The following is a 52700-nucleotide window of genomic DNA, read 5'->3' as shown; positions in this document are numbered from 1 at the left end:
CCGATGTTGTCGAGGGATGTCTACGCACGCTTTTCTGCCTCTCTGCTGCACCTGTCCAGGGTGTTGGGCGAGTACGAAGACGGGTGGAACGGCGGACATGGCGCGTAATCCCAAGACATGCAAAGACTGAAGGGCAGAGCATCGGCTTTTCATTGCAACGGTCCAGTCCGATATAGCGACCAGACCTGACCACGGTGGATTCCGTTGTGCCTCAACATGAACCCGCCGCCATTCCTCAGATCACCAATGTGCCCCGGCAGAACGCGCCTGCTGCCCCTTGGCCGATGGAAACCCCGTCTGTCGTCCGGGGTATCGCCAACTGCGGGCAAAAGAATGCGTTGCTTTAATCCCGTTCAGGCCATAATGTTCTACTTATGTTCTAAAACGGGATTCCCAAAATGTCTCTTAATTACGTCATGATCGGTTCCAACGACGTTGCCAAGGCACGCAGCTATTACGACGCGGTTATGCCCCGGATCGGCGGAAAGGTCGTCGCTGAGTATATGCCGCATGCCGTATGTTATGAGCTGCGCGGCGGCGGATGCATATGGGTCGCGACACCGTTCGACAAAAAAGACGCGACGATCGGCAACGGAAACATGGTTGGCCTGCTGTGCCAAAGCACAGAGGAAGTGCGTGAGGCGCACGCGGCCGCGCTTGCAAATGGCGGAACAAACGAAGGTGATCCGGGGGACCGCCCCCAATATGGCCCAAACTTTTTTGGTGCCTACGCACGCGACCCCGATGGGAACAAGATGAGCTTTGTCTATTTTGGCGACGCGGATTGATGGCCCCGAGCATCGTCTGCGACCGCGAACAAGAAAGACCCAAGCCAGCGTGAAGTTCAGAACGTCACACCCGCATGAACCAGAATTCCTATGACCATCAGCAGGTTCAGCACCATCGAGATACCGTTGCCCACATAGATGGGCAACTTGCCGACCACCAGACCATATGCGAACCACAGGAAGGACAGCCCGGCATAAAGCGACCAGGACAGAAGCGACTGACCAGTAGCGTGTTCGGAATGGGTGAAGTAGAGCTTGATCAGTTGCGGAAGCGTGGCAAAAGGACCAACAACCCCGACAAAGACCATGAAGCTTTCGAAACGCTGCATCCAGTGGCCGAGTTCCGATTTTTCCAGTTTCTCAGCAAGCGTTTTAGCCACGAAAGCACCTCTTGGTTGCGCCTGTCCACAGGGCAAGCCAGCCCTGCCAGTGTAATTGCCGGGGTAAAATAGTCATTTTGGTCTCTGCGTCAAAGACCCGTCTGTACCGTGGTCACTCCAGCCCTTCTTCGCCCAGCAGGTGCCGCCCCTGCCGGTCTTCGACCTCGATCACCCAGAGGTCGGGGTCAAAGCTGCGTTGGCGCTGAATGGCCTGGTCCACGTCACCTTCAAGGCCGGACGAGAGTTCGACCCATTTCCGTTCGCCACTCATCAGATCAAAGCTGCGTTGGAAGGCAACGGCCTGCCCGTCCAGTGTGTTCAGCTTGACCAGAACTGCGCCTGCGGTGTCATCGCCATGGGCAACCACATAGGCCGGGATATCCTGAAATCGCAGCCGCGCCAGATAGGCGTGAACCCAGAATTCCGCCGTCAGCCGCGTCATGCGTTTCCGTCTTTGAAATCCAGCCCCATTTCCGAATACCGCTCGGATTCTTCCAGCCAATTGGGCCGGACCTTCACTTGCAGGAACAGGTGAATCCTGCGGTCGAGGAATTCTTCCAGCTCGGCCCGTGCGGCCTGACTGACGGCCTTGATCGTCTCGCCCTTCTTGCCCAGAACGATGCCCTTGTGGCCGTCGCGCATGACATAGATGACCTGATCGATCTTGGCAGAGCCGTCTTTGCGCTCTTCCCAGTTTTCGGTCTCGACGGTCAGTTGATAGGGCAATTCCTGATGCAGACGCAGGGTCAGCTTCTCGCGCGTCATTTCGGCGGCGATCATGCGCAGGGGCAGATCGGCGATCTGGTCTTCGGGATACAACCACGGGCCTTCAGGCAGTTCAGAGGCCAGCCACTTGCGCAAGTCCTCGACGCCGTGTCCCTTTTCAGCAGAGATCATGAAGGTTTCGGCAAACGGGTAGCGCGCGTTCAGGTCACTGGTCAGCGACAGCAGCTTCTCGGACGGCACCTTGTCGATCTTGTTGATGGCCAACGCGATCGTGCGGCCCTGCCCGATCTCTTCCAGACCTTCTAGAATGCGCTCGACGCCTTCAGTAATGCCACGATGCGCCTCGACCATGAGCACAACGATGTCGGCATCCGCGGCCCCGCCCCATGCGGCGGCGACCATGGCGCGATCCAGTCGGCGGCGGGGTTTGAACAGGCCCGGCGTGTCGACGAAGACCAGTTGCGCGTCGCCTTCCATCGCCACGCCGCGGATACGCGCGCGGGTGGTCTGCACCTTATGCGTCACGATCGACACCTTGGCCCCGACCATGCGGTTCAGGAGGGTGGATTTGCCCGCATTGGGCTCTCCGATCAGGGCGATAAATCCGGCGCGTGTGGTCATGTGTCTGGCAATCCTGTCTGCAACTGCGCCCCCCTATAGCAGAAAGGGGCGGCGGGCCAGAGGGATTTGTCGCATTGCAGCCCTGCGCTTGCAGTGGCAGGACGGGATCAGATGCCCAGCCAGTTCCAGCCCGGCAGCAAATCCTTTCAGTGAGGTTGTCATGAAACGTCGCGAGTTTCTTCTTGGAAGCGGTGCCGCCGCTGGTGCGTTTGGGTTGGGCGGATGGTCGCTGGCGGCAGGCAATGCGGCGCAGGAGCTGGTGCTGCAACCCGCCAGTTACTGGCTGCGCGAAGGGCTGACCACAGGGATGGTCAGCCTGTCGCCCGATGCGCCGCCGCCGATTCTGTATGGGCGGCAGGGCGAGCCTATGCGGCTGAGCGTTCGCAACACCTTGCCGGATTATACCTCGATGCACTGGCACGGGCTGCGCATTCGAAACGGGATGGACGGGGTGCCCTACCTGACCCAAATACCCATCGGCGAGGGCGAAAGTTTCGCCCATGAGTTCACGCCGCCGGATGCGGGCACGTATTGGTATCATCCCCATTGCATGACGATGGACCAGATGGCGCGCGGGCTGACCGGCGTGATGGTGATTGCCGAGCCGGACGAGCCGGGGTTCGACAGCGAGCAGGTGGTCAATCTGCGGGATTTCCGTCTGGACGAGAATGACGCGTTCCTGCCGGCCTATACGGCGCGAGGTGCGGCGCGGGCGGGCACGTTTGGCACGGTGCAGACCGCCAACTGGCAGAGCGAGGCGGTCTATGAACACACGGCGGGTAGTCTGGTGCGGCTGCGGGTGGTCAACACGGACACGACCCGCATCTATAGGTTGCATCCTGAGGGGGCCGAGACCCGGATCATCGCCTGGGACGGGCATCCGGTCGAGATCGATCTGCCGGTGCCAACGGCGGACGAACCGCTGTTGCTGGGCCCCGGTCAACGGGTGGACATTGCCGTCCGGATGCCCGAGGGCGAAGGGCAGTCGGCGGACCTGATAGCCAAGTTTCCCGGTCAACCACATCGCGCCATGGCGCGCTTGCGGGCGACCGGCACATCAGCGGCGCGCGATCTGAGAGAGCTGCGCCCATTGCGTGCAAACCCTGTCGCGCGCCCAGATCTTGATCAGGCCGAGTTGCATGAATTCGTGTTCGGCTGGACCCCGGAAGGCGGCGCCCCGAATGACGGGTTCTGCGGGTCGTTGGGCTATAGTTTCTGGTCGATCAACCGCACACCCTGGCCGGGCGATGCGGCGCAGGAAACCGGGCCGCTGGCCGTGCTGCAACGGGGCAAGAGCTATGTTTTGCGATTGCGCAATGAATCGCCCAATCTGCACCCGATCCACCTGCACGGGCTGGCCTTCGTGCCGCTGCGATCCAACCTGCGCACCCTGCCACCGCTGATGACGGACACGATGCTGCTGTTGAAGGATGAGGTGGCGGATATCGCACTGGTGGCGGACAACCCCGGCGACTGGGCGTTTCATTGCCATGTGATCGAACATCAGAAAACCGGGCTGACCGGGTTCATCAGGGTGGAGTGATCAATGAAAACCGTCGGCCCGACACCGGACCGACGGATAGTACGGGTCAGATCACGGGTGACGGCGCAGGATGGGGTTCAGCACGGCCACAAACACGATACCGTACAAAACGTGTCCGATCAGCGCGACCCATGTGATGCCGACAAAGTTCAGGAACGGTGGCAGACCGGCAAAGGTCGTGACACCTCCGATAGCAAACACCCACAGACCGAAACCATAGATTGCCGAGGCTACAAAGATGTGGGCCAGACCCAGAACCTTGATCCAGATTGGCTGGAAAACAAGGAACCAACCCAAAGGATAGGCAATCAGGCCGACAATGTAGAAATGCACAAAGAAGCCCAGAAAAGCGTTGCTGGGCAGGCCCAGACTGGACAGCAAACTCTGCGCCAGACCTTCGGGTGACAGGTTGGCCCAGCCGATCCCGGGACTGACAACCTGCCCCCAGAAATCGAAGGCCATGGTTGCCACAAACCCGGCAATGAACAGAAAGCCGATATTGACGAGCGAGAGTTTTGCACGTTGCATTAGATTGCCTTTTTTATGTTGTTTTCTGAGTGCTTTGACCTGCCGTAGCCTGACTGGTGCCAAAACTACTGATACCCAGATACAGGTCGCCTGTCGTGGCTTCTATAGTCTTCAAGTTAGATTGAAGTTTGTGACAGGCCGAGCTTAAACTGAGATCAGCCGACCCGCTCCAGCAAGGCCTTGGCGGCCGCCTGTTCGGCCTGGCGCTTGGAACCTGCCGTGGCTTGTGCCTCGGTTCCGTCCTGAAGGCGGGCGGCGATGGTGAAGACGGGGGCGTGGTCGGGGCCGCTGCGTTTGACCTCGACATAGCTGGGTGGTTTCTGGCCGCGCGCCTGCGCCCATTCCTGAAGCGCGGTTTTGGCGTCGCGGGCGTCGGCCTCGACCTTATGGATGCGGTCCCCCCAGAGGGCGAGGATGACATCGCGGGCGGCCTCAAACCCCGTATCCCGATAGATGGCAGCGATAACGGCCTCCATCGCGTCGCCCAGCAGCGCTTGCTTGCGACGGCCACCGGACAGCATCTCGGACCGGCCGAGTTTCAACACCGCGCCCAGGTCAATCTGGCGGGCCACATCAGCGCAGGCTTCTTTGCGGACCAGTGCGTTGAACCGTGGGGCCAACTGACCCTCGGACGCCTTCTTGTCAGCTTCAAGCAGCGCAGTGGCCATGACAAGGCCCAGCACCCGGTCTCCCAGAAACTCCAGCCGCTGATTGTCGGGGCGGGTGGACGAAGACACCGAGCCATGGGTCAGCGCGCGCACCAGCAGTTCGGGGTTTTTGAACTCATACCCCAATCGCCGCTGGAACGCCTTTATTTCAGCCGAGAGCTTCAATTGACCGCCTTGAAGAACCGATCACCGCGCCATGTCCAGAAGAACAGCATCGAACGGCCCGCGGACGAGAACATGATCCGGTCGGCACGACCGATCAGGTTTTCGTAAGGCACGTATCCGACACCACCGGCAGATTGCGGCAGACGGCTGTCGCTGGAATTGTCACGGTTGTCACCCATGAAGAAATAATGACCCTCGGGCACGGTATAGATGCCGGTATTGTCCGATGCCTGGTTGCCGATATTCAGCACGTCATAGGACACACCGTTGGGCAGGGTTTCGATCAGGCGCGACTTTTCACAGGTACCACCGATTCCAACAGGGCCGTTTTCACAGCGGGGGCGCAGGCGCTGCGGGCCTTGCGGTTCGGCAATTTCAGTAAACACGCCGTCGGGCTGCTGAGGAACCGGAGTGCCATTGAGGATGATCTGGCCATTGCGGACTTGGATCCGGTCGCCCGGCAACCCAATCAGGCGTTTGATATAATCACGCCCGGTGACCGGATGGCGAAAGACGATGACATCGCCACGTTCGGGATCACCGCCCCAGATACGGGTATTGTCTTCGCCCTGCATCCAGCCACAGATATCTTCGGCATCCACGTTCAGGCCGACGCTGGGGATGATCAGGCTGGGGCAGGATGCGTAGGAATAGCCATAGGCCATCTTGTTGACGAAGAGGAAATCGCCGATCAGCAGCGTCTGCTTCATCGAGCCCGAGGGGATCCAGAACGGTTGAAAGAAGAGGGTGCGGAACACGCCGGCAATCAACAGCGCGTAGACGATGGTCTTGATCGTCTCCCAGACGGGATTTCCGGTTTTGGCGTCCTCGGCCATTCTGCTCGCTCCAGTTCTTTGCTTGGCTTCGCTGCTACATGCGGGGGGGATGGGGGCAAGTCAAGGCTGCGCGGGCTGATCTTGAACCGGACGCGCCTCGATCACCACAAAAGCCTGCGCCCAAGGGTGATCATCGGTCAGGGTGACGTGGATGATCGCCTCGTGCCCGTCGGGGGTCATTTCCTTGAGGCGCTCGGCGGCCCAGCCGGTCACGTGCATCACCGGTTGGCCGGTGCGCAGATTGGTGACGGCCATGTCCTTCCACGAAATGCCCATGCGCAGGCCGGTGCCGAGCGCTTTGGAACAGGCCTCTTTCGCGGCCCAGCGTTTGGCATAGGTTCCGGCCGTATCGGCGCGGCGTTCGGCCTTGCGCTGTTCGGTGTCGGTGAAGACCCGGTTGCGGAAGCGGTCGCCGAACCGGTCGAGCGTGCCCTGGATGCGGTCGATGTTTGCGAGGTCTGTGCCGATTCCGAGGATCATGACAACCGCACCGTGAGGATCTTGTAACTCGCCACCCCGAAGAACCCGGCAAAGGCGAAATCGAACCAGCGGCGGGCGCGGCGGTAGGTTCGAACCAGGCGTTCGGAGGAAAACAGAAACGCATAGCCGATAAAAATCATCAACGATCCAGCATAGAGCATGGTGAAATAGCCCAGCAGCATCGAAAGGCTGGCATCGCTGGGGGCGACGATGGCATAGATCGAGCCCCAGCTGAGGATCGCCTTGGGGTTCGTCAGGTGGATGGCGGCACCTTTGGCGAAGATCGTCGGCAGCGCGCCCGTGACCGGCTTGCCCAAAGCGACCTCATCCGCGGTCATCGCGCGGCGCAAGGCCTTGAGGGCCAGCCAACCCAGATAGGCCACGCCGACATAGCGGATCACTTCGAACACCCAGACATTGGCCAGCATGATCGCCGACAGGCCAAGCGCTGCGGCAATGCCCCAGGCGGCGGACCCGGCACAGATGCCCAGCGCGAAGACCAGACCAGCGCGGCGGCCTTCGTTCATGGCGGTTCCGGCAATGCCCATCGTGGCGGGGCCCGGAGAGCCCCCGGCCATCAGCCAGGCGAACCAGATGGCGACAAAGCCGGGGGTGATCACGCGCGCGCCTCGTCCATCAGGCGACGCATTGCCTGAATGGCCGGGGTCATGCCCAGAAAAATCGCCTCGCCAATCAGGAAATGACCGATATTCAGCTCTTTTACTTCTGGGAAAGCGGCAACCGGTTTTACGGTGTCATAGGTCAGGCCATGGCCCGCATGAACCTCGAGCCCAAGCGAATGGGCGAAGGTGGACATCTGGCGCAGCGACTCAAGCTCGCGTTCGGCATCTTCCATGCGACCTTCGGCATGGGCGTCGCAATAGGCGCCGGTGTGCAGCTCGATCACTTCGGCACCAATGCGATGCGCGGCTTCGATCTGACGCTGATCGGCGGCAATGAAGATCGACACGCGGCAGCCGGCCTCACGCAGGGGCGCGATGAAATGCGCCAGCTTGTTTTCCTCGCGCGCGACTTCAAGCCCGCCTTCGGTCGTGCGCTCTTCGCGCTTTTCAGGCACGATGCAGACCGCGTGAGGCTTGTGGCGCAGGGCGATTTTCTGCATCTCGGGCGTCGCGGCCATCTCAAAATTCAGCGGCACCGACAGAACCTCCATCAACCCGTCGATATCGGCGTCCGAGATATGGCGTCGATCTTCGCGCAGATGCGCGGTGATGCCATCCGCCCCCGCTTCTTCCGCCAGTTTGGCAGCGCGCAGCGGATCTGGATAATCCCCACCCCGCGCATTGCGCACGGTGGCCACGTGATCGATGTTCACACCCAGACGCAGATGGTTCTCAGACATCACTCGATTCCTTTTGCATGTTTCTGCCCGAGCCTAGAGGCTCTGCCGAAGAAACGGCAGCCGAATCTTCGGCCAAACGCTTGATTTCCTCGAACTTCGCCTTGATCCTGGCGCGGCGGCGCTGCTGATACGTCAGGATCAGCGGCAGGCTGAGGTAATAGCAGATCACCCCCGCAACGACGCCCGGAATGATCCCACCGATCATATAGGGATAGAAGACGTCATCGTAGAACTGCGACAGCCCGTGCCAGTCGGCCAGGCGATCCGTAAACAACGCCAGAAAATTGTTCTTGAGGTCCCCTATAGCGCTGGCGAATTTGCCCATCAGCCCTTGTGTGTCGCCTTCTTCGTATTCTGTCCCCAGCAGGAAATGCCCAGTCTGAAGACAGATCACCCCGATCGGAACATAGGTGAGCGGGTTGCCAAAAAACGTGCCGCTGAGCGCGGCCAGAATATTTCCCTTGATCAGCCGGGCACCGATGGCGGCGACAAGAAAATGCAACCCGTAAAACGGCGTAAAGGCCGCGAAAACACCCGCCCCTATACCGCGCGCGATCCGGTCAGGGGTATCCGGCAAGCGCCGGACGCGGTGTTTCACGTAATGGAAGGCGCGGGTCCATCCGCCACGCGGATAGACGAAATCCGATGCAATCTGGACTGGAGAGCGTCGGTCTCGGCGCTTGAATACCACCCGTGATCACCCCTTCTCAGCCAGCCGCGGTCGCGGTTTTGGTCCGGTCCCGATAACGTTCGACCGCTGCAACGTCGCTTTCCGCCTCCAGCATCAGCATGAGTGAATGAAGCTGTTCAAGGTCGCGCAGTTCGACATTGATCAGAAGGCGGTAAAAATCCGGTTTGCGGTCAACAAATTCCAGGTTCGAGATATTGGCCTTTTTCTCGCCGATCAATGTGCAAATACGCCCCAGAACCCCGGCATCGTTGCCAATGGTCAGATCCAGCGTCGCGCCATAGACGGCCGGGTGCGTGCCCGAATGCCAGTGCAGATCGACCCACCGGTCAGGTTCGCCTTCGAACTCGCTGAGCCGATCGCAATCGATGGCATGCACGACCACGCCCTTGCCCCGATAGGTGATACCGACGATACGTTCCCCCGGCAGCGGCTGACAGCAGGGGGCCCGGTCGAACTTCTGCCCCGGCTCCAGGCCAATCACCGCACGGCGCAGCGGAATGGCGTCGCCGTCGTCCTTGGCAAGTTCGGGATAGACGGCCTGAACCACCTCATGTGCGGTCAGTTCGGCGCTGCCAAGGCGGGCCAGCAGCTCTTGCCGGTCTTTCAGGCGCAGGTGTTTTGCTGCGGTATCCAGCGCCTTGTCGGTCGCCTTGCGGCCCACGTGCTCGAACCCGGAACGGGCAAGTTCCTTGCCCAGCTTGATGAATCGTTCCCGATCCACCTCGCGCAGGGCGCGGCGAATGGCGGTACGGGCCTTGCCGGTGACTGCAATCTCCAGCCACGTGACCTGCGGCGTCTGACCATCGGCGGTAATGATGTCCACGGACTGGCCATTCTTGAGCCGCGTCCAGAGCGGAACGCGGATCCCGTCAACCTTGGCCCCGACACAGGCGTGACCGATCCGGGTGTGAATGGCATAGGCAAAATCGATCGGCGTCGCGCCACGCGGCAGCTTCACCACGTCGCCCTTGGGGGTGAAACAGAACACCTGGTCCGAATACATCTCGAGCTTGACGGCCTCGAGGAAGTCTTCGTGATCTTCCTCGTTGTCGAACTGCTCGGTCAGATTAGAAATCCATTTGGCCGGGTCGACGGCGAACGGGTTCTCAGTGCGCACACCGTCGCGATAGGACCAATGCGCCGCGACCCCGGTTTCGGCCACGTCGTGCATCTGGCGGGTGCGGATCTGGACCTCGACCCGTTTGCCGTCCCGGCCCGACACCGTGGTGTGGATCGAGCGGTAACCGTTCGATTTGGGCTGGCTGATGTAGTCCTTGAAGCGCCCCGGCACCGCGCGCCAGCGCTGGTGGATGGCCCCCAGGGTTCGATAGCAGTCTTCCTCGGTCTGGGTGATGATGCGGAACCCATAGATGTCGGACAGGCGCGAGAAGCCCTGATCCTTTTCCTGCATCTTGCGCCAGATCGAATAGGGTTTCTTGGCTCGGCCGAACACCTCGGCCTCGATCCCGGCCTTTTCCAACTCGTGCCGCATGTCGCCAGTGATGCGATGGATCACGTCGCCGGTTTCGCGTTGCAGGGTGATAAAGCGACGGATGATCGACTGGCGGCCTTCGGGATTGAGAACACGGAAAGCCAGGTCTTCCAGTTCCTCGCGCATCCACTGCATACCCATCCGGCCCGCAAGCGGTGCGTAGATGTCCATCGTCTCGCGCGCTTTGACGATCTGTTTTTCGGGACGCATCGCCTTGATCGTCCGCATGTTGTGCAAACGGTCGGCCAGCTTGACCAGGATCACGCGCAAGTCCTTGGACATGGCCATGAACAGCTTGCGGAAGTTCTCGGCCTGCTTGGTCTCGCGACTGGACAGTTGCAGATTGGTCAGCTTGGTGACGCCGTCAACCAGTTTGGCGACTTCATCCCCGAAAAGTTCAGCCACCTTGCCATAGTTGGCCTTGGTGTCTTCGATCGTGTCGTGAAGCAGCGCCGTGATTATGGTCGCATCATCCAGACGCTGTTCGGTCAGGATGGCGGCAACGGCAACGGGATGAGTGAAATAGGGCTCGCCGGAATGGCGGAACTGCCCTTCGTGCATCTGCTGGCCAAATTCATAGGCCAGCGCAATGCGGTCAGCATTCGTCTTGGGATTGTAATTGCGGACCAGCGCAATCAGATCGTCAGCAGAAATCATCCGGTCCGCACCTTCGTCTTCAGGGCTTACCCCTGCCCTTGAGCCTCCATCAGAGCGCGCAGGAGCTTCTCTTCCGACATGTCGTCCATGGCGGGTTTGTCCGTTTCGGCACCCATCAGCAGCGCCATCTGATCTTCTTCGGGCTCATCAACCTCGATCTGGGTCTGGTTGGCCTCGATCAGGCGCTCGCGCAGTTCGTCCGCGCTTTGGGTTTCATCGGCGATCTCACGCAGAGACACGACAGGGTTCTTGTCGTTGTCGCGGTCAACGGTAATCGCTGCACCGGCGGAAATCTCACGCGCCCGATGGGCGGCGAGCATCACCAGCTCGAACCGGTTTGGAACCTTGTCTACGCAATCTTCAACCGTCACGCGGGCCATTGGGCGCTCTCCGTTTCTGAATCCATGTCAGGAAGGGGTTTATCTAAGCGCGAATCCGCGCCTTGACAAGCAGGAAATGCTGCATTTGCACGGATCACAGCGCCGTGACCGCCGCAACCTCTACCGCGGGAAGGGTCTGGATCATCTCGCAGACGGTGCGACCCATAACCGGATGACGCCAGTCGGGCACGATATCGGCCATCGGCACCAGGACAAAGGCGCGATCCTGAAGGCGCGGATGCGGCAAGATCAACTGATCCGGTGCCTCTTGCCTTTGCGCGTCGGTCGGCAGGGTCCGCCAGCGATCAAACGTGACGCGATCCGGCAGGACCTGATCTTCGAAACAGACCAGATCCAGATCCAGCGTCCGCATCCCCCAGCGCTGCACCCGTTCACGCCCGAATTCCTGTTCCACCTCGTGCAGCACCTGCAACAGCTGCGACGGAGATTTCTCGGTCGCAATCAGCGCCGCAGCATTCACATAATCCGGGCCGGCCCCGGAGGGAAAACACGGGGTGGAAAAAAAACGACTGACGGAGCGAATCACCACATCGTGACGCGATAACGCGTCAAGCGCGTTCTGAAGTGTTACATCGGGACCATTTCCTCTCAAATCGAGATTTGCGCCCAGCGCAACAACGGCATTTGGCATGGATTTGCTCATGTGATACCCTATATTCGACCCATTGCATACTTGCGATAATCGACAGAAGTTCTAATTATAGGCGTACCAGAGCGCGTCATTTTATCACTCACTCACTCACGTAACGCGGCACGCACTGGATTATACCGGAAGGGAACATTTATGTTTTATAAAGACGAACGGCTAGCGCTGTTCATCGACGGCTCGAATCTTTATGCCGCGGCAAAAGCACTCGGTTTCGACATTGACTACAAACTTCTGCGGCAGGAATTCATGCGCCGCGGCAAGCTTCTTCGGGCCTTCTATTATACAGCGCTGCTGGAAAACGACGAGTATTCGCCGATCCGCCCATTGGTTGACTGGCTGCATTACAACGGCTTCACCATGGTCACCAAACCTGCCAAGGAATACACCGACAGCATGGGGCGTCGGAAAGTCAAAGGAAATATGGATATCGAGCTTACCGTCGATGCCATGGAACTGGCGCCGCGCGTCGATCATATCGTGCTGTTCTCGGGTGATGGGGATTTCCGCCCGCTGATCGCCAGCCTGCAACGGCAGGGCGTGCGCGTATCGGTGGTTTCGACAATCCGCAGCCAACCGCCGATGATCTCGGACGAACTGCGCCGCCAGGCCGACAATTTCATCGAACTGGAAGAGCTGCGCGATGTCATCGGTCGCCCGCCGCGTGAAATGCCGACGGAGCATCGCAGCGTCGCTGTTGCCAGCAACAGCTGACAAGGCGACAAGCCTGTCATGATGGGGAAAAAAATTGCGCGGTCAGGACATCAGTCCTGGCCGCGCTTCTTTAACAAGGTACAGGTGCTTAAACATCACCCTAGTAGCAACGATTCGTGTCAGATGAATGACGATGTCCTGTCTGGACCAAGGCCGGGAAAAGACTTACCTGTGCCACAAGGAGACAGCCTGATGAAAAAGCCGCCACTGACACTTTACCTTGCCGCCCCACGCGGGTTCTGCGCCGGTGTGGACCGTGCCATCAAAATCGTTGAGATGGCTTTGCAGAAATGGGGACCACCGGTCTATGTGCGCCACGAGATCGTGCACAACAAATTCGTGGTCGATGGCCTTCGCGCCAAAGGGGCTGTGTTTGTCGAAGAATTGCAGGAATGCCCCGATGACCGCCCGGTGATCTTTTCCGCCCACGGGGTGCCGAAATCCGTTCCCGCCGAGGCTGCCCAGCGCGAGATGATCTATGTGGACGCCACCTGTCCTCTGGTTTCCAAGGTGCATGTCGAGGCGCAGCGCCACGCGGACGCGGGGTTGCAGATGATCATGATCGGCCATAAAGGCCATCCCGAAACCGTGGGCACCATGGGGCAGCTGCCCGAGGGCGATGTGCTGCTGGTCGAGACCGTGGACGACGTTGCCACGGTGCAGGTGCGTGACCCGGATAAGCTGGCCTTTGTCACCCAAACCACCCTTTCGGTCGATGACACCAAGGATATCATCGCCGCCCTTCAGGCCCGGTTCCCGGCCATTGTCGGACCGCACAAGGAAGATATCTGTTACGCCACCACCAACCGGCAGGAAGCGGTGAAAGCCGTGGCCCCCAAGGCGGATGCCTTGCTGGTAGTGGGCGCGCCGAACTCATCGAACTCGCGCCGTCTGGTCGAGGTTGCCTCGCGCGAGGGGTGTCAGTACGCGCAGCTGGTCCAGCGCGCCACCGAGATTGACTGGCGCGCGCTCGAGGGTATCTCGACCGTGGCTGTCACCGCAGGCGCGTCGGCCCCGGAGGTTCTGGTAAACGAGGTGATCGAAGCGTTCAGCGCGCATTATGATGTCACCGTCGAGCCGGTCGAAACCGCCGTTGAAAACGTCGAGTTCAAAGTCCCCCGCGTGTTGAGGCAACCGGCGTGAACGGAGTGCCGAAAGCGCCTCTCTATCTGGGGCTGGCGGGACTGATTCCGTTTGTCTGGGGCGCCCTGACCTATCTGAATGGCGATCTGAATGCCTGGGGCGCGCAAACCTTTGGCCCGCGTTTCGTGGGCCCTTATGTGCAACTGTTCTATGGATCAGTCATCCTCAGCTTCATGTCCGGTGTACTTTGGGGTTTTGCCACCAAGACATCGGGCAGCAAGGCGGCCCTGTGTTATCTGTTGTCGGTTCTGCCCGCGCTTTGGGCCTTTGCCATGACAGGTGGTGGGCCGGTGAATGCGGGCACCAATCTGATGTATGGGTTCGCTGGCCTGTTGTTGCTGGATGCCCTGTTTTCCTACTGGCGCCTGACACCGGTCTGGTGGATGCGGTTGCGCATCCTGCTGACCGCGGTCGTATTGGCCAGTCTTGCAGTCGGAGTCTATCTGTGACCGATGAACGTACGATCACCGCTTATACCAACAGGGTGGCGGAATATCTGAAGATCCCTCTGCCGCCCGAGCAGCTTGAGGCCCGACAGGCTTTTGCTGATGCAGTCGGCGCAGGCGGCTATGTGCTGGATTTGGGGTCCGGGCCGGGATCGGACAGCGGGTTCCTGATGCGTCAGGGGCTGAAGGTTCGCGCGCTGGATGCCACGCCGGCCTTTGTCGAACATGCGCGGGAAAACGGTGTGGATGCTTATCTGGGTACGTTCGATGACGTCACCGAGACAGCCGAATATGACGGTGTTTACGCCAGCTTTTCCCTGCTGCACGCGCCGCGCGCTGATTTCCAGCGCCATCTGCAAGCGATCCACAGGGCTCTGAAACCCGGTGGACAGCTGTTTCTGGGGATGAAGCTGGGCACTGGTGAACATCGGGATGATCTGGATCGTTATTATTCCTATTACACGGAGGCCGAGATCGAGGGCGCCTTGAACAAGGCCGGGTTCACGATTGACCGCGCAGTCCATGGCATGGGCAAAGGCCTGGCCGGATCGTATGACGGATATATCCTGGTGTTCGCCCATGCCTGAATTGTTTGCCTATACAGACGGTGCCTGTTCCGGAAACCCCGGCCCCGGAGGCTGGGGCGTGCTGTTGCGCGCGATGGACGGGGACAGCGTTCTGAAAGAGCGTGAGCTGAACGGGGGCGAAGCCGAGACGACCAACAACCGGATGGAGTTGCTGGCCGCCATCAGCGCCCTTGAAGCGCTGGAGCGACCGTCGAAGATAACCGTCGTCACCGACAGTGCCTATGTGAAGAACGGCGTCACTGGCTGGATTTTCGGTTGGAAACGCAACGGCTGGAAAACCTCGAACAAGAAACCGGTCAAGAATGTCGATCTTTGGCAGCGTCTGGACTGGGCGCAGGAACGGCATGATGTGACATGGGAATGGGTCAAGGGCCACGCAGGCCACCCCGAGAATGAAAAAGCTGATGAGCTGGCCCGGGCCGGAATGGCGCCGTTCAAACCGAAAAAGGCACAGGCGTGACCGCGCTGACGCTGCTGGACTATGCCTCGGTTCTGATCTTCGCGTTGACGGGGGCGCTGGTGGCCAGCCGTGCCCAGCTGGATCTGGTGGGATTTGCCTTCATGGCCTGCCTGACTGCCGTCGGGGGCGGCACTGTACGAGACCTTTTGCTGGACCGTCACCCGATCTTTTGGGTCGGGCAGCCGGATTACATCCTGATCGCAGTCGCGGCTTCGGTCCTGGTGTTCTTTACAGCACATCTGGTGGAAAGCCGTTATAACTGGCTGGTCTGGCTGGACAGTTTTGCACTGTCGGTGGCTGTCGCGGCCGGAACCGGCGCGGCGCTGTCGCTGGATCAGTCCGGCGTCATTGTCGTTTTGATGGGTGTGACCACCGGATGCCTGGGCGGGCTGATGCGTGACGTGGTCTGCAACGAAGTACCGCTGGTGCTGAAACAGGGCGAGCTTTATGTGTCCTGCGCCTTTACAGGTGCTCTGACTGCGGTGCTGGCTTCCGGGTTGGGGGCGGCGCCTGCGTTTTCCCTGGGTCTCTGCGCCCTGGTGTGCTGGGCGTTGCGCGCCGGATCGTTGACGTTTGGCTGGCAATTGCCGGTCTACAAAAGCCGCCCGCCGCGCAACTGAGCCCGACAGTGGACGCCAAAGCGGCATGCTGATACCCCTTTTGGAAGCACAGCCCGGAGGCCAACGTGACATTCAGACTTGCATCCATCACAGCCTGCCTGGCCCTGCTCGCCTCATGCGGCGCGTATTACACCCCCGTCAGTTTTGTTGCGCAGGGCGACCAGATCATCGCCTCGGGCACGATTGACGAGACGACGCTGTCTGCCTTTGAGGAAGTGAAAGCCCAAAACCCCGAAGCCCGCACTCTGGTTCTGCACTACATTGAAGGATCTGTTGACGATGACGCCAGTGTCATCTTCGCCCGTGAAGTGCACAGGGCCGGGTTCGACACCGTCGTGCCCTCGAACGGTCTGGTTGCCAGCGGGGGTACCGATCTGTTTCTGGCCGGAAACCGCCGCGTGCTGCAACCGGGGGCCTGTGTCGGTGTCCACAGCTGGGCCGGGTCGGGTCTGGTGGCCACCGACTTGCCCGAGGACGACCCCGAACATGATCGATATCTGGACTATTTCAAAGACATCGGCGTGGATGAGGAGTTTTACTGGTACACCCTGTTCGCTGCCCCGGCCGACAGTATGCACTGGATGAACGCCACCGAAGCGAACCGTTTCGGTTTGACCACCAGAGGTGCTCCGGCGCTTGGGTCTGCGACGGAGTGCGACGAAAGGTAAACTAGCCGTTCAACAAGCGCGCGCCGATTTCCTTGACGAACTTCGCGGCCACCATCGCCGTCATGCCATGGGGATCGCGATGCGGGTTGAGCTCGACGATATCCGCACCGACCAGCTGGCCTTTGAACCGGTGGATCAGGTCGACAACCTCGCGCGTGCTCAGCCCACCGGGTTCATGATGCGAGACGCCGGGGGCAAAGGCCGGGTCCAGCGCATCCAGGTCCAGTGACAGGTAAACCGGGCCATCGAAGGCAATCTGCAAATCGGGGCTCCAGTTGCGCATGTCGATCACCTCGACGCCGAACCTGTCGGCCTGTTCGCGCTGATGGGCGTTCATGGTGCGGATGCCGACCTGCACCAGACGCTTGACCGGACAGGTCTCCATCACCCGGGCAAGGGGGCAGCCATGGCCGAGCGGTCCGATATCCTGCGTGTCGTACAGATCCGGGTGGCTGTCGATATGCAGGATGTTCAGGCCTTCGTACCGGTCTGCATGGGCCTTGATCAGCGGATAGGCCACGGAATGGTCGCCGCCCAGCGACAACAGGCGCGCGCCGGTTGCGATCCGTTTCGCCGCTTCGGCCTCGATCCGGTCTATCGGTTCCTGCCCGCGCATCTCAAAAACATCCAGATCGCCGCTATCCCGGAATTGGGCGCTTGCACCCAGATCGGTGCCATCCTCGGCGGTCAGGTTGGCCGCGCCGGAATGCAGCGCCTCGCGGATGCGTCCAGGGGCGAATGCCGGCCCTTGCAGGAACGAGGAATGCAGATCCAGAGGAATGCCCATCAAAGCGACATCACCCGGCTTCAGTTCGTACGGCATCATCACTCCCCTTTTTACTTGAATGTGATCTGGATGGAGGAATGGCGCCGGGTCAAGGGGTTACCGGCGCAGGTAGGTCTGCCAGATCCAGATCACCAGCAATGCACCCAGAACCGCCCCGACAAAACCAGACAGCCACCCCATAACGGTTACAAGAAACCGCAGCAGCATCCCTCCGATCAGGGCCCCGACAATACCGATCAGCATGGTCGTCGGGATGTCGGCCTCGATCCGCATCAGGCGGGTGGCCAGAAATCCGGCAGCTGCACCGATGATGATCAGGGCGACGATTGGCATGTCATTTCCTCCAGTGGGTCGGCACGATGATCAGGGCGCCAACAGAGGAAATCACCGCATCAAGCCCCGGAGGACCAAAGCTGATGCCGAACATGATGCGGACGAAATAGAACAGGAACGCCCCGCCCACACAGATGATGATGGATTGCAAATAGCCGTTATGGGTGAAACCGGTCTGTTCGGACAGATACCCGACGATCCCGGCAATCACGACAGTGCCCATCATCACCATGAACATATGGCTTTACTCCGAAGACATCCGGGTGCCGACCGGGATTGGCCAGCCCCGCAGGAAGGTTTCCCTATCCTGCGCGCCTTTGCCCGCCCTTTGCAAGCGCAGCAGTTCTATGGCGCCCTGCCCGCAGGCCACATACAGATCGTCATTCAGAACCTCGCCCGGTGCGCCCTGCCCTTCGGCCAGACGCGAGGCGAGGAGCTTTATCCGGTTGCCGTCGATCTCGGTCCAGGCCCCGGGAAAGGGCGACAGGCCGCGGATCTGCCGATCGACCTCGACAGCGGGGCGCGACCAGTCCACGCGGGCCTCGGACTTGTCGATCTTGGCGGCATAGGTGACACCAATCTCGGGCTGCGGATCAGGGGTCAGGCCGGGCAGCTTTGCCAACGCCTCAACGATCAAGGCCGCGCCCATCGCCGAGAGCCGGTCATGCAGTTTCGCAGTGGTTTCCTCGGGCCCGATATCGGTGGCCTGCCGCAACAGAACGGGGCCGGTATCAAGGCCCGCCTCCATTTGCATGATACAGACGCCAGTTTGCGCATCGCCCGCCATGATCGCGCGGTGGATCGGAGCCGCCCCGCGCCAGCGCGGCAGCAGGCTGGCATGAATGTTCAGGCAGCCATGAGCCGGCGCATCGAGGATGGGCTGGGGCAGGATCAGCCCATAAGCCACAACCACCGCCACATCCGCGTTCAGTGCCGCAAAACTGTCCTGCTCCTCGGCCGGTTTCAGCGAGGTTGGGTGACGCACGTCCAGACCCAGCGCCAGGGCCCGCGCGTGAACCGGTGTCGGGCGATCCTTCTTGCCCCGCCCCGCCGGGCGCGGGGGTTGGCAATAGACGGCGGCGATCTCATGCCCGGCCTCGACCAGCGCATCCAGAACCGGCACCGAGAAGTCCGGGGTTCCCATGAAAACAACGCGCATCTTTACCCCTGTTTCTTGGCTTTGCGCAGCAGCATGTCGCGTTTGACCTTGCTGAGCCGGTCAAAATACATCCGGCCATTCAGATGGTCGATCTGGTGCTGGACACTGGTGGCCTCGATGCCGACAAAATCGCGACGGTCCACCACGCCCTGCTCGTTCAGGAATTTGACAGTCACCGCGCGCGGGCGTTTTACCTTGGCCGACACGCCCGGCAGGTTCGGACTGGCTTCTTCATGTTCACGCAGTTCGATCGAGCTGTGCAGGATTTCCGGGTTCGCCAGACGCACGGCCTTGCCCCGCTCGGCCGACCCATCGACCACGGCCAGACGCAACATCACTCCGATCTGCGGCGCGGCCAGACCGACACCGGGCATGGCCTCCATCGTGTCGATCATGTCCTGCCAAATCCGGCGAATGTCATCGGTGATTTCAGTCACCTCATCCGCCTTTGTGCGCAAGCGTTTGTCAGGCCAGGGCAGACAGGTGCGGACGGTCATGCGCGCGCCCGTTCACGTTTGAGCTTTTGCATCTTGCGGGTAATCATCTGCCGTTTCAGCGGTTTGAGGTAATCGATGAACAGCTTGCCGTTCAGATGGTCGATTTCATGCTGCACGCAAGTGGCCCAAAGACCGTCGAACGTCTCCTGTCGCAGGTTTCCCTTCTCGTCCATCCAGGTGACATCGACCACCTTGGGGCGGGTCACTTCGGCATATTGATCCGGGATCGACAGGCATCCTTCTTCGTATACATTGGTTTCCTCGGAAGAGGCGATGACCTCGGGGTTGAACATGATCAGCGGGCGCGGGGTCTCGCCTTCTTCCTTGATGCAATCCAGCACGATCAACCGTTCCAGCACACCGATCTGCGGGGCGGCAAGGCCAATCCCGGGCGCGTCATACATGGTTTCCAGCATGTCGTCAGCCAGCGTGCGCAGCTCGTCCGTCAGGTCGGATACGGGCGCGCAGACCTTTTTCAGGCGGGGATCGGGATGGATCAGGATAGTGCGTTTCATGAGGCTGATTTAGGCCATCCCGCCCCGCGCCGCAACGCCCCCCTTGCACCTGCCCGATTTGCGGTTAGCTTTCGGTCGAGAAAATGGAGCAGACATGACTTTCAACGACCTGATCGACCGCCGGGGCACCAACAGTTCAAAATGGGACAAGATGGAGATGCTGTATGGCGTCTCGCCCGAGGACGGTCTGGCCATGTGGACGGCCGATTCCGATTACAAAACGGCACCCTGCGTGATCGAGGCCGTGCGCAAAGCCGCAGATCACGGCGTGTTCGGCTATTCATGGATGCACCCGGACTATCTGGCCTCGGTTCAATGGTGGATGAAAACCCGCCACGATTGGGAAATCGACACGGATTGGATTCTGACCACCCAGGGCTTGGGCAATGCAATCGCCCTGTCGCTGGATGTCTGGACCGATCCCGGTGATGGCATCGTGATCTTTACCCCCGTTTACCATGAGTTTGCCCACAAGGTGAACAAATCCGGCCGCCGGGTCGTGGAATGCCCTTTGGTGCGGGACGGGGAAAGTTACGGCCTGGATCTGGACGACGCCCAGTCCCGGTTGGACGGGTCCGAGAAGATGCTGCTGTGGTGTTCGCCGCAAAACCCGTCGGGTCGTGTCTGGACGCCCGACGAGTTGCAGGCCGTTGCTGCGTTTGCCGAACGGAACGGTTTGATCCTGGTATCGGACGAGATTCACCACGATCTGGTCTATCCCGGCGCCAAATTTGTGCCGATGGACGTGGCGGCCCCGGATGCACGCCCGTGGACCGTGACGCTGACTGCGGCGTCGAAGACCTTCAACATTGCCGGGCAGCGGACCGGCAACATGATCATTCCCGATCCCAAACTGCGCGCGGCCATGAAGCAACGGCTGCAAACATTGGATTACGATCCCGGCGCGTTGGGCGTGGCGATGATCACCGCCGCCTACAGCCCCGAAGGGGCCGAATGGGTAGATGCCCAGATCGCGCATCTGGAGGGAAACAGGCGTCTGTTCGATCAGACCATCACCGAGATTCCGGGGCTCTGGTCGATGCCCTTGCAGGCGACCTATCTGGCCTGGGTCGATTTCTCGGGCACCGGCATGGATCACGCTGAATTTGTCCGCCGATTGCGCGAGGACGCGCGGATCGCCACATCGTCAGGTCCGGGTTTCGGCACTGGAGGAGAAACGTTTGAACGGTTCAACCTCGCCACTCAACGGGCGCGGGTCGAGGAAGCTTGCCTGCGGCTGAAACAAGCCTTCGGGGATCTGCAATAAGTACGTGCCGGCCGGGGCTTGAAAGCCCTGCCCTGTTTTCACAGGTGCCGGTTGCCTTGGTTGAGGCCGCTTTGGGCCGCGCGTGCCTGTCTTTAGGCTGGCATCGCTGGCCTTTGGCATCGACCCAACCCTCAGCCAAATCGGAATACCAGTTGAAATTCGCCCCTAGTCGTCACGCCCCAGCAGGGCGATCGGCGCATCGGGCGCGCGGTAAAAATCAAGCGGCGCGCTGTCATGGGCGGCCGTGCTGCGTTTGAATTCATACCGCATCTCACCGCCTTCATCCTCATCCGCGACGATGAGGCATTGATAGAGGTGGTTGGCCCCGTCAAAGATATCGACAAGCCCGCGCAGGCGCGGCGTGGTTTCCGCCTCAACCGTAAAACCGTCTTTCCACAATTTGAGTATTTTGTAGGTATTGTCGCCCATCTCCACCCGTAAACGGCTGGCTTTTTTCAATGTGGCGATTCGGGCCGCGTCCAACTCGGCGCGTATTTCCTTTGAAACATAGGTACTCATTAATCCGTTCCCCCGTGAATGACTTCTATTGTGCGGGATAAGTTGTAAAAATCCAGTGAACCACGTCACAGAAACACGATCCAGCCGAGGTTTGTTGCACAGAAATCCCGAACTCGACTGTGCGCGGATGCAGAGCATTTGCGCGGGCGCTCGCATAGGAAGATGCAAGCCCTGGCCCTATGTTTTTCGAAACGCACATGCGGAGGAAAAGACATGGGCCTGCTGGTCGACGGAAAATGGCACGATACCTGGTATGATACCAAATCCACGGGCGGTGCATTCAAGCGCAGCGCAGCGCAGTTTCGCAATTGGTTGACAGCTGACGGCGAGGCGGGGCCATCAGGCAAAGGCGGGTTCAAAGCAGAACCCGGGCGCTATCACCTTTACGTCAGCTATGCCTGCCCCTGGGCCCATCGCACGCTGATTTTTCGCGAGTTGAAAGGGCTGAGCGATCTGATCTCGGTGTCGGTCGTGCATCCGGACATGCTGAATCAGGGTTGGACCTTTGAAACAGACGCTCACGGCGCGACGGGAGATGACCTTTACGGGCTGGGTTTTGCGCACCAGATCTATACCAAAGCCGATCCAGCCTATTCGGGGCGCGTGACCGTGCCGATCCTGTGGGACAAGCGGCAGGAAACCATTGTGTCGAACGAAAGCTCGGAAATCATCCGCATGTTCAATTCGGCCTTCGACGGGGTCACCGGCAATACCGATGACTACTGGCCCGAAGCGATGCGCGATGAAATCGAAGAGGTCAACGCGCGCATCTATACAGACGTCAACAACGGCGTCTACAAGTCCGGCTTTGCCACTTCGCAAGCGGCCTATGACGCCGCCGTGGGCCCGTTGTTTGACACGCTGGACTGGCTGGAAGATCGTCTGGCCCGGAACCGTTACCTGATGGGGGATCGGATTACCGAGGCTGACTGGCGGCTGTTTACGACGCTGATCCGCTTTGATCCGGTCTATCATCTGCACTTCAAATGCAACAAGCAGCGCCTGATCGATTACCCGAACCTATGGGCCTATACGCGTGAACTGTACCAATGGCCCGGCGTGGCGCCCACGGTGAACATGAACCATATCGTGCGCCACTATCACTACAGCCATGACAGCATCAATCCGCACCGGATCATTCCGGTAAACCCGGTGCTGGATTACACAGAACCGCACCGCCGCGATCAGCGCCCTGCTGCGTAATGCTCGACCATCGCCGCCAGATCCTCTGGCGGTGTTTCGCTTTGCACATAAGCACAGGCGTTCGGGCTGTGGGCAAATATCGATCCATCCGAGAAGAAGGTGGTGTTGGTGACAAAGATCACCCGCGCCTGGGGGCGGCGATAGCTTGCGAAATCGGCCACAGCCAGTGCACTGCCAGTTTCCAGAACCAGATCCAGCACGATGATTTCGAAATCCGTGCCGTACAGCGCCAGAATGGCGGCTTCCTGCGTCTCGACCAGCGTGACCTCGGCGCCCTGCCGTTCCAGATGCCTTTTCCAGACCCGACCAAGGTCGGGATTACTCTCAACAATCAGAACTTTCATTTGCAACAACCTCGGCACTTGGTATGGTGAGTGGTGCCGACCCCCATGGTCCGTGATCTCGTTATTTCCTTAACAAAGTGTTAACAGCAGCCCCACAGGCCCGTGAACAGGCGGATTTGCTTGTGTAAGAGGCGAAAATCCGCTTGAAGCGGTCCAAAAGCGGTAATTTCTCGCAGAGAGAGCAGATGAGCACATTCGATGAAAGTCTGAATCCACGCGCGGTTCGTGACCACGGCGGCGGGTTGGACAAGGCGATTGTCAAATATGGTGGGCAACGCACCGACTGGATCGACCTGTCCACCGGCATCAATCCCCATGCCTATCCCGTGTCTGGCCTGTCGGCCGGGGATTGGGCCGAATTGCCGGATCACGGGGCGTTCGAACGGCTCAGCGATGCCGCGCGCCGGTTCTGGAACGTGCCGCAGCGTGCCGCGATCCTGCCCGCGCCCGGAGCGTCGGCGATCATCGCGCGTCTGCCGGCTCTGGCCGCGACGGGTACGGTACAGATCACGCCGCCCACCTATAACGAACATGCCGCCGCCTTTTCGGCGCAGGGGTGGAAGGTACGGCAAGACGGGCCCAGCGACGCCCGCGTGATCGTACATCCAAACAACCCGGACGGGCGTATCTGGCAGGAAAGCGACGTATCGGCACCACTTACCGTGATTGACGAAAGCTTTTGCGACGTCATGCCTGACAAGTCCCTGATCCATCTGGCAGACCGCCCCGGCGTGATCGTGCTGAAGAGTTTTGGCAAATTCTGGGGGCTGGCCGGGGTAAGGCTGGGGTTTGCCATCGGACGGCCGGATATGATCAGCCGGTTGAACGATCTGACCGGCCCTTGGTCGGTATCCGGTCCGGCCTTGCGGATCGGCACACAGGCTTTGATGGACAACCGTTGGGCGGAAGCCACGCATGCGCGTCTGGCTGACGAGGCCTCAAGGCTGGATGCGCTGGTCACGAGAAAAGGGGCCAAAGTGATCGGCGGCACCAGCCTGTTCCGACTTTATCAGGTCGACAACGCCGCCCATTGGCAAGGTCGTCTGGCACGGTCCCACATCTGGAGCCGCATCTTCCCCTATTCTGAAACCTATCTGCGCCTTGGGCTCCCGCCCGAGGATGGATGGAACAGGTTGGAGGCCGCCCTGTGAGCCCTGGCCTGATGCTGGTCTGTGCCATGTGTCTGGACGCAGCACTGGGGGAACCCGACTGGCTCTGGTCGCGCATCAGGCATCCGGCGGTGATGATCGGCAACCTGATCGGCTGGCTGGATACACGCTTGAACCACGGGGCCCTGCGCCGTTCAAAAGGGGTGGGTGTGCTTGTCCTGCTGGTTTGCGGCGCAGGGGCGCTTGGCTGGGGTTTGTCCCTGTTGGGGCCGGTGATTGAAATCCTGGTCTGCGCGATCCTGTTGGCGCAAAAATCGTTGGTCACCCATGTGCGCGCCGTGGGCGAAGGGCTGATGGCCTCGCTGTCAGAGGGGCGGGCACGGGTGGCCATGATCGTCTCACGCGATACACAGGACATGACCGAGGCACAGGTGGCACGCTCGGCCATCGAAAGCGCCGCTGAAAACCTCAGCGACGGCGTCATCGCGCCTGCTTTATGGTTTCTGATTGCCGGGTTGCCGGGGCTGCTGGTCTACAAGGCGGTGAACACGGCCGACAGCATGATCGGGTATCGCAATGAAACGTACCGCTCGTTCGGCTGGGCTTCGGCCCGGTTCGATGACCTGATGAACCTGATCCCGGCCCGCCTGACCTGCGTGATGATCGTGGCGCTGTCGGGCCAGTGGTCGCGCTGGCGCGAAATCTTGGCTGATGCGCACCGTCACATCTCGCCCAACGCGGGCTGGCCCGAGGCCGCCATGGCCCGCGCCTTGAACGTCGCCCTGGCCGGGCCGCGCAGCTATGACGGCAAGGTGCGGGATCTGGCATGGGTCAATGGCAATGCTCAGCGCGAAATCGGAGCCTTGGACATTTTCCGCGCATGTCGCATGTTGTGGCGTGTTTGGGGGCTTGCGCTTGGGCTCGTGTCGGTGTCGGTTGGGATCGACCTGATTTACTGACGGACATTTGTCATGCGTTTTCTTTCCGGCCTGATCGCCGCCACCCTGTTTGCCCAACCTGCCCTGGCCCAATGTGGTGGCGGCTTCAATTCCTTTGTCAAAGGGCTAAAGGCCGAGGCCACGCAGCAAGGCTTTGACAAATCCACCGTTAACGCGTTTTTCAAAGGCGTGCAGCAGGACAGCGCCGTGCTGAAGGCCGATCGGGCGCAAGGGGTGTTTCAGAAACCCTTTATCGAGTTTTCCCGTCGTCTGATTTCGCAAAACCGGATCGAACGCGGGCAGGCGATGTCGCGCAAATACGACGCGGTGTTTGACCGGATCGAAAAGCAATACGGAATCTCACGCGGGGTGTTGCTGGCCTTCTGGGCGTTCGAAACCGATTACGGATCATTTCAGGGCGACTTCAACACCCGCAATGCACTGGTGACGTTGGCCCATGACTGCCGTCGCCCCGACCTGTTCCGCCCTCAAATCTTCGCTGCCATCGAACTTTATCAGAATGGTGATTTCGACCCGGCCCGCACAACGGGCGCATGGGCCGGCGAAATCGGTATGGTCCAGATGCTGCCGCAGGACATTCTTGAAAACGGTGTCGATGGTGACGGCGACGGGCATGTCCGCCTGAAAACCTCGGCCCCCGATGCACTGATGTCTGGCGCCAAGATGCTATCGCATCTGGGCTGGCGCGCAGGCAAACCGTGGCTGCAAGAGGTCACTGTGCCCGCGCAGATGGACTGGTCGCTGTCCGGCCCCGGCAAGCCCCGGTCGGTGGCCGATTGGCAGGCCATGGGCGTTCAGGCACGCAGCGGGTCGCTGGCAAACCTGCCTGCCTCGCTGATCCTGCCCCAGGGGCACCAGGGCCCGGCCTTTCTGGCCTATCCGAATTTCGACGTCTATTTCGAATGGAACCAGAGCTTTGTTTATGTATTGACCGCCGCCTATTTCGGGACACGTCTGGAAGGGGCACAGATCTATGATGCCGGCAATCCCGCACAGGGTCTGAACGGTGCACAGATGAAGCAGCTGCAAAGCAAGCTTCAGGCCAAGGGGTATGACGTTGGCAAGGTCGACGGGATCCTGGGCGCTGGCACGCGGGCGGCCGTGCAGGCGGAACAGAAGCGGCTTGGCCTGCCGGCCGATGCATGGCCGACAGTGGATCTGCTAAACCGGCTTTAGGCGGCAACCACGCTTACGCGACCCATTCCCGTTGCTGCGGAACACAGGGCGCAAAGGCGTGCGTCGTCACCGTGGCACCCTCGGTTTCGATTGCCGTGTTGGGCTGTATCTCGAGCCATCCCTCGTTGTTGGCATCCAATGGCTCGGACGAAATGATGATACCGTCTTTGCAGGCCTTGTAGTGCAAGCTGGGGGCAAACCGATCCGAGGCATAACGGGCCGCAAAAACCCGTTTGCCGTCCGACCAGCAGGCGGCAAACCGAAGATAGGGTGATGCTCCGCGGCGCCTGGAAAGGGCTTCGACCCGACCGACCGCACGGGCCATTGCACCCACAGGATCGGTGTCCAGCCCTTCGCCATGAGCGATGAGAAAGATCGCCTCGCTCTCGGTTGCGCCCATACGATGCTGGTACAGATGCGCCGGGATCATGGCATCAAGCTCTTGCCGGATTCCTTCATGACCCCCGGCCTGACCGTTATGCATGAAACTCCACCTGCCGACGCCAAAGGGGTGACAGTTGTTGCGCGAGGTCGCCGTACCGGTCGAGGCCCGTACATGGGCCAGAAACAGCCGGGATTTCGTGTGATGCGCCAATTGCTTCAGATTGGCATCGGACCACGCCGGATGGGTGTCCTTGTAAAAACACGGCGTATCACGATCAGAATACCATGCCAGACCGAACCCATCCGCGTTTATCGGCGTTTTTCCGATCAATGCATTTCGGCTTTGAATGACAAGCGATTGTTCTTGCTCAAGGACCAGTTCGTCCAGGTATCGCTGCCGCCCAACCCAAGCCAAGAATCGGCACATTGCCTGTCTCCGTCCGTCAGTGAAAATTTTCGGGACAATACCACCTTGGTTATCAGATTTTCTCCCATACATTATCTGATTTTTCGGATTTCCCCTATCAAATGCACAGAAACTGCAAGAATCTCAGATCAATTTCACTTACTACGCACCGGATACCGATCGCCTTTTTCGTCAATCAGGATCAACCTGTCCCCGTTGCGTACGTACAAATCGCATCGGCTGAACCCATTGCGGTAAGCGATGCACACGCTGCCATCATCGGCAATCGCGTAAGTTCCAAAGGCAGAATCTCCGCTTGCATATGTATAGGAATAGGCGCCCCCGGCCGAGAATTTGGCCTGTCCGTCGTCGAAAAAGGTCAGCGTCTGCCCCGCCAAAGCATCAAGCTCTGCGGCTGTAAGGGGCGTATCCCCGGTTTTGACGGGCCAGTCGGCTGCAAAGACAGGGCCGGCGGCGATGAGGGCGGGGATCAGAAAGCGCGTCATGCGCTCAGGTTAGCGCGATAAAGCCGCAATCGTCATAAATTTGCAGTGAGCGGTCAGGCGACCATCTGTTCGGCCTTCTTCAGATCGACCGAAACCAGCTGGCTGACGCCCTGTTCCTGCATGGTGACACCGAACAGGCGATCCATGCGCGCCATCGTCACCGCATGGTGAGTGATTATCAGGAACCGCGTGTCAGTTTGGCGGCACATCTCGTCCAGCAGATCACAGAAACGCGTCACGTTTGCATCATCTAGAGGCGCATCAACCTCGTCCAGCACGCAGATCGGAGCTGGATTGGCAAGGAAGACGCCGAAAATCAGCGCGGTCGCCGTCAGGGTCTGTTCTCCGCCCGACAGCAGGCTGAGAGTCGACAGTTTCTTGCCAGGCGGCTGGCACATGATCTCAAGGCCCGCATCCAGCGGGTCGTCACTTTCGACCATCACAAGATTGGCCTCGCCACCCCCAAATAGATGCTTGAACAGCATCGCAAAGTTTGAATTCACCTGTTCAAACGCAGTCAGCAACCGCTCGCGCCCTTCGCGGTTGAGGCTGGCGATCCCGCTGCGCAGCGCCTTGATTGCCTCTTCCAGATCGGCTTTTTCGCTGCTGAGCGTATCGAATTCTTCCTGAACTTCCTTGCTGTCTTCCTCGGCCCTCAGGTTCACGGCCCCCATCGCGTCGCGCTGACGTTTGTGACGGTTCACTTCGGATTCCAGAACGTCCGCAGCTGGCATCTGGTCGGGGTTCACGTCCAGCTGGTTCAGCAATTGGTTTGGGGTCAGTTGCTGATCCTCGGCAATCCGTTCGGCCGCCGCGACAACACTTTCCTTGGCCGCGTCACAACGCGCCTCGGCCGCGGCACGGCTTTCGCGCGCTTCTGATGCCAGACGCTCGGCCTCCCGTTCGGCCAGAACGATTTCACGGTGCATAGCCTCGGCTTCGGCCAATTTGTCGGCGGCTTCGGCGCGCCGTACTTCGGCGGCTTCGATCTGTTCGTTCAGCTCCTCACGCGCCTCGGCGATTTCGCCGGGCACGGCCATGGCCTCCGTCAGCTCTTCTTCCGAACTTTCCTTGCGCTCGGCAAGTTCGGAAATCCGCTTTTCAGCCGTTTCCAAACGGTGGCGCCACCCGCTGAGATCTTTCGCGACCTCCTGGGTGCGACGCGTGCGGGCGTCCCCCTCACGGCGCAGCTCGTCATGGGTCGAGCGGTGGGTCAGCATGGTGATCCGCGCCGCCTCGACCGTCTGCTTGATGTCTTCGACCTGCGCGCGGGCACTGTCCAGATCACCCAGACCGGCCAAAGCCGCTTCGGCCTCGCGCAGTTGCGCGCGGGCGGCCATGGCGTCGTCCTTGTGGCGGTCAACGGCGAGGGTCAGGGTCTCCAGCTTGCCCTGGGCCAGATTGCGGTCGGCCTCGGCCCGCGACAGTGCGCGCGCGGTTTCGGCCATGCGCTGATCAGCAGCACGGCGGGCCTCACGCGCGCGCCGGTCTGCTTCGGTCACGTCCGCCAATTGCTGAGACAGCGCCTCATGCGCGGCCCGGGCACCGTCAGCCTGTGCTTCGGCACGGGCAAGGTCCTGTTTCAGTGCTTCCAGCCTGTTGAGCTGCTCCAACCGCAGAGCAGCAGCACTTGGCGCGTCTTCGGCCCAGGCACGGAACCCGTCCCAGCGCCAAAGGTCGCCCGAGCGGGACACGAGCCGCTGGCCAGGCTTCAGAGATGCCTGCAACCGTCCGCCCTGATCCGCATCCACCAACCCGATCTGCGCAATGCGTCGGCTGAGACGATCGGGGCCCGATACATGAAGCGCCAGAGGCTCGGCCCCTTCAGGCAATGGCTGGTCGCTGTCATATCCAGCCACCTGCACCCAGCCAGATGGCCCGTCACCCTCGACCAGCGGCGCGCGAAGATCGTCGGCCAGAGCAGCACCCAAAGCCTTTTCATAGCCGGGTTCGACGCGCAGCAGGTCCAGCACCTGACCGCCTTCCGCCGTGTCGCGCTCCACCAGCTTGGCCAGCGCCGTGGTTTCGGCCCGGATCGCGCCCAACTCGCCTTCTGCCTCGGACCGTCTTGCCCGGGCCTCGGCTTCGCGCGCTTGCGTTTCGTTGCGCAGTTCATCCGCCGCGGCAAGCGCCTCTTCGGCGGCTTCCACCGCTTCACGGGCTTCTTCTTCGCCCGATTGGGCGTCTTCAAACGCCTCGCTGGCGCGGATCAGGGCCGTCTTGGCCTCGTCCACGGCTTTCCGGGCTTCTTCTTCTTCACTCTCGGATCGGGCCAGTGTCTTGCGACTGTCTTCGACCAGACGCTGGGCGGACTGGTGCCGGGCGACAAGACGGGCCATATCCTCGGTTTGCTGCGACAGGTGGTCTTCGCGTTCCTGTAAGATCGAGGCTGCCTCGCGGGCGATTTCCGCCGCTTCGGCCACTTTCTCATCGTGACCTTCTGCTGCCTTGGCCAATTCGCGCGCTTCCCATTCCAGCCGTTCAATCATTTGTCCCGCATCGCGGTTCAGACCGGCTTCGCGTTCGATATCGTTGGCCAGCTGCTGAATCCGGTTGGTCAGCGTCTCGATCGTTTGACGGGCGCGGGTTTCCTGATCGGACAATTGATCGCGCTGCACCTGCTGGCGTTGCAGCACGGCGGCGGCAATGGCCTCCTCCTCGCGCAGCGGCGGCAGGGTTTCCTCGATCTCGGCACGTTTTGCGGCGGCGGCGCGGGCTTCGACCTCGGCACGGGAGGCTTCGGTGATCCGCTCACGGAGTTTTTCTTCGGCCTGCTGGCGGGCCATGTCGGCCTCTTTCCAACGTCGATAAAGCAGCATCCCCTCAGCCTGACGCAGCTGTTCGCCAATTTCACGATAGCGGGCCGCCTGACGGGCCTGACGCGCAAGCTGGGCCAGTTGTCCGCCCAACTGCTCCAGCACGTCATCGACGCGGGTCAGGTTGGCTTCGGTGCCTTTCAGCTTGAGCTCAGCCTCATGGCGACGCTGATACAGGCCCGAGATCCCGGCGGCCTCTTCCAGAATGCGCCGACGGGCACGCGGCTTGGCGTTGATCAGTTCGGCAATGCGGTTCTGCCCGACCAAAGCGGGCGAATGCGCACCGGTCGAAGCATCCGCAAACAACATCTGCACATCGCGCGCGCGCACATCCTTGCCGTTGGTCTTGTAGGCGCTGCCCACATCGCGGGTGATGCGGCGAACGATTTCGAGTTGATCGCTGTCGTTGAACCCTGACGGTGCCAGACGTTCCGAGTTGTCCATGGTCAGGACAACTTCGGCAAAGTTGCGCGCGGGTCGCGTGGCGGCCCCGGCAAAGATCACGTCTTCCATCGCGCCACCGCGCATGGATTTGGGGCGGTTTTCGCCCATCACCCAACGCAAAGCTTCCAGAAGGTTGGATTTGCCGCAACCATTCGGGCCCACCACACCGGTCAACCCGTCCGCGATGATCAAATCGGTCGGATCAACAAAGCTTTTGAAGCCGGTCAGTTTGAGCTTGCTGAAACGCAATGGCTGCGTGTCCCATGATTCCTGTGCATTGGAAGTCTGCGCAAGGGATGGGGTCCGAGTCAACGGAGTTGCGCAGGATATGGGATATCAGCCCGAGTTATCCACAACATCTTGCCGAAATACGCAAGAACGCGCGCATCTCAATATGGGGTGCATTCAAAGACCTGATACCCGTTTTCCCCACCGACGTTTTCATAAAGACCAAAGTCGATGCATTCGTAATTGGGGGTCGAGACGGCCGTCAGCAAAAGCCGCTCACCCGCATCGCGGTCACACCCCAAAACCCCAACGGTCACGGCTGCGTCCCCCAGCACGTCCAGGATCGGACATCCCGAAACCTGCGCCATCGCCAAAGCGGCGCGATCCCGGACCGGGCCCAGCCGAGGGGCGTATTGCGCGTTGATCCGCACAGCCTCGGCCAGGTCGCCGCGCACACGAACGTCGAACACACTGCCATTCACAGCCACGCGCGTGGCAGGAACGTCGCGGAAATGCGGGGTCCCGGCGGCGCAGGCGGCCAGCAAGAGAGGTGCGAGAAACCGGATCATGCCGCAGAGTTGCAGCATTTTGGTTAACAGAACCTTTCCGAACATCAGGCCCGCAGCACCTCTCCCAGCCGGCGAATACCTTCGCGGATTGTCGCCTCGTCAGAATTCGAAAAACTGAGACGGATCGTGTTTGCCCCGCTGCCATCCGGGAAGAACGCCTGCCCCGGAACAAATGCTACTTTGACGGTGTCCAGCGCACGCGCCAGCAGGTCAGAGCCAACCATCCCCTCGGGCAACGTGACCCAGATGAACATCCCCCCTTCGGGACGTGTCCAATCCACCCCGTCAGGCATATGCTGTTCCATCGCGTTCAGCATCACATCACGACGGGCGCGATAGACGTTTCGTACTTTCGGAATATGGGTGTCGAAACAGGCCTGCGCCACGTGATGCACGGCCATCTGGTTGATGGTCGCGGAATGAAGGTCCGCTGCCTGTTTCAGCAGCACCATCTGGGAAATGACTGGCTTGGCCGCAACCACCCACCCCATGCGCAAACCCGGCGACAGCGTTTTCGAGAAACTGCCGCAATAGATCGTCCGACAGTCCTCGATTGACCCTTTGCGGGCCTGCTCCAATGACAGTATGGGGGGGATCGGGTCCCCGTCATAGCGCAGAGCCTGATAGGCTCCGTCCTCTATCAACGCGCAATCCAGTTCCTCGGCCAGATCCAGCAACGCCTCTCTGCCCTGCAAGTCCACGGTTTCTCCTGTCGGGTTCGCAAAATCCGCCGACAGATAGGCAAATTTCACTGCGCCTTCGCCCGCTGCGGCCTTGTATTCCTTGGCCCCCTGATTGCCATTGAGCCGATCAAAGCGCGGCTCGTAGGCGTTGAATGCCGCCAGCGCACCCAGATAAGTGGGCCACCCGACCAGGGCCGTGTCGCCGGGGGACAGGAACAGCTTGCCCAGATAGTCCAGCGCCTGCTGCGACCCCGAGGTGATCAGGATGTTGTCGATGTCACAGGACACCCCGATTTCGCGCATGTGATGCGCCAGCCACTGCCGCAATGGGACATAGCCTTCGCTGACCGAATATTGCAGCGCCTGCGCTTGAAAATCCGGCCCCAGAGCCTGCTGAAACGCCTGTGCAAACGCATCGGCGGGAAACAATGCGGGATCAGGAATCCCACCGGCAAAGGAAATGATGCCGGGTTGGTCGAGCAGCTTCAGCAATTCGCGGATCTCTGACGCTTTCATTCGCGAGGCCCGGGTGGCAAACAAAGGGTGTTGGGACATGAGGCTCCTCCGATCTCAATTCGGTGCAGCCTAAGCTCTCCCCCATTAAAGTCAACATTGCTGACCTAATTAATCAGCAGATGCGACCGGGGATTCTTGAACAGTACCGGCGTCCATGGTCAAATGAGTTGACCACTTTCGGAAGATGAGATGCCATTTCACAAAGTTCAGACGGAAAAGCTGTCGCTCGCAGTTGTTCGCCAGATCGAGCTTTTGATCCTGCGAGGCATCCTGCGCCCCGGCGAGCGCCTGCCATCCGAGCGGGAGTTGGCAGAGCGCATGGGCGTTTCGCGCCCGTCCCTGCGAGATGCAATTTCTGACCTTCAGGAACAGGGGCTTTTGACTGCGAAAGCCGGATCCGGGATCTATGTGGCCGAGGTTCTGGGCTCTGCCTTTTCACCGGCACTGATCCGTCTGTTCGGCAGCCATGAAGAAGCTGTATTCGATTACCTGTCCTTTCGCCGTGACATGGAAGGGCTGGCGGCGGAACGAGCCGCGCGCCTGGGATCAGACAGCGACCTGAAGGTCGTTCAGGCGATCTTTGACAAGATGCAGGCGGCCCACAACCGAAACGCTGCGAATGACGAGGCGCAGCTGGACGCCGAATTCCACATGGCCATCATCGAAGCCAGCCACAATGTGGTGATGCTGCACATGATGCGGTCGATGTATGACCTTCTGGTGCAGGGGGTGTTCTACAACCGTCAGACCATGTTCCGTCAGCGCGCCACCCGCGAGGCTATCCTGGACCAGCACCGCGCCATCAATGCGGCGCTGCAAGAGCGTGATCCCCTGGCCGCCCGAAATGCAATCGAACGCCATTTGGATTTTGTGGAACGCTGTATGGCGGACCAGCAAAAGGCCGATCGAAACGAAGCTATTGCGCAACAAAGGCTGCAACACGAAACCGGGCGGGGCTGAGCGCGGCCCCGATTTTGCAGACTAGGCAGGGCAAGGCCGGGACTAGGCAGCGCCCGACGCGGCTGGCAGCAGATGTCGGGGGAACGGCGCGCCGCTGCCTTCTCCCAAACGGTCCTCAGCGGCCAGTGTCGTCAGCGCCGGGTCGATGAACAGCCTTGCGCCGCGATCTCTCAGATGTTTGTGCAGCATTACATGTTCGCACACCTGTTGGCCTTTTTCGTCCCGGCAAGAATAGCGCAACCCTCGCAGCGCGCGGGATTTGTACAACCCGGCACCGCCGAATGCGCTGTCGACCGGGATTAGGGGCGTATCGGCAGGAATGTGGAACTGGCGGTCAAAAACAGCGGACTTCATGACAGACCGGCGCCATTTGCGACGCCCGAACAGCGGCCTGCGCGTGCTTTGAATGCGTTGCCATACGTCCTCATCACACCAACCCGAACAACGCAGGGCGTGGATATCATCATATGCTGGTTTGGGGTTGGCGAAAACGCCCTCCCACAACGGGGCGACCCGCTGTGCTGCTGTCAGAACCGCCTGAGCATCCAGGCAGGTATTCGGCCCATCCAGATCCAACACCAGCGTCAACTCCAGATCCCTGTCCTGATCCTCGAGTTTTTTGAGAACTGCATTTCTGGTCGCCGTGATACGCTCGACCCGGTTTGGCAATTCTGACGCAAGACCATCCAGTCGCAGGATATCGACATGCCTGTTTTGCCCCGCATAGTCGGACAACACCTGATCCGTACCGTCCGTGTTGTCGTTCGTGGCAATGGTGACGGTGAACCGGTGCAACTGCGCAGACAGGTTTTCGATCCTGTTGATCGTGTCGATCAGCGCCGACCCGCCATTTCGGACGACGCCGACAATATTCATCGAAACTGCGTTGCCTGACACCGCATGTCTTTCCCTGTTGTTTTCACGCCCCATCAGGGCGCTCCTATCAACCTGATCCCCGGCAGGTCGTAGGATTCGGAGTGTTCCAAACAACAGAAACAGAAGCACGGCAAAAACAAAAGACCCGACAGCCAAAAGCTCTCGGGTCGTCTGTATCACGTGTCTGTCGGGGTCACCCGTCAGTGCAGCTTGGCATCCACATCTGCAATCGATGCATCGATCAGCTTGTTGGCCTGCGCTGCGGTCATTTGCTTTGCCAGAACCGAGCTGGCCGCCGAAACCGCAACCGAAACGGCCTGATCACGCACTTCCTTCAGTGCAGACGCTTCGGCCGAAGCGATCTGGTCCTGAGCTGCGGCCAGACGACGTTCGATCGACTTTTCCAAGTCAGCTTTCGCCTGTTCTGCTGCCAAGGCCGCGTCTTCCTTCGCTGCCGCGACAATCGCATCGGCCTGCCCCTGAACTTCACGCTGCTTGCGCTCGTACGAGGCCAGCAAACTGCGGGCTTCTTCATGCAGAGCACGGGCTTCGTCCAGTTCGGATTTGATGCCTTCGGCACGTTTGTCCAGCGCACCGCCGATCATACCGGGTACCTTGAAATAGAACAGGACCGCGATGAAGACGATGAAGCCCAGAAGGACGACAAAGTCGGTATTGCCAAGCGAGAAGAACGGGCCGCTTGCAGCCAGCGCGGGGCTGGCGGCACCAACGGTCAGGATAAGGGCAAGAGTGTTCCGCATGTCACTTATCCTTTCGTCTGTGCGTCTACTGCACTGTTGATGGCTTTGGCATCTGCCTCGCCGCCCAGTGCGGTGACCAGTTCAGCCGCCGTATCCTTGGCAACCACTTGAATGCTTTCCAGCGCACCGGCACGGATTTCGGCGATTGCCTTTTCCGATTCAGCCGCCTTGGCAGCGATTTCCGCATCCGCCTTGGCAATCGCATCATCCAGACCTGCCTGGATTTCCGCACGTGCTTCGGCAGCGATACGCTGCGCTTCGGCACGGGCATCGGCCAGCGCCTTGTTATAGGCCTCTTCGGCCTCGACCGCCTTGGCCTTCAGATCTTCGGCCGCAGCCAGGTCATTTGTAATGGTCCCCTGACGTTCAGCCAGGATTGCCGCGATGCGGGGCAGAGCCACGCGGGACAGGACCAGAAAGATGACGACCAGCGTAATGACCAGCCAGAAAATCTGGTTGGGGAACCAATCGAAGCAGAGCTGTGGCATCCCGATGGCAGAGCCATAGGAGTCGACGCACGAGCCAGCTACCTCTTTTGTAAGGGGTTCAGTCGCCATGATATCCTCCGTCGGAAACGTGTCTTTACAACAGGTGGGCCGCTATGGCTTGGACCCACCTGCGCGTAAGGATCAGGTTCCGCAGATTATACGGCGAACATCAGCAGCAGCGAGACCAGGAATGCGAAGATCCCCAGGGCTTCTGCGAACGCGATACCGATGAAGAGGGTTGCGGTCTGCGAAGCAGCCGCCGAAGGGTTGCGCAGGGCGCCGGCCAGGAAGTTGCCTGCAACGTTGCCCACCCCGATTGCGGCTGCGCCGGAACCGATTGCTGCCAGGCCTGCGCCGATGTGTGCGAGATCGCCTTCCATGATGTGTCTCCTTACGAATTGGAAGTTTCGATGTTGGGGTATCGGACCTTAGTGCGAAGGATGCAGCGCATCTTTCAGATAAACACAGGTCAGAATGGTGAATACGTAGGCCTGAATGAAGGCCACCAGGACCTCAAGACCATACATTGCAGTGATCGCCAGAACCGACACGGGCGAGATCACGGCAATCGCGGCGAAGCCTGCGAAAACCTTGATAACCGCGTGACCTGCCATGACGTTACCGGCAAGACGGATGGAGTGGCTGACAGGGCGTACGAAGTACGAGATCAGCTCGATGAGCGCCAGGATCGGGCGCAGCGCCAGAGGCGCGCTGGAGACCCAAAACAGGCCCAGGAATGCGGCGCCGTTCTTCACGAAACCCAGCACGGTCACGGTCAGGAACACAGCCAGCGCCAGCGGGATGGTCACGGCGAAATGCGACGTGGTGGTGAACGAGGTCGGGATCAGCCCCAAGAAGTTTGCGCAGACGATGAACATGAACAAAGTCATGACATAGGGGAAGTATTTCACGCCTTCCTTGCCGCAGATGTCTTCCAGCATCTTGTAGATGAAGCCATAGGCCAGCTCGGCCACCGACTGCATACGGGTCGGAACGATGGCGCGTTTCGAAGTGGGCAGCACCAGCAGAGCGATTATGGCCAGCACCGCAAAGAACAACCACAGGGTCACGTTGGTGACCGTGAACATGCCTACTGCACCGTCGCCGAACAGCGGCTTGACGATGAACTGATCCATCGGGTGGAATACCAGGCTGCTGCCTTCTGCTGCGGTGGTCTCGGTTGCCACGTTCAGTCCCTCTCGTCCTTCTCGGCAGCCGTTGCCGCCGTTTGTTTCTCTTGAGCCTCTTTCGCGCTGCGGAGCATAACCTTCACGCCCGCGACAAGGCCCAGCAATGTAAACAGCACCAGAAAGATCGGGATCGTCCCGAGCAGGCTGTCCAGCCCGTATCCGATGCCAAATCCGATCCCCAGACCGGATACCATTTCGATGACCATCCGCCAGGCAAGCTCGCCCCCGGACACGTCAGCATCCGCACGAGGCTTTGGCGCTTTGGCCTTTTTAGCCGCTTCGATCTTGGCCTCAAGCTGCGCCATACGCTGCTTTTGGTCATCATCGGTCACGGGCGTTTCCCTCGTACAATCTTGGGCATGGTGCTAAGGCGCGAAGCGCCCAGAGTCAACGACCTTGAATGCCCTCATTGACGCAGCCTAAAGCATTGAAAATTTTATGATTTTCAGAACCCACACGGCGTGTCATTGGTTTCGAGGGCCACCATTGCGCCGCCAAGGCCCTGAATCCACATATTCAACCAAATGGTTGACCAATCCCGGCAGCTATGGTTGAGCGGACGCATGTCCAACGATCTCGACACCGTCTTTGCAGCCCTCGCCGACCCCACCCGCCGCGCCATTCTGGCGATGCTGCTGGAGGATGACATGGCGGTGACGGATGTGGCCGAACCGTTCGAGATGTCGCTGGCGGCGATTTCCAAACACCTGGTCATACTGACCAAGGCCGGTCTGATCAGTCAGGAAAAACGCGGGCGGGTAAAATGGTGCAAGCTGGAACCCGACGCCTTGCGCGCCGCTTCGGTCTGGATGCAGGGGTTCGGACAATTCGAGCCCGTCAATCTGGACGCGTTCGAACGGTTTCTGGAAGCTGAACTGCCAAAGTCGGGCGAGGCCTAGCGCACCACAAAAACAGACATGCTGGCGTGTTTCGCCAGATAACCGGCGTGGCTGGAAAAAATATAGTCGGTGATCCGGGGCGCGTGGGTGCCGACAATGACCAGATCTGCGCCGATCTCCTCGGCCGCGCGGGTCAGATCGCTGTCCACCTCTGCGGCAACGTCGACCGAGTGGATTTTGCGCATGGAAACGTCTGATCCACTTTCTGCGGCCAACTGTTCGGTGAACTCCGCCAAGTCCTTGTCGATCTCGGCCTCGGTTTCCGAGGATTCACCCATATGAGCCCCGGTAACGCTGACCAGAGTGATTTTGGCGCCCTGCCATTTTGCAACCTGCGCGGCAACATCGGCTGCTTTGCGAACTTCGGGCGGTAGATGCCGGTCAACCGGCAACATGATATGTTTGAACATGATCTCCTCCATTTGCCTGCCAAAGAGGTTATGGAAGAGCCCGCAGGGGCGCCTTGATCTGGCTCAACAAATTCCACCTCTGGAATGCATCTAGGATCTGTCGGGTTTTTCCAGCGAAGACATGGCTTATTCCACGGCGCGGCGAACAGGCACCGAGGGCGGGACTTCCTCTTTCAACAACATCAGCAGGGCGATGATTGTCAGCGCCACACCACCCAGGATCAAACCGGTTGGCACGCCTTTGCCCAGCGCAATCTCCCACAGAATGACCCAGCTGGGAACCAGGTAGGTATAGGCCATGACCTTGGCCGACGGCAGCCGCAAAGAAGAAAACTGCACCAGCACGAAGCTGGCTGCCGTTGCAAATAACGAAATATAGAACAGACCGATCCAGACAATAGCCGGAAGCCCGGCCCAATCGGTTGCCATCAGGTCCGACCAGCCGAAGACGACCAACAACAGACACCCGGCGACCAGCGTACCGAAGGTGAATACCACGGCGGGCTCTCCTCGGTTCAGCTTGCGTATCATGGGCGTATAGATCGCATGGGCGACGCAGCCCCAGAAATAGATGATTTCGCCGCCACCGATTTCAAAGGCGCGGAACATGTGCCAATCGGCCCGGAAAATCACCCAAAGCGCCCCCACGGCGCCAATGGTCAGGGCCAGCGCCATGCGCGGAGTCGTGATCTGGCGCAACAAGACCCAACCGGCCATGGCAGAGACAACTGGTGTCAGGGTGAACACCGCCGCTGCACTGACAGGTGGGGCGGTTCGCAACCCATAGAACATCAGGACGAAATAGGTGGCGAACAAAGCCCCGAGCACCAGATAGCGCCAAGGGGCCTGCGCGGCGCTGCGCGGCAGGCCGGTTGTCGCCAAGGCGGCCAAACCAATCACGGCAGCGGCAATCGCAAAGCGAACCGCATTCAGGGCGGCTGGCGCGATTTCGTTGGCGATCATGGACCCCAGCGAAAAGCTGCCTGCCACAAGGGCTGAAAAGGCAAGCATGGCCAGATGGCCACGCATCTGCGGGCTCATGGCTGCCAGCCTTTGGCTTCTTCTTTCAGAAAGCTCAGAAAGGCCTGTACCTTGGTGGTGCGGTGCAAATCCACGTGGGTCACCAGCCACAGATTGCCGAACCATTCCGGCAGCGGATCAATCACCTCGACCAGATTGTCGTGGCGGGCAGCCTCCCAACGAGCCATGAAGCCGATGCCGGCACCGGCCAGAACGGCCTCGCGCATGCAGAAGTTGTTGGTACAGCGGAAGGTGATGCGATCGGCGGGTACCGTCGCGCGCAGCCAGCGTGTGAACGGCGCGCGGCTGGTCTCATCATCGGAACTGACGAAGTGATGGCGTGCAAAATCTTCGATTCCGGATGGCTTGCCGAACCGTTCGATGTACGAGGCGCTGGCATAAAGACCAACTTCCTCTTGTCGGAAAGGCTGGACGACATTGTCGGGTTGATCAGGGGCCGATCCGGCGCGGATCGCCACATGCGCCTCACCGTATTCCAACCGGAACAGCCGGTCGCCCGTCAGGTATCGCACGATCAGGTCCGGATGCATCTTTTGAAACGCGGTGAGCGTCGGCACCACCAACGGGGCAAGAGACCCCAGGGATGTCACGACCAATTCACCCGAGACATCGTCTCCGCGTCCCTTCATCCGGCCGACAAGCTGGTTGAACTGATCTTCGGTCGCCTGGGCCACACGCAACAGATCGTCGCCTGCTTCGGTCGGCGTATACCCACGGGCATGGCGCTGGAACAGTTTGACACCCAATCGCGCCTCGATCGCATCAATGTGACGGATCACGGTGGCGTGGTGAACACCCAGAACCTCTGCCGCGCCGCTGACCGTCCCCATGCGTGCCACCTGATAGGCGGTTCTCACTTCATCCCAATTATCCATGGCAATGTCGTCACTGTGCAATTTCCAACAATAACTGTTGATGTATCCGAGTTTTGTTCATCAACGCAACAATCATATTGGGCGCAGGACAAGATTCCCCTGACCAAAAGGACCAAAACAATGACCAAAACGATCCTTCACATCGACTCATCCGCCCGCCGCGTGAACTCGACCACGCGCGATCTGTCTGACCGTGTGGTCAAGCAACTGGGCGCAGACCGTATCATCCGCCGCGATCTGGCCACCCCCCTGCCCCTGCTGACAGAAGACTGGATCGCCGCCAATTTCACCCCCGCCGAGCAGCGCGACGATCTACAGCGCGACCGGCTGGCCCTGTCGGACGAACTCGTTTCCGAACTGAAAGAGGCCGACACCATCGTCATCGGCCTGCCGATCTACAACTTTTCGGTGCCTGCCGCATTCAAGGCCTGGGTCGACCTCGTGGCGCGCGCGGGCCTGACCTTTTCCTACACGGAAAACGGCCCCAAAGGCCTGCTGGAAGGGAAACGTGCCATTCTGGCCATCGCATCGGGCGGTGTTCCCGTCGGATCCGAAACTGATTTCGCCACCAATTACGCGCGCCACGTTCTGGGTTTCATCGGCATTCATGACATCGACGTCATCGCCGCGGATCAGATGGCCGTGAACCCGGATGCGGCGCTGGAAAATGCCCACAAGGCGGTTGCGGAGCTTGCAGCCTGATCGCCTCTGGCCAACGAGCGTGGAAACGTCCAGTCTGCATGCGAGCAAACAGGCAGACTGGATGGGCCACATGAAGAAAATCGGCATTCTGGGCGGTGTGGGCTGGGCCTCGACCGTCGATTATTACCGGGCGATTGCCGAAGGGGCCGGGCGTTATCACGCGGAACGCGGCCATCGTTCGCCTTTGCCAATCCCACCGATGACCATCGAATCCGTTACGCAGGCCAGAACGCGCGCCCTGCGCGGTGTCGCCGGTGATGAGGCAAGCTGGGCGGATTTTGACGCGGTGTTCCGCGACGCCCTGCTGACTCTCGAACGCGCCGGGTGCGATTTTGGCATTATCGCGTCCAACACCCCCCATGCGCGGCTTCACGCGATACGGCAGGGTGTCTCGATGCCGATCCTCAACATCTTTGACGCAACCGCCGAGGCGACGGCAGGTACCGGCGCATCACGGGTTCTGGTCCTGGGAACAACCGTGACGATGCAGGCCACCAACTATGCGGATCGACTGGCCGCCGAAGGCATTACCGCGAATGAACGGTTGCCCGAACCCGAGATTTCCCAGATGCAGGCCATGATCGACAGTGATTTCTATGGTGGTGCAACCGACACGGCCCGCGCTCGTCTGCTGGCGTTTTGCGACAAGCACGCCAGCCCCGGAACCGCGATCCTGCTGGCCTGTACCGAGCTTCCACTGGCTTTTCCGAACCACCTGGACGATCCGGTGTTCGAAGCTGACGGGCATCTGTTCGTCAACCCGTCAGCCGCGCATGTTGCCGCCGCATTGAAAGAGGCGCTGATGTAATCAGGGCAACCACGTGACCGCGCAGCCGATGCGCTCGAAAAAGGCCATCATGTCGGCCCGCGTCAGGGCCACGGTGCGGTCGTTGACAAGGGGGTGCATGTAAATCACCTCGGCCTGCTGTGCCGCCGCATCCATGAAGAACCTGACATCATTCTGAACACCGTTGATCATCGCCAGCGGACTGACCGCGCCGGGGCGTATGCCGAGATTCTGAAACAGCCGGTCCGCCGAGCCGAAGGACAGGTTGCCTATGCCCAACTCGGCCCCCAAAGCCTTGAGATCAATCTCGCGACTTTGTTCCAAGGTCACCAGATAGTTGCGCTTTTTCTTGTCGCGCAGGTACAGGTTCTTGACCCTCAGCGCGTTCTCTCCCGGTGTCATGAACTGGTCTTCGACCGCCTTTGCATCCTCGACCGTACGCAATGGCACATGGGTATGCAGGCGATAGGTCAGCCCCCAATCTTCCATCTGCGCCAGCAATGCGTCCGAACTCAGCGGCAACGTGTCCTGATAGGTGGATGAAGCGTCCATGAAGCCCTCGCTTTTTTGGGATTGCTCATCGCGCAACAAAGCTTGGAATTCAAGCGCGGGACATACAATTGCCCGGTTGATGCCCGCCCGAATGAAGGTCGCGCGCATCACTGGCGCAGTCAGTGTCTGGCGTGCCGAACCTGGCCTTGACCCCGCCAACCACACTGCCCGAGATCAAGGACGGTGCTGTCCTTGCCCCGCGCGTTTCAGCCTGATTTCACGCAAGACGGTGATGAAACAAACTGGAACAGGGTGTTGGAACGGTGCTAGCGTACCGCCATGAAAGTGACCCGAGACACCCCGAACCAACTGATCATCGCCAATACGCCCTGGTTCATCGGTATCACGCTGGTCATTTTCATTCTGGCCTTTGTCGGCCCCGGTATTTTTCTGATGAGCACGGGCGGCGAAGGCATCTGGTTCGGCCTGATCTTCGCCCTTGGCGGAGGAGGTCTTGGGTTTGGTGCGTTTTGCGTTTTCGTAAGACGGGTTCAGATCATTCTGGATCGGAACAAGGACAGTATCCTGATCCGCCGCCAATCGGTTTTTGGTTACGAAGCGGTTGAACACAAACTGTCCAACCTGTCCCACGCAGAAATCGAAAGCACGACATCCCGAAGCAAAAACGGCACCTCGACGCTGTATCGCCCGGTCCTTGTTCTTGAGAAAGGCATGAGCGCGGGCCGCCATCCCATTGTCGAAGCGTTTTCCAGCGGCTCCGGCTCTCGCCGGTTGGCCGAGGCGGTGAATGACTGGCTTCCATCTAAGCCCGGCCAAGACCGTCGCGCAGTCGGGACGAACTAAGAGGTCAGGCCGCGTTCCAGCCACAATCGTTCTTCGGCTGAGACCAGCCGGGACATGCAGGAGTCATATCGCGCCATGTCCTGCTCGGTCAGCTTGCCTTCCCACTTGTTGCTTGTGCCCGAAGAGAAGAACTGCGCAAAGTCGTGAAAACCGCTGGTGAATCCGGGGGTTTGCTCCAGACGTATGGCATTGTTTTTCATCGATCCGAAACTGCCGGCCCCGGCTATGTCCTTGACCAGATCCGGGTTAATTTCGATGTCCATGATCCGTGCAAGCCGCGCGACCTGTCCCGGAAGATCCCGGCTGAGCTCGGCATAGTGCAGAAAATGGATGTTTGGCAGGTCGCGATACATCCAAAAGGAATGGAAGTGATGAATGATCGATCTGAGGGTCAGGTCATCTGTGCCCTTGGACGACGCGGGCCGGTTCAAAAACATGTCGAAAGCTTCCGACAGATCGTCGGGGAACAAGTAATCAAGCCAGTCATGCTTCATATTCTCGACATGGCGGCGCATTGAAAAATGAACGTCAACCGGGTGGCGGTGAACAACCAGATATTGCGCTTTTGGCGAGAACAAGATGCCATCAAGCGGGGTGTGTGTCTTGATACAGCGCCGATGGCTTTGCGCGCTCAGTTCATCCGCCTGCGCCACCCGATCGCGAAAACTGCAATCAAGCCACGGTGAGACCCTGTTGTCGTACACACTGGGGTCGGCCGTTTCGGTGATGAGCATGCGCACTAGTGTTTGCGTCCAAGTGGTGCCGCATTTGGGCGGTGTGCACACAAAAACGTCGCTGGGCCGGATCTCGAATCCGGACCATATATCGGTGTTGGTCACTTCGCCGACATAGTCGGTCGTCTTTCGCGGCAGACCATTCTTCATCGCCTCCTCCCTCAGCTTCAATCACGCAGAATAGCCCGCAATGTGACACTCACATAGCTTATCTTGACTCACACGGCCCAGAGGCGTAGATGATCGCCAAACATCCGGAAGCCTTTCGATCTTCCGGTCCCTTGAGTCGTTCAGGGATCGCCCCCCACCAGCGAGTTTCGCCCGTGGGGGCGTTTGTGCATTGACCCGTCTGCCCTTATCTAAGGGGCGCCAAATCAGAACCGGCTAAGGAGGCCGCAGGCATGTTTGAAAATCTATCCGAACGCCTCTCTGGCGTCTTCGACCGGTTGACCAAACAGGGCGCCCTGTCCGAGGAAGACGTCAAAACCGCCCTGCGTGAGGTCCGCGTTGCCCTACTTGAGGCCGACGTCTCGCTGCCGGTTGCAAGGGAATTCGTCAAGAAAGTTCAAAGCCAGGCCACCGGTCAGGCAGTCACCAAGTCGATCACCCCCGGTCAGCAGGTCGTCAAGATCGTGCATGACGCTTTGGTTGACACCCTGCGTGGCGAGGAAGACCCCGGCGCGCTGAAGATCGACAACCCGCCCGCACCGATCCTGATGGTCGGCTTGCAGGGTTCGGGTAAAACGACGACCACCGGCAAGCTGGCGAAACGTCTGAAAGAGAAAGAGGGCAAAAAGGTCCTGATGGCCTCGCTGGACGTCTACCGCCCGGCGGCGATGGATCAGCTGGCGGTTCTGGGCACCCAGATCGGAGTGGACACCCTGCCGATCGTTCCCGGCCAGAAACCTGTCGATATTGCCAAGCGCGCCAAACAGCAGGCGACGCTGGGTGGCTACGACGTGTACATGCTCGACACAGCGGGTCGTCTGCACATCGACGAAGTCCTGATGGATGAGGTCGAACAGGTCCGCAACGCCGTTGACCCGCGCGAGACGCTGCTGGTGGTTGACGGCCTGACCGGGCAGGTCGCCGTCGAGGTCGCTGAAGAGTTCGACGCCAAGGTCGGCATCTCGGGCGTGGTTCTGACGCGGATGGACGGCGACGGGCGCGGTGGTGCGGCGCTGTCGATGCGCGCAGTCACCGGCAAGCCGATCCGCTTTGTCGGTCTGGGCGAGAAGATGGACGCGCTCGAAACCTTCGAGCCGGACCGGATCGCCGGTCGGATTCTGGGCATGGGTGACATCGTTGCCCTGGTCGAAAAGGCCCAGGAAACGATGGAGATGGAACAGACCGAGCGCATGATGAAGCGCATGGTCAAGGGTCAGTTCAACATGAACGACCTGAAAATGCAGCTGGAACAGATGATCCAGATGGGCGGCATGCAGGGCATGATGGGCATGATGCCGGGCATGGGCAAGATGGCCAAGCAGATGGATCAGGCCGGTCTGGACGACAGGATTCTGCGCCAGCAAATCGCCATGATCCAGTCGATGACCAAGCGCGAACGCGCCAACCCGCAGATCCTTCAGGCCAGCCGCAAGAAACGCATCGCGGCGGGGTCCGGGATGGAGGTCAGCGACCTCAACAAGCTGCTCAAGATGCACCGGCAGATGTCGGACATGATGAAGAAGATGGGCAAGATGGGCAAAGGCAAGATGCTGAAACAGGCCATGAAAGGCATGTTCGGCAAAGGCGGCCCCAGCCCCGAGGAGATGGCCGCAGGCATGGACCCCAAGGCGCTGGAACAGGCGGCCAAGGCCATGGGTGGCAAAATGCCCGGTCTGGGCGGCGGCATGGGTCTGCCTCCGGGCCTGAGCGGGTTCGGAAAGAAAAAGTGACCCCCGCACGCTGTACCCAGCCCCCGTCCGGAAAGGCGGCGATGGCAGCAGCGCAATATCGCGCAGCCCTGCCGGTCATTCAGACCCGGCGGCTGGTACTGCGCGTGCCCACACTGGACGACCTGCCGGTGTGGACGTCGATCTGCAAAGGCAGCTTTGGTGACACCGCGCAAGCCGCGTGGACCGAGTTTTCCTATTATACCGCGGGCTGGCTTCTGCATGGTCACGGCCTGTTCACGGTCACGCTCAAAGGAAATGATCAGGCCATTGGCTTCGTCGTTCTGGGTTTGGAATGGGACGATCACGAACCGGAACTTGGCTATATGTTCGGCGCTGAACACCGGATGCAGGGCTATGCCACCGAAGCTTGCGCCGCCGTGCGTGATTTCGGATTTGACCTGCTGGGATCGGGGCAGTTCGTAAGCTATGTTTCGCAATCCAACGCCCGTTCGAACGCGCTTGCCCAACGACTGGGCGCAGCGCGTGATGCCGATGCAGAAAGCGCCTTTGGGCCAACCCAGCATGTCTGGCGCTACCGCGAGGTGCAGGCATGACATTCGCGTTGCCGATCCCGACGCTGGAAACCGAACGCCTGATCCTGCGCGCGCCGTCCGAGGCCGATGTCGATGCGGACACTGCCTTCTTTGCAAGCGATGCGGCCAAGTTCGTCGGCGGCCCTCTGCGCAGGGATGAGGTTTGGCGGGTGGTCGCCTCGCTGCTGGGGCACTGGGCTTTGCGCGGCTATGGGTATTGGAGCGTCGATGAAAAAGACACCGGCACCTATGTCGGGCGGATCGGGCTTTGGTTTCCCGAAGGCTGGCCGGAACCCGAAGTTGGCTGGACCCTGTTGAACCACGCTACCGGCAAGGGCTATGCGACCGAGGCCGCGCTGACCGCACGCGCCTACGCCTATGATGTATTGGGCTGGGAAACCGCGATCTCACTGATCGACCTGGACAATCACGCCAGCAAGGCCGTGGCCAAGCGTCTGGGCGCGCAGTTCGAGTATCACTATGACCACCCCAAGTACGGAAAATCCGAAATCTGGCGGCACCCGGCGCCCTCGGATCTGGTGAATGGCGGAATGGAGGCATACGCATGACCTCTTTCACCATTCCCACCATTGAAACCGAACGCCTGATCCTGCGCGCGCCGCATCTGGATGACCTGCCCGCAATGACCGCATTCTTCGCGACCGAGCGCAGCCATATGGTGGGCGGCCCGAAGGATTCGTTCGAATGCTGGAACTCTCTGTCGAACCGGCTGGGTCATTGGGCGTTGCGGGGTTATGGCCTGTGGCACCTGACCGAAAAGGCCGGCGGCACATTCGTCGGCTGGGCCGGAATGATCTACGTACCGGGCTGGGCCGAACCGGAACTGGGTTGGACCCTGATGGAAGAAGCCGAAGGCAAGGGGCTGGCCTTTGAAGCTGCATCGGCTGCGCGTGATCATGCCGCCCGGCATCAGGGCCTGAACGGTGTGATCTCTTACATCGCCCATGCAAATGATCGTTCGCGCGCTTTGGCTGAACGGCTTGGTGCAACGCTGGAACTTGAGAATGCCGAACTTCTGGGCAAGCTCGCTCAGATCTGGCGCCATCCGCAGATTGACTTGACCACCGAAAGGACCGGCCAATGACCAACCCCGTGACACAGGCTGCCACGCTGTTGAAAGAGCATCGCGAAAGCATCGACAGGCTGGATGCGATCCTCGTCTACACGCTCGGCGAGCGGTTCAAGCACACGCAGGCCGTTGGCAAGCTCAAGGCCGAACACGACCTTCCCCCGTCCGATCCCTCGCGCGAAGCTGCGCAGATCGCACGGTTAGAAGACCTGGCGAATGAGGCCGATCTGGACCCCGATTTCGCCAAGGCTTTCCTGAATTTCATCATTCAGGAAGTCATCCGACACCACCGGAAGCATCAAGAGTGAACCTCCGGTTCAACAAACACCAGAACTAACCGGCACCCACGCCGGCTCAAACAAAGACACGCCTCTGGCGTGATGCCATTCAAAGGAGATACCACCATGGCAATGAAAATTCGTCTCGCCCGCGGCGGCTCGAAAAAACGTCCTTTCTATCGCATCGTTGCGGCTGACAGCCGTATGCCGCGCGATGGCCGTTTCATCGAGAAACTGGGCACCTACAACCCGCTGCTGCCGAAAGACAGTGAAGAGCGCGTGAAAATGAACATGGAGCGCATCCAGTACTGGCTGGATCAGGGCGCACAGCCCACCGACCGTATCGCACGCATGCTGGAAGCGGCCGGTGCCCGTGACAAGGCCGAGCGCAACAACCCCAACAAGGGAACTCCGGGCAAGAAAGCCCAGGAGCGCGCCGAAGAGAAAGCCGCCAAGGCCGCTGAAGCAGCCGAAGCCGCTGCTGCTCCGGCGGAAGAAGCCGCAGCAGAAGAATAAGCAGGCGCACGCGTGCGGGATCACCCCTTTACAGACGATTTTCGCACGCAGTTCGACCTGTTGTTGCGGCTCCGGCGGGATGTGCGCCGGTTCCGCACCGATGCGATTGACGAGGCAGTGCTGGCGCGCTGCCTCGACGCATTTCGACTGGCCCCTTCAGTGGGGCTCAGCGAACCCTGGCGCGTGATCCGCGTCGAAAGCGAAGCGGCAAGGGCCGCAGCGCTGAAGAATTTTCGCACCGCCAATGACCACGCTTTGGCGGGCTACTCGGGTGACAAGGCGCAGCTGTACAGCAGCCTGAAGCTGTCCGGGATGCAGGAAGCGCCCGTGCAACTGGCCGTCTTCTGCGACGACAGCACCGAAAAAGGGCTGGGACTTGGCGCCGGCACGATGCCCGAGATGCGGCGCTATTCTGTCGTGTCCGCGATCACTTTGTTCTGGCTTGCACTTCGGGTGGAAGGTCTGGGGCTGGGCTGGGTTTCCATTCTGGATCCCGACCAGATGAAGCGCGATCTGAATGTTCCTGAAACCTGGCGCCTGATCGGCTATTTCTGTGTCGGCCGGCCGGAACAGATGTCGGATACGCCTGAACTGGAACAGGTCGGCTGGGAAACCCGGGCGCAGGGCCTGGCGATCGAAACACGGTAAGACCTCATGTTCGGATTGATACGACTTCCCATTCTGCTGCTGATCGCCTTTATTGTGGGCGTGTTCTTCGAGCGCAACAACCAGCGCGAAGCCTGCAACGGGCTTGGCGAATGGAGAAACGGGATATGTTTGACGACTGGGGCAGCCAATGAGTGATCTGATCTGCGTCGGCAGCATTGCCGGGGCTTACGGTGTGCGAGGCGAGGTGAGGCTGAAAAGCTTTTGCGCCGTTCCCGAAGATATCGAGACCTATTCGCCGCTGACCGATGAAGCGGGCAAAGAGCGTTATCCGGTGGTATTGACGCGCACCATCAAGAACGGATTCGCGGCCCGCCTTGGTGGCGTTGAAACCAAGGAACAGGCGGATGCCCTGAATGGGTTGCGCCTTTACGCAAGGCGCGATCAGCTGCCGTCGCTGCCCGATGATGAATTCTACCACAACGATCTGATCGGGCTGGATGTCTATGACACCGGAGGCACCTTGTTGGGCAAGGTCAAATCGGTGCAGAACCACGGCGCCGCGGACTTGTTGGAATTGCACGGGCCGGGCCTGAAAACCACGGTTTTGCTGCCTTTCACGATGCAAGTTGTACCCACGGTGGATCTGGAACAAGGCCGTATCGTGGCCGACCCGCCCGAAGGCCTGATCTGATGCGTCGGGTCCTGCTGCATCTGGGCCTGCACAAGACAGGCATGACCGCAGCACAGTCCTTCCTCCATGAAAACCGGAAACTGATCTGGCCACGCTTCGCATTGGTACTGCCCTACAAAACGCGCAACAGCGGCTTGAGCGAGAGCGCCACGCGTCACTCGCTTTACCGGCTGGATTCCACATTGGCGGGTTTTGGAAGCCACCTGCACGCGTTTCTGGACGATCTGGATTTCGGCGCACGCCGGGGGTTGATCCTAAGCGAAGAGAATTTCGCAGGCTTGCGCCCCAGCAGAAACAAGCGAGAAGGATACGGTGCTGCACCGGAACTGGCGGAAACTCTGGTCAGCGTCGTGCGGCGTCGGTTTCTGGGTCATGAAACCGACATCACGATCTACATATCCTTGCGCGCCCGCGATCAATGGCTGCGGAGCCTGTGGGCACACGACTTGCAGAAATCACGCATGGTGCAGGATTTGGACGCCTTTTCTTCCGACCTGGCCAATCTGCCATCCCTTCAGGAAACCGCTGATGCCGTCCGGAATCGGCTGCCATCCGTTACGGTCAGAACAGAGTGGATGGAAGCGTTGCAGAACCACCGCCTTGGTGCAGGTGCGCCCTTGGCCGAATTTTTGAACCTGCCACCCGAGCTTTCGTCGCAGCTTGTCGGGCCTGCACATGGCACGCCAACATTTTCAGACGATGTGCTACAGGAAATCCTGGCGCTGAACCGATCCTCGCTGGACGACGCCGCCATGATCACCCAGAAGAAAGCTCTGATTCAATCCGCACAGAACGAACTGGCCCGCCAGACATGACAGAGAAACCCAGCAGATCCCACGGCCGCAAGGCGATCCGTCCTTCCCTGAAACCACGCGAGCTGATGACGCCGAGCCCTGATCTGCACGGGGTCTGGAAAGCCAAGATCATCACTTTGTTCCCGTCCGCCTTCCCCGGTGTTCTGGGCGAAAGCCTGACAGGTAAGGCCTTGCAGGAAGGGCTTTGGCAACTGGAAACAGTGGATCTGCGACAGTTCGGAATAGGCAAACATCGCAATGTTGATGACACCCCGGCTGGGGGTGGCGCGGGCATGGTTCTGCGGGCCGATGTTCTGGGTGACGCGATCGAACATGCGATGGCAGGCATTCAAGGAAACTGGCCGCTGATCTACCTCAGCCCGCGCGGGCGTCGCATGGACCAGCGCATGATGCAGAATCTTGCCCGTTGTGACGGCATGACCCTTCTGTGCGGTCGTTTTGAAGGCGTGGACGAGCGCGTTTTGGAACATTACGGCGTTCAAGAGGTATCGTTGGGTGATTTCGTCATGACCGGCGGCGAAATCGCGGCACAAGCCCTGATCGATGCCACGGTACGGCTGATTCCCGGAGTGCTTGGAAATCAGGCTTCGACAGAAGAGGAAAGTTTTGCCTCGGGTTTGCTGGAGCACTCCCAGTATACCCGCCCCGCAAGTTGGAAAGGGCGCCCGATCCCCGAGGTTCTGATGTCGGGCCATCATGGCCGGATCGCGGAATGGCGGCATAAAATGGCAGAAGACATCACGCGCGAACGGCGTCCTGATATCTGGGCGGAATATGTCAAAGCCACATCGGAAACCCAGGACTAGACCCGCTCGTTGTGGCCGGGATGCCTCAGTTTCGATGTTTGTCAGAATGCCATTTGAAGTTGAACACACCTAAACTTATTCACTTCCATACCCCATTGGTTTTTGGGTAATAAGAAGTGAAATAGAAGGCATTATGAAAAAGCTATTGCTTGGCACGTTACTAGTTGTCTCCGCCTGTACCACCAAACCGCTTGGGATGTCCGTTCCGACGCAAGCCGGTCACAATCTGCACTCTGCGAAGGTTGCCGTTGATTCCTGCTCTCAGGAAGCTGACGAGGGCGGCAACAGCGCCGTAATTGGCGGTTATGCAACCAATATCCTGCTTTGGGGCATCATCATCGGGCCTGCGGTCACCGCGCCATTTCAGGACGAGCTGCGCCAACAGGGCGAAATCGATCAGGTTGATCGCTGCCTGCGCGCACGCGGTTTCGAGCGGCGCGAACTGACCGCGGGTGAATCGTTCTGGGTGCGCAACGCCTTTGGTGATGAACGCGAACGGCGGCTGGACCACCTGGTCGGGGGCGGCACTATCGAAACCTACGGAACAGCCAAAAACTAGCGGCGCGCTTTCCAGCTGGCCCAAGTTTCTGGGGTGCCGTTGAACGTGTTGATGTCCACCCTGCCCTGAACCCCCGGCACCAGCCCGGTGCCGGTGTATTGCCAAAACCGCCAGACTGTGCGGGGATAGACCTGACGCGGATGGCCTGCGACGGATCGCAACCAGAACTCGGTTTTGGGCAAACGCCCGATATCCGTATCTGCAAAGAAATCCACTGTCGTATAGACGATGGGACGCCGGCCATAATGCCGTTCGAGAATGTCCAGAAAGCGCTGCGCTTCGGCGCGGACGGTTCTGCCATCGGGCCGCAACGTGCAGGTCTTGGAATGCGGCGTCCACTCCATGTCAAGAACATGCGGCAGATCTGCCCCTTTCGGGACGTTCTGAATGAACCAACGCGCCTGTTCCTGGGCCGATCGGCAGAAATAATAGTAATGATAAGCCCCCCACGGCACGCCCGCTGCCTGAGCACCGCGCCTGTGGTCGTCGAACAATGGATCCGCCACATCGCCGCCTTCGGTTGCTTTCAGAAATGCAAAGCTTACGCCCGAAGCTTTGGCCGTACGCCAGTCTATCGGTCCCTGCCAGCGCGAGACGTCAAGCCCGTGGATCGGATACAAGCCAGGGTGACGGCCTTCCCACTCATGCGGATCGGCGTCCCCAAAATCAGGATAGATTACGGACGGTGCCGTCCTGTCCACGCCCGGCGTGGGCTCCACGACCTGCGGTTTCGGGCCGCCGCGTCCGCACGACATAAGCAAAGCGGCTGCAATCGTCAGCATA

Annotated in this window: 71 protein-coding genes (2 of these 71 only partly in view); 32 read left to right on the top strand and 39 right to left on the bottom strand. The window is 60.0% G+C overall.

Annotated elements, in window-relative coordinates:
• Both ACR3E6_RS08815 and ACR3E6_RS08810 read left to right on the top strand, forming a co-directional pair.
• A protein-coding gene (locus ACR3E6_RS08815; protein ID WP_171637553.1) for a hypothetical protein crosses the window boundary here: on the top strand, positions 1–108 show its 3' end. The gene continues 144 nt to the left of window position 1, outside the view; the window shows 108 of its 252 coding nt (coding positions 145–252); the start codon falls outside the window, past its left edge; it ends in the stop codon at positions 106–108.
• Positions 109–398: 290 nt separating this feature from the next.
• Complete coding sequence (locus ACR3E6_RS08810; protein WP_171637555.1) at positions 399–788, top strand: VOC family protein; 390 nt, start codon at positions 399–401, stop codon at positions 786–788.
• Positions 789–844: 56 nt separating this feature from the next.
• Here the strand turns inward: ACR3E6_RS08810 and ACR3E6_RS08805 are convergent, their stop codons facing one another.
• The 4 genes from ACR3E6_RS08805 to ACR3E6_RS08790 form a co-directional block, all read right to left on the bottom strand.
• On the bottom strand, positions 845–1168 hold the full coding sequence (locus ACR3E6_RS08805) for a SemiSWEET transporter (RefSeq protein ID WP_171637557.1): 324 nt from the start codon (positions 1166–1168) through the stop codon (positions 845–847).
• A gap of 112 nt (positions 1169–1280) precedes the next feature.
• Entirely contained in the window at positions 1281–1610 is a 330-nt protein-coding gene (locus ACR3E6_RS08800) for a DUF1491 family protein (protein WP_152457087.1), read from the bottom strand.
• Positions 1607–2515, bottom strand: coding sequence for a GTPase Era (era, locus tag ACR3E6_RS08795; RefSeq protein WP_480486758.1), 909 nt, complete (start codon positions 2513–2515; stop codon positions 1607–1609). The genes ACR3E6_RS08800 and era overlap by 4 nt, the downstream gene beginning before the upstream one ends.
• A gap of 33 nt (positions 2516–2548) precedes the next feature.
• The gene (locus ACR3E6_RS08790) at positions 2549–2677 is read right to left on the bottom strand and encodes a hypothetical protein (protein ID WP_480486756.1); all 129 of its coding nucleotides are present in this window, start codon (positions 2675–2677) and stop codon (positions 2549–2551) included.
• On the opposite strand from ACR3E6_RS08790, the gene ACR3E6_RS08785 reads away from it, so the two are divergent.
• Positions 2676–4058 (top strand): multicopper oxidase family protein, encoded by a 1383-nt coding sequence (locus ACR3E6_RS08785; protein WP_480486754.1) that lies wholly within the window; start codon positions 2676–2678, stop codon positions 4056–4058. The two genes, ACR3E6_RS08790 and ACR3E6_RS08785, sit on opposite strands and share 2 nt — an antisense overlap.
• A gap of 51 nt (positions 4059–4109) precedes the next feature.
• Here ACR3E6_RS08785 and ACR3E6_RS08780 read toward each other — a convergent pair whose 3' ends face one another.
• The 10 genes from ACR3E6_RS08780 to folK form a co-directional block, all read right to left on the bottom strand.
• On the bottom strand, positions 4110–4586 hold the full coding sequence (locus tag ACR3E6_RS08780) for a hypothetical protein (RefSeq protein WP_480486752.1): 477 nt from the start codon (positions 4584–4586) through the stop codon (positions 4110–4112).
• Between the two features lie 155 nt (positions 4587–4741).
• On the bottom strand, positions 4742–5419 hold the full coding sequence (gene rnc / locus ACR3E6_RS08775) for a ribonuclease III (RefSeq protein ID WP_171637563.1): 678 nt from the start codon (positions 5417–5419) through the stop codon (positions 4742–4744).
• The gene (gene lepB, locus ACR3E6_RS08770; protein ID WP_171229134.1) at positions 5416–6255 is read right to left on the bottom strand and encodes a signal peptidase I; all 840 of its coding nucleotides are present in this window, start codon (positions 6253–6255) and stop codon (positions 5416–5418) included. The genes rnc and lepB overlap by 4 nt, the downstream gene beginning before the upstream one ends.
• Before the next feature lie 60 nt (positions 6256–6315).
• On the bottom strand, positions 6316–6735 hold the full coding sequence (gene acpS, locus ACR3E6_RS08765; protein ID WP_171637565.1) for a holo-ACP synthase: 420 nt from the start codon (positions 6733–6735) through the stop codon (positions 6316–6318).
• Entirely contained in the window at positions 6732–7355 is a 624-nt protein-coding gene (locus ACR3E6_RS08760) for a LysE family translocator (protein ID WP_480486749.1), read from the bottom strand. Before ACR3E6_RS08760 ends, acpS begins: the two co-directional genes overlap by 4 nt.
• Complete coding sequence (locus tag ACR3E6_RS08755; protein ID WP_171637569.1) at positions 7352–8098, bottom strand: pyridoxine 5'-phosphate synthase; 747 nt, start codon at positions 8096–8098, stop codon at positions 7352–7354. The genes ACR3E6_RS08760 and ACR3E6_RS08755 overlap by 4 nt, the downstream gene beginning before the upstream one ends.
• The gene (locus tag ACR3E6_RS08750) at positions 8091–8789 is read right to left on the bottom strand and encodes a DUF2062 domain-containing protein (protein ID WP_171637570.1); all 699 of its coding nucleotides are present in this window, start codon (positions 8787–8789) and stop codon (positions 8091–8093) included. The genes ACR3E6_RS08755 and ACR3E6_RS08750 overlap by 8 nt, the downstream gene beginning before the upstream one ends.
• A gap of 16 nt (positions 8790–8805) precedes the next feature.
• Positions 8806–10938: a RelA/SpoT family protein gene (locus tag ACR3E6_RS08745; RefSeq protein WP_480486747.1), complete on the bottom strand. Its 2133-nt coding sequence runs from the start codon at positions 10936–10938 to the stop codon at positions 8806–8808.
• A 26-nt stretch (positions 10939–10964) separates the two neighbouring features.
• Complete coding sequence (gene rpoZ, locus ACR3E6_RS08740; RefSeq protein WP_117869873.1) at positions 10965–11318, bottom strand: DNA-directed RNA polymerase subunit omega; 354 nt, start codon at positions 11316–11318, stop codon at positions 10965–10967.
• Between the two features lie 94 nt (positions 11319–11412).
• Complete coding sequence (folK, locus tag ACR3E6_RS08735; RefSeq protein WP_480486745.1) at positions 11413–11982, bottom strand: 2-amino-4-hydroxy-6-hydroxymethyldihydropteridine diphosphokinase; 570 nt, start codon at positions 11980–11982, stop codon at positions 11413–11415.
• Positions 11983–12123: 141 nt separating this feature from the next.
• Here folK and ACR3E6_RS08730 point away from each other — a divergent pair, with 141 nt between their 5' ends.
• The 7 genes from ACR3E6_RS08730 to ACR3E6_RS08700 all read left to right on the top strand — a co-directional run bounded on the left by ACR3E6_RS08730 (position 12124) and on the right by ACR3E6_RS08700 (position 16623).
• Entirely contained in the window at positions 12124–12699 is a 576-nt protein-coding gene (locus ACR3E6_RS08730) for a LabA-like NYN domain-containing protein (RefSeq protein ID WP_480486743.1), read from the top strand.
• A 192-nt stretch (positions 12700–12891) separates the two neighbouring features.
• A complete protein-coding gene (ispH, locus tag ACR3E6_RS08725) occupies positions 12892–13842 on the top strand; it encodes a 4-hydroxy-3-methylbut-2-enyl diphosphate reductase (RefSeq protein ID WP_152457074.1) in 951 nt (316 codons plus the stop codon).
• On the top strand, positions 13839–14291 hold the full coding sequence (locus ACR3E6_RS08720; RefSeq protein WP_171169178.1) for a DUF3429 domain-containing protein: 453 nt from the start codon (positions 13839–13841) through the stop codon (positions 14289–14291). The genes ispH and ACR3E6_RS08720 overlap by 4 nt, the downstream gene beginning before the upstream one ends.
• A complete protein-coding gene (locus ACR3E6_RS08715) occupies positions 14288–14875 on the top strand; it encodes a class I SAM-dependent methyltransferase (RefSeq protein ID WP_480486741.1) in 588 nt (195 codons plus the stop codon). Before ACR3E6_RS08720 ends, ACR3E6_RS08715 begins: the two co-directional genes overlap by 4 nt.
• Positions 14868–15335: a ribonuclease HI gene (gene rnhA, locus ACR3E6_RS08710; RefSeq protein ID WP_480486739.1), complete on the top strand. Its 468-nt coding sequence runs from the start codon at positions 14868–14870 to the stop codon at positions 15333–15335. The genes ACR3E6_RS08715 and rnhA overlap by 8 nt, the downstream gene beginning before the upstream one ends.
• Positions 15332–15955: a trimeric intracellular cation channel family protein gene (locus ACR3E6_RS08705; protein ID WP_171169182.1), complete on the top strand. Its 624-nt coding sequence runs from the start codon at positions 15332–15334 to the stop codon at positions 15953–15955. The genes rnhA and ACR3E6_RS08705 overlap by 4 nt, the downstream gene beginning before the upstream one ends.
• Before the next feature lie 65 nt (positions 15956–16020).
• Positions 16021–16623, top strand: coding sequence for a COG3904 family protein (locus tag ACR3E6_RS08700; RefSeq protein ID WP_480486737.1), 603 nt, complete (start codon positions 16021–16023; stop codon positions 16621–16623).
• A gap of 1 nt (position 16624) precedes the next feature.
• Here the strand turns inward: ACR3E6_RS08700 and speB are convergent, their stop codons facing one another.
• From speB to def (ACR3E6_RS08670), 6 genes are read right to left on the bottom strand one after another with little or no spacing between them, the layout of a single operon-like run.
• The gene (gene speB, locus ACR3E6_RS08695) at positions 16625–17446 is read right to left on the bottom strand and encodes an agmatinase (RefSeq protein ID WP_480486735.1); all 822 of its coding nucleotides are present in this window, start codon (positions 17444–17446) and stop codon (positions 16625–16627) included.
• 60 nt (positions 17447–17506) lie between these two features.
• Positions 17507–17743, bottom strand: coding sequence for a GlsB/YeaQ/YmgE family stress response membrane protein (locus tag ACR3E6_RS08690; protein WP_152457067.1), 237 nt, complete (start codon positions 17741–17743; stop codon positions 17507–17509).
• Between the two features lies 1 nt (position 17744).
• Positions 17745–17981 (bottom strand): hypothetical protein, encoded by a 237-nt coding sequence (locus ACR3E6_RS08685; RefSeq protein ID WP_170344822.1) that lies wholly within the window; start codon positions 17979–17981, stop codon positions 17745–17747.
• Positions 17982–17987: 6 nt separating this feature from the next.
• The gene (gene fmt, locus ACR3E6_RS08680) at positions 17988–18902 is read right to left on the bottom strand and encodes a methionyl-tRNA formyltransferase (protein ID WP_480486733.1); all 915 of its coding nucleotides are present in this window, start codon (positions 18900–18902) and stop codon (positions 17988–17990) included.
• A 2-nt stretch (positions 18903–18904) separates the two neighbouring features.
• Complete coding sequence (def, locus tag ACR3E6_RS08675; protein WP_171120283.1) at positions 18905–19399, bottom strand: peptide deformylase; 495 nt, start codon at positions 19397–19399, stop codon at positions 18905–18907.
• Entirely contained in the window at positions 19396–19914 is a 519-nt protein-coding gene (gene def, locus ACR3E6_RS08670; RefSeq protein WP_171637587.1) for a peptide deformylase, read from the bottom strand. Before def (ACR3E6_RS08670) ends, def (ACR3E6_RS08675) begins: the two co-directional genes overlap by 4 nt.
• 94 nt (positions 19915–20008) lie before the next feature.
• Between def (ACR3E6_RS08670) and ACR3E6_RS08665 the strand changes: the two genes are divergently transcribed.
• Complete coding sequence (locus ACR3E6_RS08665; RefSeq protein WP_480486730.1) at positions 20009–21181, top strand: MalY/PatB family protein; 1173 nt, start codon at positions 20009–20011, stop codon at positions 21179–21181.
• Positions 21182–21346: 165 nt separating this feature from the next.
• On the opposite strand, the gene ACR3E6_RS08660 is transcribed toward ACR3E6_RS08665, so the two are convergent.
• Entirely contained in the window at positions 21347–21700 is a 354-nt protein-coding gene (locus ACR3E6_RS08660) for a hypothetical protein (RefSeq protein WP_171169191.1), read from the bottom strand.
• Between the two features lie 213 nt (positions 21701–21913).
• Here ACR3E6_RS08660 and ACR3E6_RS08655 point away from each other — a divergent pair, with 213 nt between their 5' ends.
• Positions 21914–22903 carry a glutathione S-transferase family protein gene (locus ACR3E6_RS08655; RefSeq protein WP_480486728.1) on the top strand — a complete coding sequence of 330 codons (990 nt, stop codon included), beginning with the start codon at positions 21914–21916 and terminating at the stop codon, positions 22901–22903.
• On the opposite strand, the gene ACR3E6_RS08650 is transcribed toward ACR3E6_RS08655, so the two are convergent.
• A complete protein-coding gene (locus tag ACR3E6_RS08650; RefSeq protein ID WP_117869888.1) occupies positions 22885–23247 on the bottom strand; it encodes a response regulator transcription factor in 363 nt (120 codons plus the stop codon). The genes ACR3E6_RS08655 and ACR3E6_RS08650 overlap by 19 nt on opposite strands.
• A gap of 185 nt (positions 23248–23432) precedes the next feature.
• Here ACR3E6_RS08650 and cobD point away from each other — a divergent pair, with 185 nt between their 5' ends.
• Genes cobD through ACR3E6_RS08635 form a run of 3 tightly spaced genes read left to right on the top strand, consistent with a single transcriptional unit; the run spans position 23433 to position 26491 of the window.
• Complete coding sequence (cobD, locus tag ACR3E6_RS08645; protein ID WP_480486726.1) at positions 23433–24398, top strand: threonine-phosphate decarboxylase CobD; 966 nt, start codon at positions 23433–23435, stop codon at positions 24396–24398.
• A complete protein-coding gene (cbiB, locus tag ACR3E6_RS08640) occupies positions 24395–25315 on the top strand; it encodes an adenosylcobinamide-phosphate synthase CbiB (RefSeq protein ID WP_480486724.1) in 921 nt (306 codons plus the stop codon). Before cobD ends, cbiB begins: the two co-directional genes overlap by 4 nt.
• A gap of 12 nt (positions 25316–25327) precedes the next feature.
• Positions 25328–26491, top strand: a complete 1164-nt coding sequence (locus ACR3E6_RS08635) for a lytic murein transglycosylase (RefSeq protein WP_480486722.1) — start codon at positions 25328–25330, stop codon at positions 26489–26491.
• Positions 26492–26504: 13 nt separating this feature from the next.
• On the opposite strand, the gene ACR3E6_RS08630 is transcribed toward ACR3E6_RS08635, so the two are convergent.
• The 5 genes from ACR3E6_RS08630 to ACR3E6_RS08610 all read right to left on the bottom strand — a co-directional run bounded on the left by ACR3E6_RS08630 (position 26505) and on the right by ACR3E6_RS08610 (position 33082).
• A complete protein-coding gene (locus ACR3E6_RS08630) occupies positions 26505–27302 on the bottom strand; it encodes a class II glutamine amidotransferase (RefSeq protein ID WP_171724841.1) in 798 nt (265 codons plus the stop codon).
• A gap of 134 nt (positions 27303–27436) precedes the next feature.
• On the bottom strand, positions 27437–27787 hold the full coding sequence (locus tag ACR3E6_RS08625) for a hypothetical protein (RefSeq protein ID WP_171637600.1): 351 nt from the start codon (positions 27785–27787) through the stop codon (positions 27437–27439).
• 53 nt (positions 27788–27840) lie between these two features.
• The gene (locus ACR3E6_RS08620; RefSeq protein WP_480486719.1) at positions 27841–31296 is read right to left on the bottom strand and encodes a chromosome segregation SMC family protein; all 3456 of its coding nucleotides are present in this window, start codon (positions 31294–31296) and stop codon (positions 27841–27843) included.
• Positions 31297–31436: 140 nt separating this feature from the next.
• Positions 31437–31844, bottom strand: a complete 408-nt coding sequence (locus ACR3E6_RS08615; RefSeq protein WP_171120297.1) for a hypothetical protein — start codon at positions 31842–31844, stop codon at positions 31437–31439.
• A gap of 44 nt (positions 31845–31888) precedes the next feature.
• Positions 31889–33082, bottom strand: a complete 1194-nt coding sequence (locus ACR3E6_RS08610; protein ID WP_480486717.1) for an aminotransferase-like domain-containing protein — start codon at positions 33080–33082, stop codon at positions 31889–31891.
• A gap of 150 nt (positions 33083–33232) precedes the next feature.
• Between ACR3E6_RS08610 and ACR3E6_RS08605 the strand changes: the two genes are divergently transcribed.
• Positions 33233–34003, top strand: a complete 771-nt coding sequence (locus ACR3E6_RS08605) for a FadR/GntR family transcriptional regulator (protein WP_152457051.1) — start codon at positions 33233–33235, stop codon at positions 34001–34003.
• Positions 34004–34045: 42 nt separating this feature from the next.
• Here ACR3E6_RS08605 and ACR3E6_RS08600 read toward each other — a convergent pair whose 3' ends face one another.
• From ACR3E6_RS08600 to ACR3E6_RS08575, 6 genes are all read right to left on the bottom strand, one after another.
• Positions 34046–34933, bottom strand: coding sequence for a hypothetical protein (locus ACR3E6_RS08600; RefSeq protein WP_480486715.1), 888 nt, complete (start codon positions 34931–34933; stop codon positions 34046–34048).
• A gap of 146 nt (positions 34934–35079) precedes the next feature.
• Entirely contained in the window at positions 35080–35640 is a 561-nt protein-coding gene (locus ACR3E6_RS08595; RefSeq protein ID WP_152457049.1) for a F0F1 ATP synthase subunit B, read from the bottom strand.
• Positions 35641–35645: 5 nt separating this feature from the next.
• Positions 35646–36197: a F0F1 ATP synthase subunit B' gene (locus ACR3E6_RS08590; protein ID WP_171120301.1), complete on the bottom strand. Its 552-nt coding sequence runs from the start codon at positions 36195–36197 to the stop codon at positions 35646–35648.
• Between the two features lie 86 nt (positions 36198–36283).
• A complete protein-coding gene (locus ACR3E6_RS08585) occupies positions 36284–36508 on the bottom strand; it encodes a F0F1 ATP synthase subunit C (protein WP_005981269.1) in 225 nt (74 codons plus the stop codon).
• A 48-nt stretch (positions 36509–36556) separates the two neighbouring features.
• Positions 36557–37315 carry a F0F1 ATP synthase subunit A gene (locus ACR3E6_RS08580; RefSeq protein WP_171637610.1) on the bottom strand — a complete coding sequence of 253 codons (759 nt, stop codon included), beginning with the start codon at positions 37313–37315 and terminating at the stop codon, positions 36557–36559.
• Positions 37316–37317: 2 nt separating this feature from the next.
• Positions 37318–37650, bottom strand: coding sequence for an AtpZ/AtpI family protein (locus ACR3E6_RS08575; RefSeq protein ID WP_171637611.1), 333 nt, complete (start codon positions 37648–37650; stop codon positions 37318–37320).
• 231 nt (positions 37651–37881) lie between these two features.
• Between ACR3E6_RS08575 and ACR3E6_RS08570 the strand changes: the two genes are divergently transcribed.
• On the top strand, positions 37882–38217 hold the full coding sequence (locus tag ACR3E6_RS08570) for an ArsR/SmtB family transcription factor (protein WP_170344797.1): 336 nt from the start codon (positions 37882–37884) through the stop codon (positions 38215–38217).
• Here the strand turns inward: ACR3E6_RS08570 and ACR3E6_RS08565 are convergent.
• The 3 genes from ACR3E6_RS08565 to ACR3E6_RS08555 form a co-directional block, all read right to left on the bottom strand.
• Positions 38214–38627: a universal stress protein gene (locus tag ACR3E6_RS08565; RefSeq protein ID WP_209835278.1), complete on the bottom strand. Its 414-nt coding sequence runs from the start codon at positions 38625–38627 to the stop codon at positions 38214–38216. The genes ACR3E6_RS08570 and ACR3E6_RS08565 overlap by 4 nt on opposite strands.
• A 126-nt stretch (positions 38628–38753) precedes the next feature.
• Positions 38754–39668 carry a DMT family transporter gene (locus tag ACR3E6_RS08560; RefSeq protein ID WP_209835277.1) on the bottom strand — a complete coding sequence of 305 codons (915 nt, stop codon included), beginning with the start codon at positions 39666–39668 and terminating at the stop codon, positions 38754–38756.
• On the bottom strand, positions 39665–40543 hold the full coding sequence (locus ACR3E6_RS08555) for a LysR family transcriptional regulator (protein WP_152457042.1): 879 nt from the start codon (positions 40541–40543) through the stop codon (positions 39665–39667). The genes ACR3E6_RS08560 and ACR3E6_RS08555 overlap by 4 nt, the downstream gene beginning before the upstream one ends.
• A gap of 120 nt (positions 40544–40663) precedes the next feature.
• Between ACR3E6_RS08555 and ACR3E6_RS08550 the strand changes: the two genes are divergently transcribed.
• Both ACR3E6_RS08550 and ACR3E6_RS08545 read left to right on the top strand, forming a co-directional pair.
• A complete protein-coding gene (locus tag ACR3E6_RS08550) occupies positions 40664–41245 on the top strand; it encodes an FMN-dependent NADH-azoreductase (protein WP_480486710.1) in 582 nt (193 codons plus the stop codon).
• A gap of 70 nt (positions 41246–41315) precedes the next feature.
• The gene (locus ACR3E6_RS08545) at positions 41316–42053 is read left to right on the top strand and encodes an aspartate/glutamate racemase family protein (protein ID WP_480486708.1); all 738 of its coding nucleotides are present in this window, start codon (positions 41316–41318) and stop codon (positions 42051–42053) included.
• On the opposite strand, the gene ACR3E6_RS08540 is transcribed toward ACR3E6_RS08545, so the two are convergent.
• On the bottom strand, positions 42054–42584 hold the full coding sequence (locus ACR3E6_RS08540) for a prolyl-tRNA synthetase associated domain-containing protein (protein ID WP_171637620.1): 531 nt from the start codon (positions 42582–42584) through the stop codon (positions 42054–42056).
• 279 nt (positions 42585–42863) lie between these two features.
• Here ACR3E6_RS08540 and ACR3E6_RS08535 point away from each other — a divergent pair, with 279 nt between their 5' ends.
• Positions 42864–43388 carry a hypothetical protein gene (locus ACR3E6_RS08535; RefSeq protein ID WP_171637622.1) on the top strand — a complete coding sequence of 175 codons (525 nt, stop codon included), beginning with the start codon at positions 42864–42866 and terminating at the stop codon, positions 43386–43388.
• Here the strand turns inward: ACR3E6_RS08535 and ACR3E6_RS08530 are convergent.
• Positions 43385–44272 (bottom strand): sulfotransferase domain-containing protein, encoded by an 888-nt coding sequence (locus ACR3E6_RS08530; protein WP_480486705.1) that lies wholly within the window; start codon positions 44270–44272, stop codon positions 43385–43387. The two genes, ACR3E6_RS08535 and ACR3E6_RS08530, sit on opposite strands and share 4 nt — an antisense overlap.
• 251 nt (positions 44273–44523) lie before the next feature.
• On the opposite strand from ACR3E6_RS08530, the gene ffh reads away from it, so the two are divergent.
• From ffh to ACR3E6_RS08470, 12 genes are all read left to right on the top strand, one after another.
• Entirely contained in the window at positions 44524–46020 is a 1497-nt protein-coding gene (gene ffh / locus ACR3E6_RS08525; RefSeq protein WP_171120316.1) for a signal recognition particle protein, read from the top strand.
• A 41-nt stretch (positions 46021–46061) separates the two neighbouring features.
• Positions 46062–46574, top strand: a complete 513-nt coding sequence (locus ACR3E6_RS08520; protein ID WP_171724829.1) for a GNAT family N-acetyltransferase — start codon at positions 46062–46064, stop codon at positions 46572–46574.
• Positions 46571–47122 (top strand): GNAT family N-acetyltransferase, encoded by a 552-nt coding sequence (locus ACR3E6_RS08515; RefSeq protein WP_209835274.1) that lies wholly within the window; start codon positions 46571–46573, stop codon positions 47120–47122. Before ACR3E6_RS08520 ends, ACR3E6_RS08515 begins: the two co-directional genes overlap by 4 nt.
• Positions 47119–47658: a GNAT family N-acetyltransferase gene (locus tag ACR3E6_RS08510; protein WP_480486703.1), complete on the top strand. Its 540-nt coding sequence runs from the start codon at positions 47119–47121 to the stop codon at positions 47656–47658. The genes ACR3E6_RS08515 and ACR3E6_RS08510 overlap by 4 nt, the downstream gene beginning before the upstream one ends.
• Positions 47655–47951, top strand: a complete 297-nt coding sequence (locus tag ACR3E6_RS08505) for a chorismate mutase (protein ID WP_170344783.1) — start codon at positions 47655–47657, stop codon at positions 47949–47951. The genes ACR3E6_RS08510 and ACR3E6_RS08505 overlap by 4 nt, the downstream gene beginning before the upstream one ends.
• A 96-nt stretch (positions 47952–48047) precedes the next feature.
• Positions 48048–48437, top strand: coding sequence for a 30S ribosomal protein S16 (gene rpsP / locus ACR3E6_RS08500; protein ID WP_010437590.1), 390 nt, complete (start codon positions 48048–48050; stop codon positions 48435–48437).
• Positions 48438–48449: 12 nt separating this feature from the next.
• Entirely contained in the window at positions 48450–49085 is a 636-nt protein-coding gene (gene bluB / locus ACR3E6_RS08495) for a 5,6-dimethylbenzimidazole synthase (RefSeq protein WP_480486700.1), read from the top strand.
• Positions 49086–49091: 6 nt separating this feature from the next.
• Positions 49092–49241 (top strand): hypothetical protein, encoded by a 150-nt coding sequence (locus tag ACR3E6_RS08490; RefSeq protein WP_162896811.1) that lies wholly within the window; start codon positions 49092–49094, stop codon positions 49239–49241.
• Positions 49234–49737 (top strand): ribosome maturation factor RimM, encoded by a 504-nt coding sequence (gene rimM / locus ACR3E6_RS08485; protein ID WP_152457030.1) that lies wholly within the window; start codon positions 49234–49236, stop codon positions 49735–49737. The genes ACR3E6_RS08490 and rimM overlap by 8 nt, the downstream gene beginning before the upstream one ends.
• Complete coding sequence (locus tag ACR3E6_RS08480) at positions 49737–50552, top strand: hypothetical protein (protein WP_171637635.1); 816 nt, start codon at positions 49737–49739, stop codon at positions 50550–50552. The genes rimM and ACR3E6_RS08480 overlap by 1 nt, the downstream gene beginning before the upstream one ends.
• Complete coding sequence (gene trmD / locus ACR3E6_RS08475; RefSeq protein WP_480486697.1) at positions 50549–51358, top strand: tRNA (guanosine(37)-N1)-methyltransferase TrmD; 810 nt, start codon at positions 50549–50551, stop codon at positions 51356–51358. Before ACR3E6_RS08480 ends, trmD begins: the two co-directional genes overlap by 4 nt.
• A 133-nt stretch (positions 51359–51491) precedes the next feature.
• Positions 51492–51917 carry a hypothetical protein gene (locus tag ACR3E6_RS08470; RefSeq protein WP_171637639.1) on the top strand — a complete coding sequence of 142 codons (426 nt, stop codon included), beginning with the start codon at positions 51492–51494 and terminating at the stop codon, positions 51915–51917.
• Here ACR3E6_RS08470 and ACR3E6_RS08465 read toward each other — a convergent pair.
• Positions 51914–52700, bottom strand: the 3' portion of a protein-coding gene (locus ACR3E6_RS08465) for a glycoside hydrolase family 25 protein (protein WP_210093792.1). Its footprint extends 14 nt past the window's final position; 787 of the gene's 801 nt are visible here — the last part of the coding sequence; the start codon falls outside the window, past its right edge; the stop codon is at positions 51914–51916. The genes ACR3E6_RS08470 and ACR3E6_RS08465 overlap by 4 nt on opposite strands.

The organism is Ruegeria sp. AL3 (genome assembly GCF_056536065.1).
Note: the sequence above shows the minus strand (reverse complement) of the source record. Positions and strands in the feature narration are given on the sequence as shown.

Bases quoted from the DNA above. Each gene is read 5' to 3' on its own strand.
- ACR3E6_RS08810 (WP_171637555.1), top strand. From the start codon at position 399: ATGTCTCTTAATTACGTCATGATCGGTTCCAACGACGTTGCCAAGGCA.
- ACR3E6_RS08800 (WP_152457087.1), bottom strand. From the start codon at position 1,610: ATGACGCGGCTGACGGCGGAATTCTGGGTTCACGCCTATCTGGCGCGG.
- era (WP_480486758.1), bottom strand. From the start codon at position 2,515: ATGACCACACGCGCCGGATTTATCGCCCTGATCGGAGAGCCCAATGCG.
- ACR3E6_RS08785 (WP_480486754.1), top strand. From the start codon at position 2,676: ATGAAACGTCGCGAGTTTCTTCTTGGAAGCGGTGCCGCCGCTGGTGCG.
- ACR3E6_RS08790 (WP_480486756.1), bottom strand. From the start codon at position 2,677: ATGACAACCTCACTGAAAGGATTTGCTGCCGGGCTGGAACTGGCTGGG.
- ACR3E6_RS08780 (WP_480486752.1), bottom strand. From the start codon at position 4,586: ATGCAACGTGCAAAACTCTCGCTCGTCAATATCGGCTTTCTGTTCATT.
- lepB (WP_171229134.1), bottom strand. From the start codon at position 6,255: ATGGCCGAGGACGCCAAAACCGGAAATCCCGTCTGGGAGACGATCAAG.
- acpS (WP_171637565.1), bottom strand. From the start codon at position 6,735: ATGATCCTCGGAATCGGCACAGACCTCGCAAACATCGACCGCATCCAG.
- ACR3E6_RS08755 (WP_171637569.1), bottom strand. From the start codon at position 8,098: ATGTCTGAGAACCATCTGCGTCTGGGTGTGAACATCGATCACGTGGCC.
- ACR3E6_RS08745 (WP_480486747.1), bottom strand. From the start codon at position 10,938: ATGATTTCTGCTGACGATCTGATTGCGCTGGTCCGCAATTACAATCCC.
- rpoZ (WP_117869873.1), bottom strand. From the start codon at position 11,318: ATGGCCCGCGTGACGGTTGAAGATTGCGTAGACAAGGTTCCAAACCGG.
- folK (WP_480486745.1), bottom strand. From the start codon at position 11,982: ATGAGCAAATCCATGCCAAATGCCGTTGTTGCGCTGGGCGCAAATCTC.
- ACR3E6_RS08730 (WP_480486743.1), top strand. From the start codon at position 12,124: ATGTTTTATAAAGACGAACGGCTAGCGCTGTTCATCGACGGCTCGAAT.
- ispH (WP_152457074.1), top strand. From the start codon at position 12,892: ATGAAAAAGCCGCCACTGACACTTTACCTTGCCGCCCCACGCGGGTTC.
- rnhA (WP_480486739.1), top strand. From the start codon at position 14,868: ATGCCTGAATTGTTTGCCTATACAGACGGTGCCTGTTCCGGAAACCCC.
- speB (WP_480486735.1), bottom strand. From the start codon at position 17,446: ATGCCGTACGAACTGAAGCCGGGTGATGTCGCTTTGATGGGCATTCCT.
- ACR3E6_RS08690 (WP_152457067.1), bottom strand. From the start codon at position 17,743: ATGCCAATCGTCGCCCTGATCATCATCGGTGCAGCTGCCGGATTTCTG.
- ACR3E6_RS08685 (WP_170344822.1), bottom strand. From the start codon at position 17,981: ATGTTCATGGTGATGATGGGCACTGTCGTGATTGCCGGGATCGTCGGG.
- fmt (WP_480486733.1), bottom strand. From the start codon at position 18,902: ATGCGCGTTGTTTTCATGGGAACCCCGGACTTCTCGGTGCCGGTTCTG.
- def (WP_171120283.1), bottom strand. From the start codon at position 19,399: ATGACCGTCCGCACCTGTCTGCCCTGGCCTGACAAACGCTTGCGCACA.
- def (WP_171637587.1), bottom strand. From the start codon at position 19,914: ATGAAACGCACTATCCTGATCCATCCCGATCCCCGCCTGAAAAAGGTC.
- ACR3E6_RS08665 (WP_480486730.1), top strand. From the start codon at position 20,009: ATGACTTTCAACGACCTGATCGACCGCCGGGGCACCAACAGTTCAAAA.
- ACR3E6_RS08660 (WP_171169191.1), bottom strand. From the start codon at position 21,700: ATGAGTACCTATGTTTCAAAGGAAATACGCGCCGAGTTGGACGCGGCC.
- ACR3E6_RS08655 (WP_480486728.1), top strand. From the start codon at position 21,914: ATGGGCCTGCTGGTCGACGGAAAATGGCACGATACCTGGTATGATACC.
- ACR3E6_RS08650 (WP_117869888.1), bottom strand. From the start codon at position 23,247: ATGAAAGTTCTGATTGTTGAGAGTAATCCCGACCTTGGTCGGGTCTGG.
- cobD (WP_480486726.1), top strand. From the start codon at position 23,433: ATGAGCACATTCGATGAAAGTCTGAATCCACGCGCGGTTCGTGACCAC.
- ACR3E6_RS08635 (WP_480486722.1), top strand. From the start codon at position 25,328: ATGCGTTTTCTTTCCGGCCTGATCGCCGCCACCCTGTTTGCCCAACCT.
- ACR3E6_RS08630 (WP_171724841.1), bottom strand. From the start codon at position 27,302: ATGTGCCGATTCTTGGCTTGGGTTGGGCGGCAGCGATACCTGGACGAA.
- ACR3E6_RS08625 (WP_171637600.1), bottom strand. From the start codon at position 27,787: ATGACGCGCTTTCTGATCCCCGCCCTCATCGCCGCCGGCCCTGTCTTT.
- ACR3E6_RS08615 (WP_171120297.1), bottom strand. From the start codon at position 31,844: ATGATCCGGTTTCTCGCACCTCTCTTGCTGGCCGCCTGCGCCGCCGGG.
- ACR3E6_RS08610 (WP_480486717.1), bottom strand. From the start codon at position 33,082: ATGTCCCAACACCCTTTGTTTGCCACCCGGGCCTCGCGAATGAAAGCG.
- ACR3E6_RS08605 (WP_152457051.1), top strand. From the start codon at position 33,233: ATGCCATTTCACAAAGTTCAGACGGAAAAGCTGTCGCTCGCAGTTGTT.
- ACR3E6_RS08600 (WP_480486715.1), bottom strand. From the start codon at position 34,933: ATGGGGCGTGAAAACAACAGGGAAAGACATGCGGTGTCAGGCAACGCA.
- ACR3E6_RS08595 (WP_152457049.1), bottom strand. From the start codon at position 35,640: ATGCGGAACACTCTTGCCCTTATCCTGACCGTTGGTGCCGCCAGCCCC.
- ACR3E6_RS08590 (WP_171120301.1), bottom strand. From the start codon at position 36,197: ATGGCGACTGAACCCCTTACAAAAGAGGTAGCTGGCTCGTGCGTCGAC.
- ACR3E6_RS08585 (WP_005981269.1), bottom strand. From the start codon at position 36,508: ATGGAAGGCGATCTCGCACACATCGGCGCAGGCCTGGCAGCAATCGGT.
- ACR3E6_RS08570 (WP_170344797.1), top strand. From the start codon at position 37,882: ATGTCCAACGATCTCGACACCGTCTTTGCAGCCCTCGCCGACCCCACC.
- ACR3E6_RS08565 (WP_209835278.1), bottom strand. From the start codon at position 38,627: ATGTTCAAACATATCATGTTGCCGGTTGACCGGCATCTACCGCCCGAA.
- ACR3E6_RS08560 (WP_209835277.1), bottom strand. From the start codon at position 39,668: ATGAGCCCGCAGATGCGTGGCCATCTGGCCATGCTTGCCTTTTCAGCC.
- ACR3E6_RS08555 (WP_152457042.1), bottom strand. From the start codon at position 40,543: ATGGATAATTGGGATGAAGTGAGAACCGCCTATCAGGTGGCACGCATG.
- ACR3E6_RS08550 (WP_480486710.1), top strand. From the start codon at position 40,664: ATGACCAAAACGATCCTTCACATCGACTCATCCGCCCGCCGCGTGAAC.
- ACR3E6_RS08545 (WP_480486708.1), top strand. From the start codon at position 41,316: ATGAAGAAAATCGGCATTCTGGGCGGTGTGGGCTGGGCCTCGACCGTC.
- ACR3E6_RS08540 (WP_171637620.1), bottom strand. From the start codon at position 42,584: ATGGACGCTTCATCCACCTATCAGGACACGTTGCCGCTGAGTTCGGAC.
- ACR3E6_RS08535 (WP_171637622.1), top strand. From the start codon at position 42,864: ATGAAAGTGACCCGAGACACCCCGAACCAACTGATCATCGCCAATACG.
- ACR3E6_RS08530 (WP_480486705.1), bottom strand. From the start codon at position 44,272: ATGAAGAATGGTCTGCCGCGAAAGACGACCGACTATGTCGGCGAAGTG.
- ffh (WP_171120316.1), top strand. From the start codon at position 44,524: ATGTTTGAAAATCTATCCGAACGCCTCTCTGGCGTCTTCGACCGGTTG.
- ACR3E6_RS08520 (WP_171724829.1), top strand. From the start codon at position 46,062: ATGGCAGCAGCGCAATATCGCGCAGCCCTGCCGGTCATTCAGACCCGG.
- ACR3E6_RS08515 (WP_209835274.1), top strand. From the start codon at position 46,571: ATGACATTCGCGTTGCCGATCCCGACGCTGGAAACCGAACGCCTGATC.
- ACR3E6_RS08510 (WP_480486703.1), top strand. From the start codon at position 47,119: ATGACCTCTTTCACCATTCCCACCATTGAAACCGAACGCCTGATCCTG.
- ACR3E6_RS08505 (WP_170344783.1), top strand. From the start codon at position 47,655: ATGACCAACCCCGTGACACAGGCTGCCACGCTGTTGAAAGAGCATCGC.
- rpsP (WP_010437590.1), top strand. From the start codon at position 48,048: ATGGCAATGAAAATTCGTCTCGCCCGCGGCGGCTCGAAAAAACGTCCT.
- ACR3E6_RS08490 (WP_162896811.1), top strand. From the start codon at position 49,092: ATGTTCGGATTGATACGACTTCCCATTCTGCTGCTGATCGCCTTTATT.
- rimM (WP_152457030.1), top strand. From the start codon at position 49,234: ATGAGTGATCTGATCTGCGTCGGCAGCATTGCCGGGGCTTACGGTGTG.
- ACR3E6_RS08480 (WP_171637635.1), top strand. From the start codon at position 49,737: ATGCGTCGGGTCCTGCTGCATCTGGGCCTGCACAAGACAGGCATGACC.
- trmD (WP_480486697.1), top strand. From the start codon at position 50,549: ATGACAGAGAAACCCAGCAGATCCCACGGCCGCAAGGCGATCCGTCCT.
- ACR3E6_RS08470 (WP_171637639.1), top strand. From the start codon at position 51,492: ATGAAAAAGCTATTGCTTGGCACGTTACTAGTTGTCTCCGCCTGTACC.